Source organism: Massilia sp. TWP1-3-3, from assembly GCF_049897805.1.
GTDB lineage: Bacteria > Pseudomonadota > Gammaproteobacteria > Burkholderiales > Burkholderiaceae_D > Telluria_A.
On record NZ_JAFCWX010000038.1, the window covers coordinates 1 to 42,801 of the forward strand.

Below are 42,801 nucleotides of genomic sequence, written 5' to 3' on the forward strand. Positions count from 1 at the left end.
AGCGTTCAATCTGAGCCAGGATCAAACTCTTCAGTTCAATCTCTGTTTAATGTCCTTGCGGACAGATCGCTCACTCAAAATACTGACAGGCCACTTCTTGCGAAGCGCCTATATTTCTTTTTTGTGAACATTTGATAATTTAAGTATTCAACTCAGCTTGCGCTTCGTTGGCACCTTCATCAAACGCCCACACTTATCGACTGTTAATTTTTAAAGAACTTATTCGGTACTTCTTACTGCGCGGTACGAAGCGTTGTGTTCGTTGCAGCAGAGAGGCAAGATTATGAAGCACTTCGCTTCACTCGTCAACCTCTTTTTGTTACCGCGCTTCTTGAAAAGTTCTTTCGGAGCGCGCCCTGACTACCTGATAACTACTTGATTTCGTTAACCTTTTCATCGGGGAGGCGAACTATAGCAAACGCCTCCATGGCTTGGCAAGGCCTATTTAACGGCGCCCGACAGTTTCACGTAAGCGATTGGCACCAAACTTGCTGGTAGTTCCACTGCACTGCCTATAGAACGGCGCCACCCGGCGACATGGACACAATTTTTGTTCATATCCGGGACAAGTGCTACATTCTGGAACACGACAGTTCCATTAAGAGAGCCGCAGGCAAGGGCCCACCAGGAGACAAGCGACAATGAACCACCACTCTGTTCCACTTGCGAACAGCGGCAGCATGCGCGCCGCAGCCACCCGTTGGGATGACGATATTCCCGCCATAATCAACTCGTCCCATAAACGTTCGCTTGCCTTTGGCCTTACGCCATCCACGATGCCGGACTTCAGTCCACTGCAGCGCGGCGACCTGACCGATCTTATCGATAAGAACTGCATGCTGCACGCGCACGCGGTGCCGGCCATGGAAACGTTGTATCAGCAAATCATCAATACGCATAACATGGTGATTCTTACCGACGCCAACGGCACCATCGTGCATTCGCTGGGCGACGACGACTTCCTTGAAAAGGCCGACCGCGTTGCTCTCCAGCCTGGCGTGGCATGGTCAGAACAGTGCAGAGGCACCAACGCAATTGGCACCGCTATCGCCGAACGCACCGCCACCCTGGTCCACGCAGACCAGCACTACCTGGCGGCGAACCACTTTCTGACCTGCTCGGCGGCGCCGATCACCGATTACCAGGGCAAGGTCGTCGGCGTGCTCGACGTCTCCGGCGACCAGCGCAGCTTTCACAAGCACACCATGGCGCTGGTGCGCATGTCGGCGCTGATGATCGAGAACCAATTGTTTTCGGCCACATTCGAAGACGCGATCACCCTGCACTTCCATGCCCGGCCCGAATTCATCGGCACCCTGATGGAAGGCATCGCCTCTTTCACGCCGGGCGGACGCTTCCTGTCGGCCAACCGCAACGGCTTGTTCCAGCTCGGCCTGTCCTTCTCCGCATTGCAGTCGCACACCTTCAGCTCGCTGTTTGGTTTGCCGGTATCGGCGCTGTTCGACCATTACCGCACCGCCGCGCCGGGGTTGCTGAACCTGTGCATGCACAGCGGCGTGCGCGTCTACGGTTGCGCCCAGCTGCGCCTGGCCAACGGCGCCCATGCGCTGACCGACAACCAGGAAATCATCAGTGCTCCTTCCCACGCGCCCGCCCGGCCCGCCGCACGCCTGTCCGGCCTGCGCTACCTGAATACGGGCGACCCGGAGCTTGAGCAGGTGATTGACAAGGTCAACAAGGTGCTGGGGCGCGACATTCCCATCCTGGTCATGGGCGAAACAGGTACCGGCAAGGAATTGCTGGCCCAGGCCATCCACAACGATTCGCCCCGCGCGATGAGTCCGTTCGTGGCCGTCAACTGTGCATCGATCCCTGAAACGCTGATCGAATCGGAACTCTTTGGCTACGAAGACGGCGCCTTCACTGGCGCGCGCAAGAAAGGGGCAATCGGCAAGATCCTGCAAGCCAATGGCGGTACCTTGTTCCTTGATGAAATCGGCGATATGCCATTCAGCCTGCAAGCGCGCTTGCTGCGGGTGCTGCAGGAGCGCATGGTCACGCCGCTCGGCAGCAGCAAATCGATTCCCGTCAACGTTGAACTGATCTGCGCCACCAATCACAATTTGCGCGAGCGCATGGCCAAAGGGCTGTTCCGCGAAGACCTGTACTACCGGCTCAATGGCCTGGTCGTCAAGCTGCCGCCGCTGCGCGAGCGCACCGATCTCGACATCGTCGTGAAAAAAATCCTGGCCACCGAGTCCAATGGCGGCAAGTACACGGTCTCGGCCGAAGTGCTCGACCTGTTTCACAAGCACAAGTGGCCCGGCAACTTCCGCCAACTGACCAATTTGCTGCGCACCGCGATCATCATGGCGTCCGACGAACACGAGATCGGCATGCGCCACATGCCGGACGACTTCTTTGACGATATCGATACCAACGCCACGCGCATCATGGCGACCGGCGCCAACCTGGACGAGATGGAGCATTCCGCCATTCTCAGGTCGCTCGAGGCGCACGGGGGCAACGTCTCGGCCACGGCGCGCGCGCTCGGCGTGTCGCGCAATACCATCTACCGCAAGATGCCGCACCTGAAGTAGCTCATGCCGCCGGAAAGGAGGGCGACTTCCAGACGATGCCGCGCTTGTTGATGGTCAGCAGATCGACGCCCGGCAGCGTCGCGGCCAGCGCGTGCGCCTTGCGCGAACCCATCACCATGAACGCTGTCGAGAGGCCGTCCGCCAGCATGGCCGTGGGCGCCACCACCGTCACGCTGGAGAGCTCCTGGGGCGACTCGCCCGTGGCCGGATCGAAAATGTGGTGGTGCACAAAGTCCGGCGTGAACCACGACGCATAGTCGCCCGACGTGGCCACGCACCGGCCATCGGTGCGCAGCCTGGCCGCCAGCGCTGCCGGTTCACGCGGGTCCGCCACGCCCAGCGTCCATGGCTGGCGATCCTGCCGCGCGCCCAGCGACGCGAACTCGCCCATGTCCACCAGCGCATGTTTGACACCGCGCGCACGCAGCGCTGCGAGCGCCAGGTCGGCCGCGTAGCCTTGCGCCAGTCCGTTGAGCGTCACCTGCATGCCCGGCTTGTCTAGTTTTACCCGCACGTCGTCCACGCGCACGCGCTGCCAGTTGACCAGGGCTCCCGCCTTCAGGCGGTCGGCAGCAGCCGGGCGGTGGCTGGGCGAGGACGCCTCACTATACGCGCGCCACAGGGGCTGAACCGTGATGTCGAAGGCGCCGCGGGTGAGGACCGACAGCGCCTGCGCCTGCGCCTGCGCCAGCACCGCCAGCAGATGCGGATCCGGATCCGGATAGGCCAGCACACCATGGCGATTGAGCGCATACACCTGGCTGCCGGCGTCATGAATGCTCATCAAGCGCTCGACCATGCGCGCCTGGGCAAGAGCCTCGTCCATTGCAAGAGCGGCGAGCGCCGCATCGGCGTGGAGCACAGTGATGGTGACAGTGGTGCCAAAGGCCAGCGCCGCGGCCGAATGGGTAGCGCAGCGCGGCTCTCCCGGCAGTCGCGCGCAGCCTGCCACCGCACCAAGCGATGCTGCTATAAAGGTTCGGCGTTGCATGACGGCCTCCATGTTATCGGTTTGGCGCGACCACGATGGGAATCGTGCGCGCGCGTTTGAGTTCGAGCATCAAGGGCGCGCATTGTGCGTCGCTCTCGTAAATGACGACGCATTCCATGCACTGGAAGCACTCGTCGTAGCTGATGGCGCCATCGGACTTGATCGCCTTGTATTTACAGTGGCGGCGGCAGCTCTGGCACGGCGTGCCGCACTGCTTGCGCCGCACTATCCAATCGAAGATGCGCACGTAGCCAAACAGCGCCAGCGCCGCGCCGAAAGGACACAGGTAACGGCAAAAGAATTTATACGAAACCATCGACAGTGCGAGCAAGCCGACTGCGTACGCCACGAAAGGCCAGGCGTGTATAAAATTTAGCGTGACTGCGGTCTTGAACGGTTCGAGCTCCACCAGCTTGTCGGTCAGCGCGGGCGCGAACACGGCACTGGCGCCGATCGCCGCCAGCAGGCCGTACTTGACAAGCTTGAGACGCCCATCGGCGCGCGTGTGTATTTTCAGCTGGGGCAGACGCAGCGCCTGGCCCAGTTTTCCGGTCAATTCCTGCAGCGCGCCAAATGGACACAGCCAGCCGCAGAAGGTTCCCCTTCCCCATACAAGCAGCGATACGGCCACAAACCCCCACAGCACAACGGTCATCGGGTCGTACATGAAAAACTCCAGCGAGCGGCCGGCCAGCAGCGACTGGATCACGCCGGTAACGTTGACGATCGATAGCTGGCCCTGCGCGTAATAGCCGACAAAGGCGACCGTGAACAACAGGTAGGCACGACGAAACCAGGCAAAGCGCGCGCCGTCGGCCGTCAGGCGCTTTTGCCCCGTCAGCGCTGCGGCCAACAGCGCCAGCCCCGCCGCGAGGATCCCAAGCTCGCCAACACGCGCACGCCAGATCCCGACCCACGATTTTTCGCTTGCCGTTGGTGCGTCTATATATTTGAGCGGCAGCGCGTACTGGAAGTCGACGGCGCGCACGATCCGTTCCGGATAGACGATGCCCTTCTTGCGCGTGATCGGCAGCGAAAAATCGATTGAACTTGCCGGGTCCAGGCCCGCCTGCGCGATCACCCGAAACACGGCGATGTTCGACACCGGCAGCGCCGCCGGATCGGCCAGTTTGATGTCCAGGTCCAGGTCGCGCATGTCGATGGGCAGCTTGTCCTGCCGCATGCCGATGCGCTCCGTGATGCCGCCGCGGACAAAGTCATCGGCCAGCACACTGTAGCGGCCACCGGACATGACCAGCAGCGCCTGGTCGCCCGGATCGAGCCGGCCCTTCAGCTTGGCCCAGCTCGCAGGCGACAGCAGGTTGCGCCCCACCGACGGCACCGACACTTGCGCCAGGTACAGGTCAATGAACAGTTCATCGGGTTCGTTCAGCGCCTGCGGCTCCAGGCCTGCACCCGCGCTGCCAGCAAACAAACGCTCGACATCGCGGTTAAGCAAGCGCACCCGCTTGATCAGGCCAGCAGCGAGCATGTCGCTGGTAGTGAGCTTGTCGAAGTAGTCCATGTTGATGCGCGCGATCTGGTCGGGGTCGCGGCCGGCCGCGAACCCCAGCTTCTTGCGCGCGACCTTCAGCGCCGCCGACAGCACGCTCTGATTCAGAATGCGTACCGACGCCGTCGCCTTCGATACGCCGTCCAGGTAGGCGTTGGCGGCATCGGGCGCGCGTTCGCGCTTGGTCTTGCTGTCGATATGCAGATTCTGCTTGAGGGACAGTCCCTTGTACTGGCTTGCAAACTGAAACAGGGGCGCCTCTCCCAAGCCGTCCAGGAACACCGGCTCGTGGTGCGACAGCACCACGACGTCGAGGAAGGTCCCTGCCGGATCAATCGTCACCAGCGCGTTCATCGGCACCCCGGCAAAACCGGGAATCGGCGCCAGGTCGATCGACTCGAAGGCATAACCCACCAGGTCGGTCGACGTCCCGTTCTGCTTGAAGATAGGCCAGGCCGCAATGTCGGCCGCCTTCTGGCCGACCTGCAAAGGCGCGGGAAAGCGCCTGGCCAGGTCAGCCTGCGACAGCGTGCCGGCCGCCGCGCTCGCTGTGCACAGCACCGCGGCCCACAGCAACAGGTAACGAATCAATCGCACGCGCGCCACTATCAGAAGAAGATGATGCCGCCAAGCGCCGCGCCGTTCATGCGCGCGCTGCTGCCGTCAAAGCCGCGCGAGCGCGTGCGGCCAACTTCAGCAACCAGCGTGACGGCGCTATTGAGCGAGTAGTAAGCGCCCAGCGTCAGGTTGGCATTCGACTTCAGGCCGCCCGTGCCGGCGGTATTTTCATCGTTCTCGCTCATGCCGTAGCCAAGACCCAGCTTGAGCTTCGGGCTGGTCTTGTACGTGGCCTGCGCCAGGTAGTTGACGGACTTGACGTCGCCCTGATCGGCGTCCGACAGGATGCCCAGCCCCTTCCCGCTTTGCACATTGCCCAGCAGGCCGAAGGCGCCGGATGTATAGGACGCGCCGATCTCGACGCCGCGCATGGTCAGGTCGTCCACGCCGGGCGTGACCGATTCAAATTTCTGCGACTTGGCGCCGAGCCACGCCTTGAAGCCGGATGTCGTGTACGTCACCTGCGCCTGCAGCTGCGGGCTCGAGCCGGCGCTGAAGGCGGGGCTGGCCACGACCGGGGTGTCGTCCACTGGACTCATCAAGCCCACGTCGAAGCCGATGCCGGAGGCTGACTTGGGCGTGCTGTACGCCATCTGTCCGTAGTTGCCAAGGTAGGTGTAACCGGCGCCGATGTGGCCGAGCGCGACGCGGCCGCGCTGGGTCGCCTGCACCGGCGCGCCGGCGCCGAGCAGCGTCATGTCGGAGAGAATGGCATTGGCGCCGAAGATGCCGTAGTCGCGGCCAAGCTTGATGGTGCCGATCTCGGCGTTACCGAATGTGAAGTACGCCTGGCGCACATCGACCACGCTGTTTTGGCCGATGGCGCTGTCGGTGGCGGTTGAATTGTAGATGCCGATCAGCGCCTTGACGTCATAGCCGCCCTGGGTGGACGCGGCCGATGCGACCAGGCCGTTGGGCAGCAGGCCGTTGCCGATGGTGGTGCGATCGTCCCGGCCACCACAGCCCAGGCCTTGCGAGCCCAGTGCCAGGCCGCCGACTGCGTCGCCCTTGCAGGAGACGACCGTGTAATAGGCGTTGACGATGCCGCCCACGCCGACCGTCCAGTCGCCGGCCTTGATGTCGACAGCCTGTGCTTGCTGCATGCTCGCTGCGGCGATAACGGTCAACGCAAAAATCTTCTTCATGGGATCCCTCTTTATGTTTTATATGCTGTGTACATCACGCGATGTACTAAAGGAGATGGCAATAAGCGTGCCTGAAGCGATGAAGGCTGGATGGCGCAGGTATGGGCGCGCTTGTGTGCAGAATCGGACCAGATGTGATGCAGCGGTGTTCTGTTTTTGATCGCTGCGCCACATCGTCCTCGCGCAGGCAGGCCAAGGTTACGACAGCGCTGCCATTGGCGCGAATGTGTTGCAATGATGAGCGTAGGTCGGATAAGCGCCAGCGCAATCCGACATGCGTCAACGCGACGCTTGTCGGATTGCGCTAGCGCTTATCCGACCTACGACTGCTGCAACCTTCCCTTTTTGCGACCGCCGCCTGCACGATTTCCATAAAAAAAGACGGCCGAAGCCGTCTTTAAAACTACCCTGTCCGCACCCTCACCCTTTGGGCAGCTTGAACACCCACACCGATCCACCCTGCTCCAAAAAGTTGACCTTCTTGGCCACTTCACCGCCCCACAGGGGCACTGCGCCGCCCCAGCCCGACACCACGGCAATATACTGCTCCCCGCCGTCCTGCCACGTGACCGGCGGCGCGACCACGCCGGAGCCGGTCTGGAACTTCCACAGCTCCTTGCCCGACCTGGCGTCGACCGCCTTCAGAAACCCTTCCGGCGTGCCGTAAAAAACCAGCCCACCGGCGGTGCTCATCACCCCGCCCCACAACGGCGCGGTATTCTTGATCTCCCAGACGATCTTGCCGCTCTTCGGGTCGACCGCGCGCAGCGCGCCGATATAGTCGTCGAAAATCGGCCGGATGGTAAAGCCCGCGCCCAGGAATGCCCCACCCTTCTTGTAGCTGATCGGCTCATTCCAGATATCCATGCCCCACTCGTTGGCCGGCACGTAAAACAGCTTGGTCTGCGGGTTGTACGCCATCGGCATCTGGTTTTTCGCGCCCAGAAACGCCGGTGCCGAGAACACCGTCGAACCCTTCTTGCCGTCAGCGCCCTTGGTCGGGTCGCTCGGACGATTGGCGGCGATGAAATTGGGCCGGCCCGTCTTGAGGTCAATGCTGCTGGCCCAGGTGATTTTTTTTACGAACGGAAAGGCGTTCTGCAGCTTGCCGTTCTTGGCGTCCACCACGTAGAAAAAGCCGTTGCGGTCCGCCTTGCCGCCGTAGCGCTTGCCATCCATGTCGAAGGTGACAAATTCATTGGAACCGTCAAAGTCCCACGAATCGTTCGGCGTGCCCTGGTACGCCCACTTGATCTTGCCGTCGGCCGGATCAATGGCCACCGTGGACGAGGAAAACAGGTTGTCGCCCGGGCGCAGATGACTGTTCCACGGCGCCGGGTTGCCCGTGCCGAAATACGCCAGGCCGGTGCTCTCGTCATAGGTGCCGCCCATCCAGGTCGAGGCGCCGCCGGTCTTCCACAAGTCGCCCGGCCAGGTTTTGTTGACCGTGCCCGAGACGCCGTTGTCGCTCGCCTTGCCGTCCTTGTCGTACTTGTGGCCCATGTGGCCTTCGACCGTCGGACGCGACCAGACCAGCTGGCCCGTCATCGGGTCGCGCGCTTCGACCCGGCCCACGATGCCGAACTCGCCGCCCGAGACACCCGTCAGCAGCAAGCCCTTGGCGATCAGCGGCGCGGCCGTCATCGAATAGCCGGCCGCGTAGTCGTCGACCTTTTCCTTCCACACCACCGCGCCCGTGGTCTGGTCGAGCGCGACGAGCTGGGCGTCGAGCGTGCCGAAAATGACCAGGTTGCCGTACAGCGCAGCACCCCGGTTGACCACGTCGCAGCATGGCATGATGCCGTCCGGCAGCCGGTGCTCGTACTTCCACAGCTTGGTGCCGGTTTTCAGATCCACGGCAAAGATGCGCGAATACGATGCGGTCACGAACATTTTTCCGTCATGGATCAAGGGCTGCGATTCCTGCCCGCGCTGCTTTTCGCCGCCGAACGACATCGACCAGGCCGGCACCAGCTTGCTCACGTTTTTGGTATTGACGATGGTCAGCGGCGAAAAGCGCTGGCCTTCGGTCCCCATGCCGGACGAGAGCACGCTTTTCGGGTCCTTGGCCGTGTTGACCAGCATGGCGCTGGTGACATTGGTGGCTTGCACCAGCGATGCGGCGGCCATGCCGATCACGACACCCAGTAGTTTTTTCTGCACAATTCTCTCCTCTTGTATGAATCGGTTTTTATAGTTGGCGCTTGGCCGGCGAATCGGCGCTGAGGATGCGCAATTGCTCATCGGTGAACAGGCGCGAGCGCGTCAGGAAGCGTCGCCCTGTTCCGTTATCAAGTGAAAACATGCCGCCGTTGCCGTCGACCACGTCGATAATCAACTGGGTATGCTCCCAGTATGCAAATTGCTCAAGCCCCATATAGAACGGCGCCCCGTCCAGGTTGCCCAGGTACACATCGGTGTCGCTGATGTTGAATTCGCCTGCCGGGTAACACATGGGCGCGCTGCCGTCGCAGCACCCGCCCGACTGGAAAAACATGAGCGGACCATGCCGCTTGCGCAGCTCGCCGATCATGGCCAGGGCCTGTTCTGTTGCAATCACGCGTGCGAGTGGATGGTCCATGGGGCTCACCTGTCAGAAAAAGCCGAGTGCGTTCGGGCTGTAGCTGACCAGCAGGTTCTTGGTCTGCTGGTAATGGTCGAGCATCATCTTGTGATTCTCGCGCCCGATGCCCGACTGCTTGTAGCCGCCGAAAGCGGCATGCGCCGGATACAGGTGGTAGCAATTGGTCCACACGCGCCCGGCCTGGATGGCGCGGCCCACGCGGAAGGCGCGCGAACCGTCGCGCGTCCACAGCCCGGCGCCGAGACCATACAAGGTATCGTTGGCAATGCGCAGCGCATCGGCTTCATCCTTGAAGGTCGTGACCGACACCACTGGCCCGAAAATTTCTTCCTGGAAGATGCGCATGCTGTTGTCGCCCTTGAACACGGTAGGCTGCACGTAATAGCCGCCTTCCAGGTCGCCCGCCTGCATGTTGCGTTCGCCGCCGGCCAGCAGTTCGGCCCCTTCCTGCTTGCCGATATCCATGTACGACAGGATTTTTTCCAGCTGCTCGTGCGAAGCCTGGGCGCCGATCATGGTCGATGCATCGAGCGGATTGCCCTGCTTGATGGCGGCCACGCGGGCCAGGGCGCGCTCCATGAAGGCTTCATAGATCGATTCTTCAATCAGCACGCGCGACGGGCAGGTGCACACTTCGCCCTGGTTCAGCGCGAACATGGCGAAGCCTTCCAGGCACTTGTCGAAGAATGCGTCGTCGGCGTCCATTACGTCGGCAAAGAAAATGTTCGGCGACTTGCCGCCCAGTTCCAGCGTGACGGGAATCAAGTTTTGCGCCGCGTATTGCATGATCAAGCGGCCGGTGCCGGTTTCGCCGGTAAACGCGATCTTGGCGATGCGCTTGTTGGAAGCGAGCGGTTTACCCGCTTCCAGGCCAAAGCCGTTGACAATGTTGAGCACGCCTGGCGGCAGCAGGTCGCCGATCAGCTCGATCAAGACCAGGATCGACGCCGGGGTCTGCTCGGCCGGTTTCAGCACGACGCAGTTGCCGGCGGCCAGCGCCGGGGCCAGCTTCCACACCGCCATCAAGATCGGAAAGTTCCATGGAATGATCTGCCCGACCACGCCCAGCGGCTCGTGGAAGTGGTAAGCGTAGGTTTCATGGTCGATCTGCGCGACCGAGCCTTCCTGGGCCCGGATGCAGCCGGCAAAGTAACGGAAATGGTCGATGGCCAGCGGAATGTCGGCGGCCATGGTTTCGCGGATCGGCTTGCCGTTGTCGATGGTTTCGGCGGTGGCGATCAAGGTCAGGTTCGCCTCCATGCGGTCGGCGATCTTGTTGAGGATGTTGGCGCGCTCGGTTTGCGACGTCTTGCCCCAGGCATCCTTGGCGGCGTGGGCGGCGTCCAGCGCCAGCTCGATATCTTCGGCGCTCGAACGGGCGATTTCGCAAAAAACCTGCCCGGTGATCGGCGTGATGTTGCCGAAATACTCGCCCTTGACCGGCGCCACGAACTTGCCGCCGATGTAATTGTCATAGCGTTGCTTGAATGGATTGGCGACGCCCAGTTTGCTGATGTCCGCGAGATTCATGTCGTCCTCTTTCTGAAGTAGTTGGATTACCGTTGCAGGCAACGGAGTGTGTTGATCACCTGTTCCCTAGCGCAAGCGCCGTGCCAGCGAACGGGACAAAGGGACATTCCAGAGTAGAAGCAGGTCAAAAGGTCCTATTGATCAATCGCAAGGAAGCTGGCGAACTGTTTGTTTTCTGAACACTGCGGCGTGCCACCGGGTGTTGCAATCTGGAGCAGTCAGCGGATCAGTACACCCCAAGGCAATTCGCCAACCGGGATATCCTTCAGCTTGCTGCCACTTGCCGTATCGATCACGCTGACGCTGGCGGAGCGGCCGTTCGCGACGTACAACTTGGCCCCGTCGGGCGTGAGCGCCATGTTCCACGGACGCTTTCCCACCGCAATCGTGGCGCTGACGCGATTGGTCGCCGTGTCGATCCGCATCACGGTGCCGTCCGCCCCGTTCGAGACATACACATGCTTGCCATTCGGATGCACGGCAATGCCGTTCGCATTTTTGCCGGCAGGTATGGCCGCGACCGCCGTCCTGGTCGCCATGTCGATCACGTACACGGTGCTGACCATTTCCGCGGCCACATATGCGCGCTGCGAGTCGGCCGAAAAACCGATCCCGCGCGGGCGCAGGCCGACGGCGATCTTGCCCACCTGGCGCCGCAGCGCCACGTCGATGACGTCGACCTGCTCCGCTTCCTCGGCGCTGACCAGCAGCCAGCGACCGTCCGGACTGAACACGGCGTGCTCGGGATTCTTGCCCTCGACCTTGATGTCGGCCAGCTGGCGCCGGCTTGGCGCATCGATCAGCGTCACGCTGTTGCTTTCTTCCACCGCCACGGCCACGTAACGGCCGTCGGCCGACGCGTGCACCCCTTACGGCGACTTGCCAAGGGGAATTGACGGCTCCGCCGCCCCGCCTGCCGCGTCCAGCACCAGCAGCGCATTGCTGCCCGCATCGGTTACGAACAAGGTCTTGCCGGCCGGGTCGGCGGCGATACCGCGCGGGCGCTTGCCGGCCGCCAGTTCGCGCACCACGGCATCGGTTGCGGTGTCGATCACGCTGACGGTACCGGATTTTTCATTGGGCACATAGGCCAGGGGGCCGGCGGCGGCACTGGCCACAACGATAGTTGCGAGAGAGAACAAAGCGAAGTTTTTCATGGAATCCCTTTCATAAATGAAGGCGCAAGCCGCGCGCGCATGCGGGATTTCATGCAAGCACTGTGCCACTGCAAAATTTTGTGCTGGCAGGTATATTGCTTACGCTGTTGGCACAGACCCGCCGAATGACCGCAAGCGGGCGTACCTCATTATTGGAGACTGCATGAACCACCCATTTCGCCTCAACGCCATCGCCAGCCTGGTGGCTGCCGCGCTCTCGCCGCTGGCCGCTGCCCAGTCGGGCGCCGCCGCGCCGGTCGCCGTCGCCGTCGCTGTTGCCGGCGCGCCGGTCGACGTCGTCGTCGTCAGCGGCAGCCGCATGGAACACGCCAGCTTCGACCTGCCGGCGGCCATCGACGTCATCGACGCGGCCCGCATCGGCGCCGCCCAGATGCGCGTCAACGCCTCGGAAGCCCTGGCCGCCGTGCCCGGACTGGTCGTGCAAAACCGCCAGAACTATGCGCAAGACCTGCAGATTTCCTCGCGCGGCTTTGGCGCCCGCTCCGCCTTTGGCGTGCGCGGCGTGCGCCTGATTGCCGACGGCATCCCGGCCACCATGCCCGACGGCCAGGGCCAGGCGGCCACCTTCAACCTCGACCTGGCCGACCGCATCGAAGTGCTGCGCGGGCCGTTTTCGGCCATTTACGGCAACCACTCGGGCGGCACCATCGCCCTCTTTACGCGCGACGGCAAAGGCCGCCCCAGCGTCGAATCGACCCTGACGGCGGGCAGCTACGGCAGCCGCAAGCTTGACGTCAACGCCCAGGGCGAGAGCGGCGGCATCGGCTACGTGATTGACACCTCGCGCTTTGATACCGACGGCTACCGCAGCCACAGCGCAGCCACGCGCGACCAGGCCTACGCCAAGATGACGCTCGCACCCACGGACGCGAGCCGCCTGGCCGTCACCGCCAGCGCGCTGCGCCAGGACGACACGCAAGACCCGCTCGGCGTCACCTGGGCCACTTTGCAGCGCGACCGGCGCGCCGGCGAAACCGACGCCACCGATACCGCCACGCCCAAGCGCACGCTGGCCGAGCGCTACAACACGCGCAAGAGCATCGACCATCAACAGGCTGGCATCTCGTTCGAGCAGCGCCTGGGCGAGGACCGCGTGCGCCTGATGGCCTACGCCGGCAACCGGCAAGTGATCCAGTACCAGGCGTTTTCGCGCTTTGTCCAGACGCCGGCCACCCAGTCCGGCGGCGTGGTCGATTTCGCGCGCGACTTTCACGGTGCCGACATCAACTGGCTGCACGTGCTGCCGCTGGCGGGCGGCAAGCTCAGTACCACCGTCGGTCTGGACTACGGACGATCGCGCGACCAGCGCCAGGGTTTCGAAAACTTCGTCGGCGCGCAGTTTGGCCTGCAAGGCAAACTGCGTCGCGACGAGAGCGATACCGTCTCGAGCATTGACCCGTACGCGCAGGCCGAATGGCAGGGCGGCCCCTGGGTGCTGACGGGAGGACTGCGCCACAGCCGCCTGAAGGTGGCCGTCACCGACCGCTACGCCAGCAATGGCATTGACAGCGGCAGCGTCAACTATCGCCACACTACGCCGGTACTTGGCGCTCTGTACAAGGTCTCGCCGGTCCTGAACGTGTATGCCAGCGCCGCGCGCGGCTTTGAAGCGCCCACGCTCAATGAATTGTTTTACTCGGGCGCCGGGGCGGGTTTCAATTTTGGCCTTCGCCCTGCCACCAGCGTGCATGTGGAAGCCGGCGTCAAAACCTACATCGGCAGCAATACGCGCGTGAACGCGGCCTTGTTCCAGGCCAGAACCGACGACGAACTGGTGGTCGATGTGGCCACTGGCGGGCGCACCAGCTACCGCAACGCCAGCGCCACGCTGCGCCAGGGCGCCGAACTGTCGGTCGACAGCAAGCTGGACGCGGGTTTCAGCAGCCGGGCCGCCATCACGCTGCTGCGCGCCATTTACGCGCAAGGCTTTGGCGCCGTGGCGCAAGGCAGCCGCCTGCCCGGCGTGCCGCGGGCGAACCTGTTCGCAGAACTGGCCTGGAACAGCAGCGGCGGCAATCTTGGGGCAGCCATCGAAACGACTGCCAGCAGCAAGGTGTATGCGGATGACGCCAATCTCGACATCCCGGCGCCGGGCTACGCGGTGCTCAATGCGCGCGTCCAGGCGCAGCAGACGCTGGACGGCTGGCGCCTGAAACAATTCGTGCGCGTGAATAACCTGGCCGGCAAAGCCTACGTCGGCTCGGTCATCGTGGGCGACGCCAACAAGCGCTTCTACGAGGCGGCGCCGGGCCGCAACTGGATGCTCGGTTTCAGCGCCCAATACAGCTGGCGCTGATTTTTCAAGCGGCTCAATAGTGGTAGCGCGCCCCGAAACGCAGCATGCGGGGCGTGCCCGGTGCGATGAAGCGCGTGTTGGCGTCCGGCGCCGCGCCAAACAGGTTGCGGCCCACGACGCCAAAACTGGCAAAGCGCCGGTTCAGCAGATTGTCGACGCGCGCGTACAGCTCCCAGTGCTTGGCGCTTTCCCAGCTGGCGCGCACGCTCAACAGGCGGTAGCCGGCCACCCCAAGGCCGGGCAGCAGACCGTCTTCATTTCCCTGTACTCCCATGCGCGAAAAAACTTGCGCGTCGGCGCCCACCGTGAACGACTCGCCCAGCATCCATTGCGCGCCCAGCTTGACGCTATGGCGCGGCAAACCGGCCAGCGGCGTGCCCTGCTCCACCGGCACTGCGCGCACACCGGTAAACAGCGTGCCCTTGGCGTCATACGCGGCGTCGAGGTAGTTGTAACTGGCATTGAGCTGTACCTGGCCCACGTTCGCGCGCCACGAAAAATCGAGTCCCTGGTGGCGCGTGCGTTCAAAATTGGCAAAGTAACCCTGGCGCGACAGGCCGGAGCTGATGAAAAGGATGTCGTCCCGGTTGATGGTGCGGTACAGCGACAGCGAAGCGCTGGTTCCCCCATGCTGGTAGCGGGCGCCGGCTTCGAGCGTGCGCGCGACGACCTGTTTCAGGTAGGGATCGGACTGCAGGCCTACCGGCAGCTGACAGGGCTGCGTGGGATCGGCGCAGCCTAGTTCGATCACGGTCGGCACCCGGTTGCCCTGCGCGGCGTTGGCCACCAGCATCCAGCCGGCGCCGGCCTCGAAGGCTGCGCCGAGCGATGGATTCATGCTGCTGTAGGTGAAGCGTTCGCGCGGCTGCAAGCCCCTGGCGCTGGTCAGCGTATTACTCACTGCGGCGTGGTTGACGCGCGCGGCCGCCGTCACGTGCAGCCCGGGCGCGGCGCTCCAGGTGTCGCTGGCAAACACGCCGAGCGCGCTGGCACGGCCCGTCACCGACGATGCAGGAACGCGCTCCTGCGCCGGGTCGGCAACGATGCCGCGTTCGTCCGTCAGCACGCCATCTTGCTCGAACTGGGCAAAGGCGACGGCGCTGGCGTCAACCGTGGCGCCGATGTCGATACGGTGCCGCTTGCCGCGCACGCCCAGCAGCACGCTGGCGCCCTGGCCCCGCTGGCGCGTGCTGGTGGTATTGAACACGCCTGCGGGCCCTTCCTCCACGTCGCCGTTGACGGTGTCGCTGCGGCTGCGGCGTGCATAGGCCAGCGCCGAGAGCACGGCGCCGCCGTTAAAACGCCGGCTCGCATTGAGAGCCAGTTGCCAGAGCGCGTTGCGCGTCTCGTCAGGGAACGTGTACACGGCGCGCCAGTCCCGCTGCGCCAGTTCGTCGGGCAGCAAGCCGTTTCCGCGCAGTTGGCTGCGCCCGCCCAGCAGCGACACGCTGGCCGCCGACACGCCGTCGTCGCGTCCGACCTTGGCAAACACATTGCCAAGCCGGCCCTGCGAATGGTCGCGCCAGCCATCGTCGTCAAACAGGGTCGAACCAACAAAGCTGTGCCAGTTGCCATGCACCGCGCCCAGCGCCAGGTCGAGCCGCCGCCGGCCCCCACTTGTGACTGACAGATCGACTTCACCTCCCGGGTGCGTGGCGCCGCTTTTGGTGGTCAGCACCAGCGCCCCGCCCAGGGTATTGAGTCCGTACACGGGATTTGAACCGGGCACCAGCAGCACGCTGGCCAGCGCGGATTCGGGCAGCATGTCCCAGTTCACCACGTCGCCGAACGGCTCGTTGACCCGCACGCCGTCCAGGTAGACCGAGAAGCCCTGCGCAGTGCCGAGTACCGGCGAGGCCCGAAAGCCGCGGTAGGCCACGTCGTTCTGAAACGGGCTGCCCGAAATGTCGTTGACGTTCACGCCATTCAGGTTGCAGTTCAGGTAGTCCGCCAGGTTGCCCGCATGCGCGTCGCCGATCTGGTCGCTGCCCGCCAGTTGCACCGAGTACGGCAGCAGCTTGCGTTCAATCCCCAGTCCAGCAAGGGGCGCAGTGCCGACGATTTCAACGGTGTCGGCAAGCGCCGGCTGGCACGCCAGCGCCAGGCCCAGCGCCCCGCACCAGCGCTTCATGGCGTGACGACCTGCACCCCATGCCACGCGAAAATCGCCTTGAGCTCACCGCTGGCCGCCATCTCGTTCATGGCTTGCTGCAGCAGCTTGGCCATCTCGGTGTCGTCCTTGCGCACCGCCATGCCGACCGCCCATCCCGAGCGCGGCAGGCGCTGAAATGCAATGTCGTGCACTGGAAAAGCCCGGTCGCCGCGCAGCACGGAGTCGATTTCCGAGCGGGTGGCAAGCACCGCGTCCAGTTCGCCAGCCTTGAGTTTTTCAAGCGCCTCGATCGCGCTCGGATAAATCTTCACGCCAGGGGTAAATTTTCCATTGCCCTCCCCCAGCATCACCATCGCGGCAATCGAAACTTTCTCCACGCCGATGCGTTTGCCGGCCAGCGAATCGACGCCGTCAAAGCTTGGCACCGTGCGTGCGCTGCGCACCAGGCGCACGCCCTCGACATGGTAGGGCGCAAAAATGACGACTTGCGGATTGGCCGCCATCAGCCGGTTATCGACCGGCACATGCAGCATCACGTCGGCCGGGCCGTACCCCAGGTAGTGGCCTTTCCAGACCATGTTGCGCAGGTCGTCGCCCAGCTCTTCACCGGCCGGAAACGGCAGCAGGTTCAGGCGCAGGCCCAGCTTTTTGGCGAGCGCCTGCGCCAGGTCGACGTCGATGCCCTGGCCTTCGTCCGAGAACGGCGCAAACTCATTGTAGACCGCCACCTTGAGGCCGCCCGACTGTTGAATTTTCTGCCAGTCGGCGTGGGCGGGGCCTGCCATCGCCAGCGCGGCGCAGGCGCCGGCGCCGGCGATCAGTGCACGGATCGTAGTCATGTGCCCTCCCTATTTGGTTTCGCGGCGCGATTCGAGATAGGTCTTGATCGACCACATGGCTTCCTGGTTGAAGACGCCTTCAAAGGAGGGCATGTACACCGCCCCATTGCGCACTTTGCCGCCGCGGATGGAGGTCAGGAAGTAGGCGTCCATCTCCTTGGAGCAGGCCAGCTTCTTGGCTTCGACCTTCAAGCCCACGCAGTCGCGGTCAAGCAAGCGCAGGTCGGGCGCGATCCCGCCCGAAATGGCGTCGATGCCGTGGCAGCGCGCGCAGTTCTGACCAAACGCCGAGGCGCCGATCTTGAGCGCGAGCTTGTTGGTCTTGAAGGGATTTTCGTCGCGCCATTTGTCGCCCAGCGGCGGCAGGCCGGCGGTGTCGACCGCCTGCGGCGTGACGTTGCCGTGCGCAATGGCGAACATGGAGGTGGTGACTGCGCTGGCCAGGCCTGCCCAAAGTACCAGACTGCGAAGGGATTTTTTCATGGTGTCTCCTGCTGTTTTGATGGATGAATACATCAACAGGAGCAATTGCCATGCCATGGCTGCCACGCCGCAGCGCCTGCGCCACCTGTCCCGAAATGGAACAGGTATCCCAGCGTTGTCACACCGTTACCGACCGTGCAGTTCCGGATCGACCTTCGTTGGGTAAAGACGCGACAGCGCGTGGGTTGCAACGGCAGTCAGCAGTTGGCGCAGGCGCTCGCCTGCTTTGCCGCTGTCGTCTTCCTGGCGCAGTGCGCTCCACAGGCCGGCCAGTTCGTTCGCGTGCGGCGCGGCCGCCGCTTCCACCTCGGTCTGCCAGAACGCGGGCGCCTCGCCCTCGACGAAATTGCCGCGTCCGCGCCCGAAGTGGGCCACGGCCAGGTAACGCAGCACGCTGCCAAGGAGCAGCGTGTGCAAGAATTCGTCGGCAAATTCCACGGTGGTCTTGTTGCGCTCGGTGCTGGTGTTAAAGCCCCATGCGGCGCCGGCCGCCGTCAAGGCCCCCACCACGCCGCCCAGCAGCGCCCCGGCGCCGAAGGTCAGCCCCCCTGTCATCAGGTCGGCCGACAAGCCCGTCGCCGCGCCCGAGACGACCGCGCCCAGCAAGCCGGCCTGCGCCTTGTCGACCGGCGCGCGCACCTTGAAGTTTTCACGCACGCGCGCATTGATCCTGGCAGCCTCGCCAGGGTCGAGCCGGTGCAGCTTGAGCAGCACGCGCGTGGTTTCGCCAATGCCGGCATTGAGCCGCTCGACCAGCACCGCCATGGCCTTTTCCTGGCGCTGCTGGTCGGCCGACTTGGCCAGGCCGACCGCCTTCATGGCGCTTTGCAGAAAGCCGGTGTCGGCCAGCGCGATCGGTTCACTGTCGCGCGCCGCTGCGGCTAGCTGGACGGCGGCAACGCGCATCGCTTCATGGAAGCGGTCCTGGTTGTTGGCCTGCCACAGGGCCAGCAGGCGCGCGTATCCTGCTTGTTTGGACTCGTCCAGCAGCTTGCCGACCGCCTCGTAAAACACGCGCTCATGCACCCAGCAGCGGGCAAAGGCGTCCAGCGCCAGCACGTCGCGCACGATCGGATATTGATCCAGGTGCGCTTTCCAGCGCGCCTGCTCCGCCGCTTCCTCATTGGCGGGCCGGGGCGGGCCCATCTGGTTGAGCAAGACCACTACCGGTTTGCCCAGCCACTCAAGAATTTTCATTTCGGCCGGCAGGTAGCCTGCATCCCGGGGCAGTTCGGACGAATTGACCAGGTACAGCACCACGTCGGCAGAATCGCGGGCGGTGCGCAATGCTTGCTGGCTGAGCCAGAACGGCTTGTCGCGGTAGCGGTCGAACACTTCGCGCAGGAACCAGCCGATCGGGTTGCCCGCCATTGCCAGGCGGCGCAGCAGGCGCACCGAGTCGCCAAAGCCGGGCGTGTCCCATAGCTGCAAGGCGTCGCCCTCGGCGGTCTTGAGCAAGGTGTGCTCTTCGGCCAGCACGGTGACGTGGGCGGCGTCGCGCACCTCGCCCACGTCGACCCCGACCAGCGTGCGCGCCAGCGTGGTCTTGCCGTTGTTGGTATGCGAGATCAGCGCAAACTGGATGGTGGCGGCTGTGTCGTTCATGAAGGTTTCGATACCCGTAGTCCGGCGTCCTGGTCGAGCGGGCGCTGGGGTGGATTGCGAAGGTTAATGATGGTGGCCGGTGCGCGATGGAAGCTGCAAAATTCCTGCCATAGTGCGACGCGCTGCGCCATACGCGTTTCGTCGCTGCGTTCGGCCAGCGATGATTCGTCGATCAGCACGGCCACGCCGCGTTTCGAGGTGCGCACCAGATAATCGAGGAAAACGCCGTGATTTTCCTTTTCCGGCGTCGCCGCGAGGTTGAACAGCACGGCGGTGTAGGTCACGGCCGGATCGTCCAGGTTCACTTCGCGCAGCACTTCCTGGGGCTCTTCGCCATACGCGCTCGGCGGGCGCAACATCACGCGCGCCTGCTCGCCCAGCAGCATGGTCGCCACCTGCGTCAAGCCGCGGTCGCGCGCTTCATCGACGGTGAAGCTGTAGGGGAGCACCCGCAACACAGCGGGGCCACTGGCGCCAATCTGGTCGCCCAGCTTGCGGAAATACGGCTGCTCCAGGTCGAGCGGGAATGCGCGCACGAGCCGGCGCGCCTTCCAGTGCGCGAAGCCGGCCAGCGCCAAGCGCGGCAGCACCACCAGCAGGAGCATGGTGGCGCCGTACAAGTGCACCCAGCGCGCGCCGCCGGCCGCCGACGGCACCTGCGAGAAGCGCAGCGCTTCAATCTCGGCGATCGAAAAACCCTGCAGCGGGAACAGCGCCAGCACCGGTGCAAACAGTGCCGACAAAATGGCGTGCACCTGGCCGGCCGACAGGAATGTGCTCTCCCATCCGGCCCGGTATTCGGACAGAAAACCGCGCGCATACAGCGAGAGCAGCGCGCCAAGCGCAAACATGGCCGCCGACAGATGCACGGTGCGCGACAGGCGCGCGTGATTGAGCCTGGCACTGAGCTCTGTCCATTGGCGCATGAAGTCGGTGAGCGCGCTCGATAGCACATGCGGCAGCTTGCGCGGCAGCGCCACCTTGGCGCCGGACAGGCTGCGCATCATGCCTTCGCTGACCCAGCTGCTGGCGGGCGAGGGAATGACCATCCAGACCAGCAGCATCAGGTACACCAGCAGGTTCCAGCCAATGATGCCGAGCAGCGGCGCGGAGAGCAAATCGACGCGGTGCGGGTCGCTGATGCGGTCCAGCCCCGCTCCCAGCAGCAAGGCCACCAGCGGCAACGCGACGGCCAGCCTTGTCAAGCCCGTGCGCAGGCTAAAAAACCCTTTCAGCGACGGCGTGCGTTCGGCCAGGCGCTTGAGGATTTGTTCGGAGCGCTGCTGCAAAAAATGCTCGGTCGTGACGTCGGACTTGCTGTCCGACGCCTGCCACTGGGCCAGTTCGCGCGCGCTGCGGGTGGCGTACATGCGGTCGTCTTCGCTGAGGATGTCGTGCCCGGTGTCGGCCAGTTCGATCGCGCGCACCAGGACTACATCCCGTGCAATCTGTTCGTTCATGCTTTTCCTTGTTGAAAGCCGCTCTTTTCGAATGTGCTATCTTAGCGCGGAAAAATGTTGCCACCTTTTCATTACCCTACATTCATGCAAAATTCAACGATCCACCCTACCTACAACCCTGAACTTGCTGCGCAATTGCAGCAAGCAATTGACAACAAAACAAAGCCACCGGGCAGCCTTGGGGCGCTGGAAACACTGGCGCGGCAACTCGGGCTGATCCAGCAAACCGTGAACGTCGCGCTGCGCGAGCCGACAATTGTCGTGTTCGCGGCCGATCATGGCGTAGTGGCCGAGGGCGTCTCCGCTTACCCCCAGAGCGTGACGTGGCAAATGGTGGAAAACTTCCTGCATGGCGGGGCGGCCATCAACGTGTTTGCCCGGCAAAGCCACTGCGCGCTGCAGATCGTCGATGCCGGCGTCAACCACGATTTTGGCGCGCGCTCAGCCCTGCTCGACCGTAAAGTGGGACGCGGCACCGCCAATTTTGCGCAGCAGGCGGCCATGAGCGCGACCGACTGCCAGCTCGCCATGGCGCACGGCGCGCAGATCGCCGCAGCCTTAACCGGCAATGTCATTGGTTTTGGCGAGATGGGAATTGGCAACACCACCGCGGCGGCGGCATTGATGCACAAGCTGACCGGCATTCCCGTGGCCGACTGCGTCGGCGCCGGCACCGGCCTGGCCCTCGACGGCATCCGTCACAAACAGCGCGTGATCGAGGCGGCCGTGGCCCTGCACGCCGGCGTGGACGAGCCGCTCGCGATCCTGGCCACGTTTGGGGGCTTTGAAATCGCGATGATGGTCGGCGCCATGCTGGGCGCCGCCGAACGGCGCAGCGTCTTGCTGATCGATGGCTTCATCGTCACCAGCGCCTTGCTGGTCGCGGCAAAAATCGCCCCCGCCATCCTGGACTACTGCGTCTTTGCGCACTGCTCCGACGAACAGGGCCACCGCCGCATGCTGGCCCAGCTCGACGCCAAAGCGCTGCTCAATCTTGGCCTGCGCCTTGGCGAAGGCACCGGCTGCGCGCTGGCCCTGCCGCTGCTGCACGCCGCGTGCGCCTTTCTGGGCGAGATGGCGACGTTCGAATCGGCCCAGGTCAGCGACAAGCAATGATGGCCGTCGTCGTCCACCAGCTGCGCCTGTTTTTCATCGCGCTGCAGTTTTTCACGCGCTTGCCGATACCGCGCTGGGTAGGCTTCCAGGCCGCGTGGCTGCATCACGCCGCGCGCTATTTTCCGCTGGTCGGCAGCGTGGTGGCCGCAGCCACCGCACTGGTGTACCTGGCCGCCGCGCGCCTGTGGCCCGCGCCAGTGGCGGTGCTGCTCTCCACCGCTGCCGGCATCTACCTGACCGGTGCCTTCCACGAAGACGGCTTCGCCGACATGTGCGACGGCTTTGGCGGGGGCCTGACGCGCGACCGGGTGATGGAGATCATGAAGGATTCGCGCATCGGCACTTACGGCGCGGTGGGCGCGCTCCTGCTGCTCGCGCTCAAATGCACGCTGCTGTCGATGATGGAGCCAGCGGCGGCAATTGCCGCCCTGCTGCTCGCCCATCCGCTTTCGCGCCTGGCGGCGGCCAGCCTGATCTGGAAGCTGGACTACGCGCGCGATGAAGGCAAGGCCAAGCCGCTGGCGCAGGAAATGACGGGCGCCGAATTTTCCATCGGCGCCACCTGCGCAGCCATTCCCGCACTCTATCTGGGCGCGCTCGGCTACCTGTCGTGGACCACGATCGCCGTTTGCGTACTGGGCGCCGCGGCGGCCGCAATCTGGCTGGGCGCCAAATGCGTGCGCCGCATCGGCGGCTACACGGGCGACTGCCTGGGCGCCGTCCAGCAGGTCAGCGAAGTAACCATTTACCTGTGCCTGCTGGCCAGCATCGGCCAGGGCGGCTGGTACTGAGCATGCGCCTGATCTTGGTGCGCCATTTGCAGCCCATGGTGGCGCCCGGCGTTTGCTACGGGCGCAGCGACCTGGCGGTGGACCCGCAACTGCTCGGCGCGTCCTTGCCGGCACTGCGCGGCCAGCTTCCCGCCGGCGTGCCGCTGTATTCCAGTGCGCTGTTGCGCTGCGCGTCGCTGGCGCGCGCCTTGTCAAGCGCGGTGCGCTTCGATGCGCGCCTGGCCGAACTCGATTTCGGTGCGTGGGAAATGCGCCCCTGGGACCAGATCGCGCGCGCCGAGATCGACGCCTGGGCCGCCGACGTGGCCACCTATCGGCCGGGCGGGGGCGAAAGTGTGCTGGACATGGCAAAGCGCATCAGTGACTTTTACGATGAGCTGATGGGCGCGCAACTTCCCGCGGCCGTCCTGGTCTGCCATGCCGGCGCGATCCGCCTGCTGGCCGCCCGCGCGCGCGGCCTGGCCCCGCTTGCGATGGCCCACGAAGCGGCCGAGCGCCCTCACGCCATCGCTTACGGCGCAGTCATCACCGTCGAAAGTGTATAATCGCCACGTTTTGGTGCTCGCGCGCATGTTCAATGCGTGCAGTTAAACGGGAAACACAAAGCCTCACAGGCTAAGGTGTGCTGCCCCCGCAACGGTAAGCAAGTGTCGTCCAGCGGACGACGGGCCGTCTCGAAAAACCACTGTGCGTTGCATGGGAAGGTGAGACGGTTGCACTTGCCAGCCCGGATACCGGCCAGGACAGGTGGAAGTGTGCGAGCGGGGTGTTCGCGACGCGGCCGGGTCGCTGTAGCGCATCCCTGTCAGTCGCAATCTATTCTTCGGCAAGCGCATTTCTGTTCAATCCGGCCAACGGGGAACTCGGCCGGTTGCTTAACTTATTGAAGAACCGTCATGACCTTTCCTGTATCACGCCGCGCGGCCATCTCGTCGCTTGCGCTAGCCATTACCTCCGCTTTTGCCCAGGCCAGCGAGACCAGCAATCCTGCCGTCGCTTCCGTCGTCGTCACCGCATCGCGCACGCCGCAAGCCGCGGCCGATGTCCTGTCCGATAACATCACCCTGTCGTCCCAAGACATCCTGCGCTCAGGCGCGGGCAACATCGTCGACCTGCTGCAAAAGCAGCGCGGCATTGAAGTGGCGCGCAACGGCGGCCCGGGCACCAGCGCCTCGGTCTTCATCCGCGGCGGCGACTCCAGGCAGACCGTAGTGTTGGTTGACGGCGTGCGCATCGGCTCGTCCACGTCCGGCATCGCCAACTGGAGCGCCCTGCCGCTGGCGAACATCGAGCGTATCGAGATTGTGTACGGACCGCTGGCCACCATGTATGGCGCCGACGCCATCGGCGGCGTGGTCCAGGTATTTACCAAGCGCGGCACCGGTGCACCGGCCATCAACGCTTCAGTTGGTGCAGGTTCCGACAAGACCCGCAGCGCGGACGCGTCGGTCTCAGGCGGCGCCGGGCGCTTCAACTATGCGTTGACGCTCACGCGCGACCAGGACCAAGGCTTCTCGGCCACCAAGCCGGGCAATTACTCGTACAACGGCGACAACGACGGCTACACCAAGGACAGCGCCAGCGGCCAGTTCGGCGTGGCGCTGGCCCAAGGCCACGAAGCCGGCCTGCTGTTCATGCACAGCAGCCTCGATGCGCAGTACGACAACGGCGCATCAAACTTCGACGCGCGTGGCGAACAGGTGTTGAACAATGTGGCGCTGTATTCAAAGCACCAGTTCTCGCCGGCCTGGCAGGTCAGGTTCCAGGCCTCGCGCGCGGACGACAAGTCGTCCAACTTCAGCAACGCCACCGCCACCGGCTACAGCCGCCTTGACACGCGCCAGAACACTTACAGCGCCCAAAGCGACCTGGCGCTCGGCGCCGACCTGCTGCAAGTGCTGCTCGAGCGGCGCGAAGAAGACGTGTTGTCGAGTTCCGCTGCTGCCCTGTCGCGTGATCGCAGCACCAATTCGGCCGCAGCGTCGTATTCGATCAAGCGGGGCGCCCACCTGGGTACAGTCAGCGCGCGCCATGACAACAGTTCGCAATACGGCTCCGTGAACACCGGCGGCATCGGCTACGGCTACCGCATCAGCAGCACGCTGCGGGCCAACGCCAGCTTCGGCACCAGCTTTCGCGCACCTACCTTCAATGAACTCTACTACCCGAGTTATGGCGTGGAGAGCAACCGGCCGGAACACGGCAGGAACGCAGAAGCGGGCCTGGTCTACAACACTGGCGCGAGCCAGGTCACTGCCGTCTACTACCGCAACCGCCTGAAGGACCTGCTGGTGAGCACCTCGGTGTGCCCGGTCGAAGCGGCAAGCCACCCTTATGGCTGCGCCTACAACGTCAACCGTGCCACGCTCTCGGGCCTGTCGGTCGGCGCGCGCACTACGGTTGGCCCGCTTGAGTTGAGCGGCGCGTTCGACCTGCAAGATCCGCAGGACGACACCACCGGCAAGCAGCTGGTGCGGCGCGCCAAACGCCATGCCAGCCTGGCGGCCGAATACAGCAGCGGCGCACTGGTGCTGGGCGCAGGTGTGCAGATGTCGGGCAAGCGCTTTGACAATACGTCCAACACTGCAACGCTAAGCGGTTATGGCTTGCTCAACCTGTTTGCCTCGTATCGCTTTGCTCCCGACTGGACTGCCATCGTCCGCTGGAACAACGCGACCGACAAGCAGTATGAGCTGGCAGGCACCTACGCGACCGCCGGTTCGCAGGCATTCATCGGCCTGCGCTACGGCGTGAAGTAAGGAGCAGGCCCGTGCATCCGTTCTTCCGCAATATGCGCCACCGGGCCACGGTCGTCATCGGTTCGCTGGCGATCCTGGCCCTTGCCAGCCTGGTTTTCTCTGGCATGATCGGTTCCGTCTCGATTCCGCTGGCGGACATGCCGGGCGCGCTGGCCGAACTGGCCCACGGAAGCAACGGCTCGCTGGCCGCCACCTTGCTCGAACTGCGCATCTCGCGCGCGCTGGTCGCTTTCGTCACCGGCTCGGCGCTGGCCCTGGCCGGCGTGATGATGCAAGCCTTGCTGCGCAATCCCCTGGCCGATCCCTATGTGCTGGGCATTTCAGCCGGCGCTTCGGTCGGCGCCCTGGCTGCGTTGCTGGTCATGGGCGCCTTGTGGGTCATCGACGCGGCCGCCTTTGCCGGCGCGGTGGCGGTGTCGATGATGCTGTACCTGTTCGCCCGGCGCGACCTGCGCGGCGGCGCCGAAGGCGGCACGTCGCAGCTGTTGCTGACCGGTGTGATCCTGTCGTCGCTGTGCATGGCGATGGTCACGCTGATGCTGTCGATCGCGCCTGAAAGCCGCTTGCGCAGCATGATTTTCTGGATGATCGGCGACCTGGCGGGCGCTCCGCTGCGCGCCGTGCCGTGGGTCGTGCTTGCCGCCGGCTTGCTGTTTGCCCTGCGCAGCGCGCGCGCGCTCAATGTTTTATCGCTCCATGCGGAAGCTGCCGCCACGCTGGGTATTCGCGTCGGCGCACTGCGCAAGGGCCTGTTTTTTTGTTCCGCCCTGCTTACCGCCAGCGCTGTCACCAGCGCCGGGAGCATCGGCTTTGTCGGCCTGATCGTGCCGCACGCCTGCCGCTTTGCCTGCGGCCCCGATCATCGCCTGCTGATTCCCGCCGCCGCACTGGCCGGCGGCACCTTTCTGGTATTGGCCGACACACTGGCGCGCACCGTGCTCGCACCGCAGCAGCTGCCCGTTGGCGTAGTTACGGCGCTGATCGGCGCGCCCGTGTTCCTGTACCAGCTTCACCGGCTGCGCCGGGCATGATCGAACCCGCATGATCGAGACCCGCATGATCGAAACCCATTCACTCAGGCTGACCGTGGGCGCGCGCACCCTGGTCGACAAGCTTGACTGGCGCGTCGCCCCCGGCGAATGCTGGTGCATCATCGGGCGCAACGGCGCCGGCAAAAGTACGCTGATGCGCACCCTGGCCGGCCTGCGTGCGCCCGACGGCGGCACAATCTCCATCCTTGGCCGAGCGCTGGCCGACTGGCCGCTCGACGAACTGGCCGCCAAGCGCGCCTTCCTGCCGCAGTCGCGCAGCGACGCCTTCGCCTACAGCGCCATCGAAACCGTGCTGGCCGCGCGCCACCCGTACCACGCCAACCGCTACTGGGAAGGCAGTGACGATTACCTCGTCGCGCGTGACGCCCTGGCATCGATGGAGGTGCTGGACCTGGCCGAGCGCGACGTGCGCACTTTGTCGGGCGGCGAGCGCCAACGCGTGGCAATCGCCGCCATGCTGGCGCAAGATACGCCGCTGCTGCTGCTCGACGAGCCGGCCAACGCGCTCGACCTGGCGCACCAGTCGAGCGTGATGCGGCTCTTGAACCGGCTGTGCCGCGAACAGGGCAAGACCGCCATCATGATCGGGCATGACCTGGGCCACGCGCACCAGGCTTCGTCGCACGCGCTGCTGCTGATGGGCGACGGCGAGTGGCAGGCCGGCCGCGTCGACGACGTCATGCGCGCGCCAACCCTGAGCCGCTACCTGGGCCATCCGATCGAAGTCCTTGAGCACGGCGCGCGCCGGCTCTTTATCCCCGTCGAGGAAACAGAATGACCGATATCAACGAGCGTCACCGGCTGCGCATGGAACGTAAAAAAGCCATCATCGACGAAAAGATCGCCGCCGCCAGCAAGGACATCGGCATCATCATCGTCAATACCGGCAACGGCAAGGGCAAAAGCTCGAGCGGCTTCGGGATGGTGGTGCGCGCAATGGGACACGGCATGAAGGTTGCCGTGGTCCAGTTCATCAAGGGCGCAATGTCGACCGGCGAAGAAAAATTCCTGCGCCGCTTTCCCGATGAAGTGAGCTTTCATGCCATGGGCGAAGGCTACACCTGGGAGACCCAGGACCGCGAGCGCGACATCGCCAAGGCGCAGCAGGCGTGGGAAATGGCGCGCGGCTTCCTGTCCGATCCGGCCATTGGCCTGGTCCTGTTCGACGAACTCAATATCGCGCTCAAATACAAATACCTCGATGTCGAGACCGTCATCGAAGACTTGCTCAAGCGGCCTGACATGCAGCACGTGGTCATCACCGGCCGCGGCGCACCCGAGGAACTGATCGCCATTGCCGATACCGTCACCGAAATGAACGTCGTCAAGCACGCTTTCAAGGCCGGTATCGCCGCGCAGGCGGGCACCGAGTGGTAGGCCACGTCGATGTGCGCGTGCTGCTGGTGTCGGCCGTCGCTTCCGGACAAGGCAAGACCACCGTCACGGCGGCCCTGGCGCGCGCGCTGGTCAAACGCGGCAAGCGGGTGCGGGTGTTCAAGTGCGGCGCCGACTTTATCGACCCGATGCTGCTGGAACGCGCCAGCGGCGCGCCGGTCGGCTCGCTCGACCTGTGGATGGTGGGCCTTGAACAGTGCCAAAGCCAGCTTGCGCAGGCGGCAACCGAGGCCGACGTCATCCTGATCGAAGGCGTCATGGGCCTGTACGACGGTGCGCCGTCGTCGGCCGACCTGGCCAACGCGTTTGGCGTGCCGGTGATGGCAGTGATCGATGCGTCGGCTATGGCGCAAACGGCTGGCGCGCTGGTACAGGGCCTGCGCGATTACGGCCCGGTGGAGATGGCCGGCGTGATCGCCAACCGCGTCGCCGGCCCGGGCCACGCGGCGATGGTGGCGGCATCGCTGCGCGGCATCGCTTTGTTTGCCACGCTGCCGCGCCAGCCGCATGCGCTGCCCGAACGCCATCTCGGCCTGGTGCTGCCGGCCGAAATGGACGACGTCGAGGCACTGCTTGAGCGCCTGGCGCAAGAACTGGTTTTCGACGACGCCGCCTGGGAGTCGCTGCGCACCACCCGCTTTGATCTGCTGCCTGCGCAGCCATTGGCGCCATTGCTGGCGGGCGCAACCATCGCTGTGGCACGCGACGCCGCCTTTGCTTTCCTCTATCCCGCCAACCTGGAAACGCTCACCGGCATGGGTGCGCAGCTGCGCTATTTTTCGCCCTTGGCCGACGAGCCGGTTCCGGCGGGCTCGCACGCCGTGTACCTGCCGGGCGGCTATCCCGAGCTGCATGCTGCAACGCTGTCGAGAGGGCAGCGCTGGATCGCGTCCATCAGGGCCGCTCACGCGAACGGCACGCCCATCGTGGCCGAATGCGGCGGCATGATGGCGCTGGCAGGCACGCTGTCGGCGTGGCCGATGGCGGGTCTGGTACCGGGCGCCGTGGTGATGCAGGAACGGCTGGCCGGCATCGGGCCGCAAGGGCTGGACACGTCGCACGGCGTGCTGCGCGGGCACACCTTTCACTATTCGACACTGACGACCGATCTCATACCCGCAGAGCGCACCATCAAGCATCCGGATGGTGCGGACGGCGAAGCGGTGTACCGTGTCGGCTCGCTGACGGCGTCCTACTTTCACGCCTACTTTCCATCCTGCCCGGCTGCTGTAGCGGCCATGTTTACGAGATGACCACGACACTGGTGCTGGGTGGCGCCCGCTCGGGAAAGAGCGCGTACGCCGAAAAGCTGGCCGTGCAGTCCAGGCGCGAGGTTCTCTACCTGGCGACCGCAAGCGCGGGCGACGCCGAGATGGGGGCGCGCATTGCGCAGCACCGCAGCGAGCGTCCGCAGCACTGGTCAACCGTCGAAGAGCCGCTGCACCTGGCTAGCGCGTTGCAGCGCCATGGCACCGAAGACAATCTGATCCTGGTCGACTGCCTGACACTGTGGCTGTCCAATCTGCTGTTTTACGGTGGCGCGGGCCCGGACGTTGGCGTGATTACCCTGCCCCCACTTTTCATCGAACAGCGCGCGGCATTGCTCGACGCGCTGCACAAGGCGCCGGGTGACGTGGTGCTGGTGTCGAACGAGGTTGGCATGGGCATTGTGCCGATGGGCGCGATGACGCGCTGCTTTGCCGATGAAGCCGGCCGGCTCAATCAAGCCGTCGCGGCAGTATGCGAGCGCGTGGTGTTTGTCGCAGCGGGTTTGCCGCTGACGCTGAAGGCTTAATCATGCTGGCCGACCTGACAATGCTCCAGGTCGCGCTGCTGCTCGTCGGCGGCGTGGCGCTCGACTGCGCGCTCGGTGAAGCGCGGCGCTGGCACCCGCTGGTCGGCTTTGGCCACCTGGCCATGGCGCTCGAACGCCGGCTCAACATACGTGGCCAGCGTTTCTGGCGCGGCATCGCCGCATGGATGCTGGCGGTGCTACCGCTGTCGGCAAGCGCCTTTTTCGCGTGCGGCTTTGGCGGCCTGGCAGTCCACGCGCTGCTGCTGTATTTCAGCCTTGGCTTGCGAAGCCTGCGCGAGCACAACTTGCCGATCGCCCAGGCGCTGTCGCGTGGCGATCTGGGCCAGGCTCGCCTGCTAACTGCGCGCATCGTCAGCCGCGAAACCGCGCATGCCAGCGAAGCGGACCTGGCCAAGGCAAGCACGGAGTCGCTGCTTGAAAACGGCAACGACGCCGTGTTCGGCACGCTGTTCTGGTTCATGGTGGCCGGTGGCGCGGGCGCGCTGCTGTTCAGGCTTGCCAACACGCTGGACGCAATGTGGGGCTATCGCAGCAGCCGCTACGTACAATTTGGCTGCTGCGCCGCGCGCATCGACGATGCACTCAATTTCATCCCGGCCCGCCTCACCGCATTGTCTTATGTGCTGCTGGGCCCTGACCGGAAAGGCGCATGGCGCTGCTGGCGCGAGCAGGCGCCGGCCTGGTCCAGCCCCAATGCAGGCCCGGTCATGGCCAGCGGCGCCGGTGCGCTCGGGGTGTCGCTGGGCGGCGCGGCGACCTATGACGGGGTGCTCGAACAGCGTGCGCCACTCGGGCGGGGACCAGGTGCGCGCGGTCCGGACATTGTCCGCGCCTGGAAACTGGTTCGGGCGACCACTGTCCTGTGGCTGGCATGCGCGTGCCTGGCGGCGGGAGCGCTGCATGCTTGAACACGGCGGCAATCTGCGCGAGGCGGCCAGGCGCTTTGGCCGCGACCTGAGCAGCTGGGTCGACCTGTCGGCCGGGCTCAATCCCCATGGTTACGCGCCGCCGGCGATGGCGCCGTCGACCTGGCATCGCCTGCCCGAGACCGACCCGCAACTGCTGCAGCTGGCATCGCGCTACTACGGGGCGCCATCGCTGATCGCCGTGGCGGGCACGCAGGCGGCGATCCAGGCCTTGCCCCAACTGCGCCCGCCGTCCCGGGTGGTGGTGGCGGCGCCATCGTACGCGGAGCATGCGCACCACTGGGGCCTGCATGGCCACGCGACGCGTGAAGTTCCGTATGACGGCCTGCAAGCTGCGTTGCCGAGGTGCGATGTCATGGTGCTGTGCAATCCGAACAATCCGACCGGCGCGACGGTGCCGTCCGAGCGTCTTTTGATGTGGGCCGAGCACCTGGCAACGCGCGCGGGCTGGCTGGTGGTGGACGAAGCGTTCGCGGACACCGATCCCGCGCTCAGCGTTGCCGCGCGCAGCGGCCAGCCCGGGTTGATCGTGCTGCGGTCGATCGGAAAATTTTTCGGCCTGGCCGGCGCGCGCGTGGGCTTCGTCGCGGCGCAACCGGCGCTGCTGGACAAGCTGGCCGACATGCTCGGACCGTGGACCATTTCCGGCCCTGCGCAGCAGGTCGCCATGGCTGCGCTGGCAGACACCGCGTGGCAGGGGCACACATTACAACAACTCACCGCCGCCGGCCTGCGCCTGCGCCTGCTGCTCGCGCAGCACGGCATTGCTTCGCAAGGGACGGCCCTGTTCCAGTGGTGGCCCGAGCCGCAGGCGCAAGCATTCTGGCGCCATATGGCCGAACGCGGCATCTGGGTGCGCCTGTTTGAGCAAGGGGCGCGCGGCATCCGCCTTGGCCTGCCTCCCGATGAATCAGCATGGCGCCTGCTCGACGCGGCGCTCAACGAATGGAAGCGATGAAAAAACTGAATTTGATTATGGCTGGCGTGGTTGGCGTTGTTGCACTGAACGCGAACGCCGCCATCACCGTCGTCGATGACGACGGCAAGCAAGTCACGCTGCAAAAACCGGCGCTGCGCGTCATCGCCCTGGCGCCGCACGCAACAGAGCTGGTGTACGCTGCCGGCGGCGCCGAGCGCATTGTCGCGGCGGTCGACTATAGCGATTATCCGGAGGCGGCCAAAAAGCTGCCGCGCGTGGGCAACAACCGCCAGGCCGACATGGAACGCATCGCGGCGCTCAAGCCAGACCTGATCGTGGTCTGGATGCACGGCAGTTCGGAGCGCCAGATCGAGCAGATCCGCGCGCTCGGCATTCCGATGTTCCACAGCGAGCCGAAAAAACTGGCGGAGATCCCCGACAGCATCAACCGCATCGGTAAACTAATGGGAACCGAAACCGTGGCCGATGCAGCGGCCGCGGACCTGCGCAGGCAGCTCGCCGCCCTCGCTGCGCGCTATGCAGGCCGTCCGCCCGTGCGCCTGTTTTATCAGGTGTGGGACAAGCCGCTGTACACGCTCAATGGCGGCCATATCGTCAGCGATGCGGTACGCCTGTGCGGCGGTGAAAATATCTACGCGGGCATGACGGTCACCGCGCCCGTGGTAAGTGTTGAATCGGTGCTGGGCGAAGATCCGGAAGCGATCATCAGCACCGGTGAGCGCAGCAAGGAAGATGGCGGCGTCGCGCTCTGGAAGCCCTATACCAGCATGACTGCGGTACGCCGCGACAACCTGTTCCGGGTCGACGGCAACCTGCTCAATCGCGCCGGTCCGCGCATGATCGCCGGCGCCGCCGCCTTGTGCGAGAAACTAGAGCTGGCGCGCCAGCACAGAAAGCAGCCATGACCTTTCCTTTCCATACACTGATGGTCCAGGGGACCACGTCGGACGCGGGCAAAAGCACCGTTGTGGCGGCGCTGTGCCGCCTGCTCAAACAGCGTGGCGTCAAGGTGGTGCCGTTCAAGCCGCAAAACATGGCGCTCAACAGCGCGGTGACGGCGGACGGCGGCGAGATCGGCCGCGCCCAGGCATTGCAGGCGATCGCCGCCGGCCTGGCGCCGCACACGGACATGAATCCGGTGCTGCTGAAACCATCGAGCGACACCGGCGCCCAGGTCGTCATCCACGGCAAGGTGCGCGCCGAAATGAATGCACGCGACTACCACCAGTACAAGACCGTTGCGATGGGCGCGGTGCTGGAATCGTACGCTCGCCTGCGCGCGCAATATGAGGCGGTGATCGTGGAAGGCGCCGGCAGTCCGGCCGAAATCAACCTGCGCGAGCGCGACATCGCTAACATGGGCTTTGCCGAGGCGGTCGACTGCCCTGTGATTCTGGTGGCCGACATTGATCGCGGCGGCGTGTTTGCGCATATCGTCGGCACCTTGTCGTGCCTGTCGCAGAGCGAACGCGACCGCATCGTCGGCTTCGTGATCAATCGCTTCCGCGGCGACATCACCTTGCTTGAGCCGGGCAACCTGTGGCTGGAGCAGCAGACCGGCAAGCCCGTGCTGGCCGTACTGCCATATCTGCAAGGCCTGTTTCTCGATGCCGAGGACGCGGTGCAGCCAGTGCAGGCGTCGCAAGGCGCCTTCAAGATCGTGGTGCCGTCGGTGCCACGTATGAGCAACCATACTGATTTCGACGCGCTGCGCGTGCACCCGGACGTGGACCTGCAGTTCGTGCGCCAGGACCAGGCCAAGGTGCCGTGCGACCTGTTGATCATCCCGGGCAGCAAAAACACGCGCGGCGACCTGGCCTGGCTGCTCGAAGAAGGATGGGGCGACTACATCGCGCGCCACCTGCGCTACGGCGGCAAGGTGATCGGCATTTGCGGCGGCTTTCAGATGCTGGGGCACAGCGTGGACGACCCGCATGGCGTCGAAGGCGCCGCCGGCCAATCGAAGGGCCTGGGCCTGCTCGACATGCACACCATACTCACGCGTGAAAAACACCTGGCGCAGGTAGCGGGCACCTGCGCCTTTGCCGACGGCGCTGCCGTAGCCGGCTACGAGATTCACATGGGCGTCTCGACCGGTGCGGCGCTCGATCTTCCTGCATTCACGATCGACGGCCGTGCCGAGGGCGCGCGCTCGGTCGACGGCCAGGTGCTGGGCAGCTACCTGCACGGCATGTTCGATACGCCCGAGGCCTGCGCCGCACTGCTGCGCTGGGCGGGCCTTGACAGCGAAGCGACGGTCGACACGGCGCAACTGCGCGAAGCGAGCCTGGATCGCATCGCCGAGGCAGCCGTGCCCTTGTACGAGGCACTGTACGCATCCACGCATTCCTTAGTTCAAAAACAACATCCGTAGTAAAACTACCTAAACGATTTGACATTAAAATTGGTCAAGAGTAGATTTCTCTTTGTCTGCTAAAGTAATTTGGTAGTCAAAATACAAAACCGATGACCCCGCAAAGGGGCAACCGCAAACAAGGAGACACGCTTGGAACGCCGCACACGGGCAAGGATGGCTCACGCCCCTGCCCTGGCGAGCCGCGCGTGCGAAGAGGAGACAACCATGTACTTTCGCCGCACCCTCACGTCGGCCGTATTCGGCTGCGCGCTGCTCGCCAGCCCTGCCCACGCCGCCGTCAACCCCGGCAAGCTTGGCGCCAGCTACGACGCCACCCGGGCCAATGTCGCCTTCAAGGTGTATTCAAGCCGCGCCACCCGGATCGAGCTTTTCCTCTACAGCAGCGCCACCGGCTCCGAAGAAAAGGCGCGCTACGTATTGAGCCCTGGCGCGGGCGGCGTGTGGAGCACCAGCCTTGCTGTCGCCACCTTGAACAGCCGCGGCCTGACCGGCACGCTGTACTACGGCTACCGCGCCTGGGGGCCGAACTGGCCGTACAGCGCAAGCTGGGTCAAAGGCTCGGCCACTGGTTTTGCCAGCGACGTTGACGCCAGCGGCAACCGCTTCAACCCCAACAAGCTGCTCACCGATCCTTACGCGCTCGAGATGAGCCACGACCCGGTCACGGCCACGATGAGCAACGGCACCGTGTACGCCAGCGGCGCCTTGTACCGCACCATCGACACTGGCGCGATTGCGCCGAAGGGCATTGTGCTGGCGGGCGACACGCAGTCGACCGGCGCCAAACCCACGCGCGCGCTGAAGGACGATATCGTCTACGAAGTGCAGGTTCGCGGCCTGACCAAAAACGACACGGCGCTCACCAGCGCCTACCGCGGCACCTATAAGGGCGCCGGCCTGAAAGCGCCCTACCTGGCCAGCCTGGGCGTGACCGCCGTCGAATTCTTGCCGGTGCAGGAAACCCAGAACGACACCAACGACAACGATCCCAACACGAACGCGGGCGACAATTATTGGGGCTACATGACGCTCAATTATTTTGCGCCCGACCGCCGCTATGCCTACGACAAAACGCCGGGCGGCCCGACGCGCGAATTCAAGGAAATGGTCAAGGCCTTCCACGACCAGGGCATCAAGGTGCTGATCGACGTGGTCTACAACCACACCGGCGAAGGCGGCGCCTGGAACCCTGCCGACAAGACCACCTACAACATCTACGGCATGCGCGGGCTGGACAATCCGACCTACTACAGCTTGACCGCCGACCAGCAGGCATCGTGGGACAACACCGGCGTGGGCGGCAACTACAACACGCGCAACCTGGTGGCGCAGAACCTGATCGTCGATTCGCTCGCCTACTGGCGCGACAAGCTGGGCGTGGACGGTTATCGCTTCGATCTCGCCTCGGTGCTGGGCAACACGTGCCAGCATGGCTGCTACAACTTCGACAAGATGGACGCGGGCAATGCGCTCAACCGCATCGTGTCCGAACTGCCGCCCCGGCCGGCGGGCGGCGGCAGCGGGGTCGACCTGATTGCCGAACCCTGGGCAATAGGGGGCAACAGCTACCAGGTGGGCGGTTTTCCGACCGGCTGGGCTGAATGGAACGGCGCCTACCGCGACACGCTGCGCCAGATGCAAAACAAGCTCGGTTCGGCGCCTGTCACGCCGGGCCAGTTGGCGGCGCGCCTTGCCGGTTCAAGCGACCTGTTTGGGGACGATGGCCGCAAAAGCTGGCACTCGGTGAACTTCATCACTGCGCATGACGGTTTTACGCTCAAGGACCTGTATGGCTGCAACGGCAAGAACAACAGCCAGGCCTGGCCGCTTGGCCCGAGCGATGGCGGCGAGGACAATAACAACAGTTGGGACCAGGGCGGCATTGCAGCGGACCAGCGCAAGGCGGCGCGCAACGGCATGGCGTTGATGATGTTGTCGGCCGGCGTGCCGATGATCGTCGGCGGCGACGAAGCGCTGCGCAGCATCAACTGCAATAACAACCCTTACAACCTCGATTCCAGCGCCAACTGGCTAAGCTGGACCTTGAGCGCGGACCAGGCCAATTTCAAGGCCTTCAGCGCGGCCATGATGGCGTTTCGCAAGGCGCATCCGGCGCTGCGGCCGGCAAATTTCTATTCAAGCGCCGACAACAATGGCAACGCCATGGAGCAGCTGCGCTGGTTCAAGCCGGACGGCGCGGTGGCCGACGCGACCTATTTCAACGACGCCAGCAACCACGCGCTGGCATGGCGCCTCGACGGCACCGAATTGGGCGACACGGCTGCGGCCATCTACGCCGCCCACAACGCATGGAACGCGCAGGTCAACTTCGCACTGCCATGGCCGGGCGCGGGCAAAAGCTGGTACCGGGTGACCGATACCTGCAACTGGGCTGAAGGCGCATCACAAGTGCGCGCGCCAGGCTTTGAAGACGCCGTCGGCGGCGAAAACGCCAGCTACGGCTTGTGCGCACGCGGCACTGTGCTGTTGATCGCCAGGTAGACCATCCGGCGCAGCGCTGCTGAGCCTCACCACTGAACATTTTCCCGGCGCCGCCGGGAGGATACCGCACATCCATTTTTAGGAGCAAGTTCATGCATCTTCGTAAAAAACCGCTGGCGCTGTGCCTGGCCGCCGCCTTTGCCGTCGCCCTGCCCGCCGCTGCCGGTACCATTCCGGCAGCGCACGTGTATCACAACCACATGCCGAACTTCTGGCCGTTTTACGCCGTTGACGTCGTGGCCAAGTACAACGCCACCGCGCTCGGGGCCCCGGTGCGCTACCTGTACGACGGTGAAGTCATCAACATGAAAGTCAATCCGCCGCCGGGGTACAGCTACTTTTTGCCGGCGGCGCAAGGGGGCAGCATCATGCCGCACGACGACCTGGTGACCTACTATTCGCCGGACGCCAAGACCGGCGCCTACCAGTACTGGCCGATGCAGGTCGCCAATGAGATGCAGTCCTTCTCGGGCGCCAAGGGCCAGGTGCACGTAACGATGTCGGGCGCGGTAATCAACAACGTGCAAAGCATGTCGACACTTGGCAATGTGGCGGGTTACTCGAATCCGAACTGGGGGCAGAGCTGGGCAAACACCTTCAGCACGCTCAAGACCACCAACAACTTCCGCACGCTCGACACCATCCACTTCACGGGCCACCATTCGATGGGACCTCTGGTCGGGCCGGAGTACTTCCTCAAGGAGCTAATTTACCAGAACGCGACGCTGGCGCAGCCCTACTTTTTGGGCGGGAACTTCGTCTCGTCGAAAGGCTATTTTCCGACCGAGCTTGGGTTTTCGGACCGCCTGATTCCCACGCTGGCCAAGCTGGGCGTGCAGTGGTCGGTCCTGGGGAACAACCACCTCTCGCGCACGCTCAAGGATTATCCGTACGCGACCTACGACGCGACCGGCGACACCCTGACGTCGCCGCCCAACCGCGCCGATCTGCGCAACACGTCCACCGTGGGTAGCTGGGTCGCGGCAGGCATGGCGCATGAACAGCAAAACATCGTCAACAAATTCCCCTTCGCGTCCACCCCGCACTGGGTGCGCCACGTGGATGCGGCCACCGGGGCGGTGACCAAGATCGCCGGTGTGCCGGTGAGCCAGAACGGTTCCTGGCTCGAAGGCTGGGAAGGCTCGACAACGGTCGATGAAATCGCACCGTACGCGGCGATCGAACCGCGCCAGTTTTTTGTCGTCGCGCACGACGGCGACAATGCGGGCGGGCGCGCCGGCGCGCTGAGCACCTGGCAGGCAGGCCACGGCACCACCTGCACCGGCACCGGCTACTGCCTGGGCATCGACGAATACCTGCGCGCCAAGCCGATTCCCGCCACCGACATCGTGCACGTGCAGGACGGTTCCTGGGTCGACACGCGCGACTCGTCGTCCGACCCCACCTGGTATCACTGGCACCTGCCTTTCCTGATCTGGAAAGGCCAGTTCCCGGAATTTAATCGCGTGAACGGCTTGAACCTCACGCCCAAGACCAATCTGAAAGGCTTGCAGGAAGGCGCCACGGTCTCGTTTGAATATGGCTGGCACTACCTGGAGCGCAATTTCGCGCTGCTGCAAGCCTCGCTCAACTACGCCAAGACGGCCGAGCAGGTATGGCTCGACGCCCACCCGACGCACTGGAAGCCGACTACGGCACTTGACAGCCAGGTCACCCACGCGGGCAACCAGCTCAATCCATGGATGATGTCGTATCCGGTCAAGGGCAACCCTGCAGCGGACTACGCGGGCGGCGCCAACCCGGCCGAACTGGCCTGGTACTTCATGCTGCCGGCGATGGATTCGGGCTTTGGCTACTATGATGAAAACAAGGACGACAGCGTCAAGCCTACGCTGGCGTTCAACAATTCGCTGGCGTTTTCCAAGCCTTACGTGCAGGCCAACCTGGCCAATGACCGCACCGGCCCGTCGGCCTGGTGGCCGCAGCGCTATCCGTACAATCCGGGATCGGTGAACGGCTCCAAGGCCGAGGGATGGACCGTCCAGCACTACAGCAACGACTTTGGCATCTATACCTACGCGTATGACGTCTCGGGCATTGCGAGCGCGCGCGTGATGGTGCGGGTGCACGCCACCAACACCATCGACGCGACCGACGACGCCTACAAAGTCTACGATCCGGCGGCGCTGGCGGGCACGCCCGGGCTGTCGATCAACACTGCCAGTGTCGGCGCCTGGCGCCCGTACACAATGCAGGTGCGCGACCTGCAGGCCGACATGAATGGCGTTGCATGGAATGCAGCCACGCGCGACACGCTGGCCGTACTGCCGGCGCAGGAGAGCGGCGACCTGTATTACGCGTATCTGTCGGACTTTCGCAACCAGCTGCTCGACTACTACATCGAGCTGACCGACGCCAAGGGCAATGTCACCAAAACCGAGATCCAGCAAGTGTTTGTCGGCGCCGGAAAATACCGCGCCACGACTACGGGCTCAGGGTTTGTCGAGGATATCAACGGCACGGTGCCGGGCGTGTATCCCTTCCTCGTGATTGACAGCTCGCCGCCAGGCATGCCGGGCGCACCGGCCAGCACGCGCGTCACCGACCGCTCGGTCACGCTGACATGGCCGGCCGCAACGGACAACGTCGCCGTCACCGGCTATCGCGTCTACCGCAACGGCGCCCTGGTGGGAACCACCGCCGGCGTGGGCTTTACCGACAGCGGCTTGACCGCGTCGACCGCCTACAGTTACGCCGTGCTGGCGTTTGACGCGGCGGGCAACCAGTCGGCCAAGGGACCCGCACTTGCCGTCACCACGCTTGCACCGGACACGGTGGCGCCGACCACGCCGGGGCAGCCGGCGGGATCGGCCATCACGTCCAGCACACTGACGCTGAGCTGGAGCGCGGCCACCGACAACTACGGCGTCAGCCAGTATCTGGTCAAGCGCGACGGCACGCAGGTGGCCACAAGCACCGGCACCACCTTCAATGACAGCGGTTTGAATCCATCCACCGCCTACAGCTACGCCATCGTGGCGCAAGACAGCGCGGGCAACATGTCGCCGGCATCGGTGGCGCGCGTGGTCACGACCGCTGCGGGCAATGTGGCGCGCATCTACTACAAGCTGGGCGCCGGCTGGAGCACGGCTAATATGCATTACGCACCGAACGGCGGCACCTGGACGGCCGTTCCCGGCTTGCCAATGCCGTCCGCCTGCGCGGGCTGGAGCGTCTTGACGGTTAACCTCGGCAGCGCGACCGGTTTGCTGGCGGCCTTTAACAATGGCGCAGGCAGCTGGGACAGCAACGGCGGCAAGAACTACCCGCTTGGCACCGGCATTTCAGATGTTGAAAACGGCGGCGTATCGGTGGGTGTGAATCCATGTAACGTCGATACGACCGCGCCTTCAACTCCGGCCGGCGTGGCAGGCAGCCCGGTCGACGCCAATACCGTCAGCCTGGCGTGGAATGCGTCGACCGACAATGTGGGCGTAAGCGGCTACTACGTCTACCGCAACGGCGCGCTGATCGCCACCGTGGCCAATGGCACCGGCTACGTCGACAATACGGTGGCGCCATCGACCACCTACAGCTACACGGTCAAGGCGTTCGATGCCGCGGTCAATGTGTCGGGCTTGAGCGCTGCGGCCAGCGTGACCACGCCGGCCAAGGTGGACACGCAGGCGCCAACGGTGCCGGCGGGCCTGGTCAAGTCGGGCACCACCGACAGCGCAACGACCATCAGCTGGAATGCGTCGACCGACAACGTCGGCGTCAACGCCTACCTGGTGCTGCGCAACGGCGTGCAGATTGGCAGCACTGCCGCCACCAGCTTTAATGACACGGGTCTGGCTCCATCGACGCTATACACCTATAGCGTCAAGGCGCGCGATGCAAGCGGCAATACCTCCGCGGCCAGCGCGGGATTAAGCGTGACCACGACTGCGGCGGGCGGCAACACGGCAACGGTGTATTACAAGAACACCGCCAACTGGAGCACCGTCGATATGCACTTTGCCCCAACCGGCGGCAACTGGACGGCAGTGCCCGGCGTGCCGATGACGACCGCCTGCACCGGGTGGAAGTCGAAGACCCTGTCGCTCGGTGCGGCGTCGGGACTGCAGGCAGCGTTTAACAATGGCGCGGGAACCTGGGATAGCCGGGGCGGCGCGAACTATACGCTGGGCACGGGACTGTCGGCGGTCAGCTCGGGTGTCGTTACCCTCGCAGATCCGTGCACGGGTGACGATGCAACGGCGCCATCGACGCCGACGGCGCTTGCAAGCAGCAATCTAGGCGCCAGTTCGGTGGGCCTCGCATGGACGCCGTCCACCGACAACGTGGGCGTCACGGGTTATCGGGTGTTGCGCAACAACGTGCTTGTTGGAACCACGGCGGCGGCTAGTTATACCGACAGTGGCTTGACGGCGGCCACCGCGTACAGCTATGCGGTACAGGCATACGACGCCATGGGCAATTTGTCGGCGGCCAGCGCTGCGCTCGCAGTGACAACAACCGGCTCCGGTTGCCAGGTGCGCTTTACCACGGCCAATGCCAACACGGTTGCGGGCCAGACGCTGCGGGTCGTGGGCAATCAGTCGGCCATCGGCAACTGGGCACCAGCGAGCAGCTTTGGGCTGGCGATTCAGGGCAGTGGCGCGAACGTGCCTTGGAGCGGCACTGTGACACTGCCGCCAAGTACTGTGGTTCAATACAAATATGTGAAATGGAACGGCGCGACCGCGACCTGGGAAAGTAATCAGACAACGGTCTCGGGCAATAGGGAAATGACGACGCCTGCGTCGTGCAGCACAGTGATTGATCGCAACGACGGCAGTTTCAAGCCGTAGGTATTATGCGACAGGCGTGCCGGTTAACGCCTTCGCAAGCGAGTCACGCGGTCTAGCAGGCAGTTGGAAGCTGCTAGACCAATCCAGAGCGGCGAGCGTCGAGTACACTCGACAGAACGCGCATGAGGTGACTTAGCCAGTGCCCAATCAATCGAGCGTATAAAAATTTTCTTATCGGGAAATATATGGCGAACGTTATTGAAGAATATGCCAAATTGGTCGCACGCTACTGTGTGAAGGAAGGTAGTGAATCAGGGCAGATGTTCGGGAAAGCCTGCATCAAGGTCAATGGCAAGGCATTTGTGGCACAGCACAAAGATTGGGTAGTATTTAAACTGTCGGGCGAGCATCATCGCAACGCCCTGGGGCTCGAAGGAGCTGTACTCTGGGACCCGTCCGGTAAAGGTCGTCCGATGAAAGAATGGGTAGCAGTGCCGGCAATGTCTCGCCAGCACTTTCCAAACCTTGCCTTGGCCGCGTACGATTACGTCGCTGCCGGTGCCTAGAAGCCGAATGCCACGCCAACACCGAAGTTAGTCAAGTCGCTGCTTGGGCGTTGGATTTCAGCACGGGCCGAGATACTTGGAGTAAACGCGTAGGTAGCGCCGACGCCAACCAAGACACCGTTGCTTGGCGAAAAGTTTTCACATAAAAGAAACTTGCCAGCGCCACAGCTGTGTCGTACCTTCACGTCGTTGTAACCAAGACGAGCAAACACGCGGAAGCCATTGCTCAGCGGCTGCGAACCGACGACCGAGATAGCGCTCTGGTCGATATCCGGCGTTGAAGGAACGAAAGCATTTAAAGACCGGTAACTGCCTTCTACTGCGAAGTTGGTATGGAACTGATAGCCAACGAATACGCCAACACTCAAACCGTTTTCCAGGCCTTCGATTCTGGTCCTGCCACTGTCACGCCCGCATAAAATTTAGGTGCATCTGCTGCGAACGACGACGAAGCGATAACGGCCAGGGCAGCTGCAATGACTTTCTTCAACATGGCATTTCCTTTGAGAGTAATTTATAGGGACGAGGAGATTTTCTTCGTCGCAAGCGAATATTTTACTCTATATTAACAAATAGTTAATAGGTACCTATAGCTCTATGTGAATTTTTGAAAAACCCGACATTTCTGCGGCTTTTCTCTTTTGGGGCCTGCAGCGACGGTAACGGGACGCAAGCATGGCGGATTTCATCCGCCCTAAGGGTACGCGCTGACGTTTTGACTGGGTGGATTTGCGGACGAAAAAAAACCCCACATTTCTGCGGGGTTTTTTAATATAACTAGCCTGACGATAACCTACTTTCACACTGGTTGCAGCACTATCATCGGCGTAATATCGTTTCACGGTCCTGTTCGGGATGGGAAGGGGTGGTACCGATTTACTATGGTCATCA

33 protein-coding genes, 1 rRNA gene and 1 riboswitch are annotated in these 42,801 nt (G+C 63.9%); of the genes, 18 read left to right on the top strand and 16 right to left on the bottom strand.

Features of this window, described 5'->3' with window-relative positions; translation table 11 throughout:
* The first annotated feature begins 680 nt into the window (after positions 1-680).
* Entirely contained in the window at positions 681-2,561 is a 1,881-nt protein-coding gene (locus ACP7D4_RS24845; protein WP_426211948.1) for a sigma-54-dependent Fis family transcriptional regulator, read from the top strand.
* Between the two features lies 1 nt (position 2,562).
* On the opposite strand, the gene ACP7D4_RS24850 is transcribed toward ACP7D4_RS24845, so the two are convergent.
* The 8 genes from ACP7D4_RS24850 to ACP7D4_RS24885 all read right to left on the bottom strand — a co-directional run bounded on the left by ACP7D4_RS24850 (position 2,563) and on the right by ACP7D4_RS24885 (position 12,099).
* Positions 2,563-3,552, bottom strand: coding sequence for an FAD:protein FMN transferase (locus tag ACP7D4_RS24850; RefSeq protein WP_426211918.1), 990 nt, complete (start codon positions 3,550-3,552; stop codon positions 2,563-2,565).
* Positions 3,553-3,565: 13 nt separating this feature from the next.
* On the bottom strand, positions 3,566-5,662 hold the full coding sequence (locus ACP7D4_RS24855; protein ID WP_426211920.1) for a 4Fe-4S binding protein: 2,097 nt from the start codon (positions 5,660-5,662) through the stop codon (positions 3,566-3,568).
* Positions 5,663-5,673: 11 nt separating this feature from the next.
* Positions 5,674-6,828: a porin gene (locus ACP7D4_RS24860; protein ID WP_426211921.1), complete on the bottom strand. Its 1,155-nt coding sequence runs from the start codon at positions 6,826-6,828 to the stop codon at positions 5,674-5,676.
* A 420-nt stretch (positions 6,829-7,248) separates the two neighbouring features.
* Positions 7,249-8,958, bottom strand: a complete 1,710-nt coding sequence (locus tag ACP7D4_RS24865) for a PQQ-dependent methanol/ethanol family dehydrogenase (RefSeq protein WP_426211949.1) — start codon at positions 8,956-8,958, stop codon at positions 7,249-7,251.
* A gap of 61 nt (positions 8,959-9,019) precedes the next feature.
* Complete coding sequence (locus tag ACP7D4_RS24870) at positions 9,020-9,409, bottom strand: DUF779 domain-containing protein (RefSeq protein ID WP_426103901.1); 390 nt, start codon at positions 9,407-9,409, stop codon at positions 9,020-9,022.
* Between the two features lie 12 nt (positions 9,410-9,421).
* A complete protein-coding gene (gene adh, locus ACP7D4_RS24875; RefSeq protein ID WP_426103902.1) occupies positions 9,422-10,942 on the bottom strand; it encodes an aldehyde dehydrogenase in 1,521 nt (506 codons plus the stop codon).
* A gap of 218 nt (positions 10,943-11,160) precedes the next feature.
* Positions 11,161-11,808 carry a beta-propeller fold lactonase family protein gene (locus tag ACP7D4_RS24880; RefSeq protein ID WP_426211923.1) on the bottom strand — a complete coding sequence of 216 codons (648 nt, stop codon included), beginning with the start codon at positions 11,806-11,808 and terminating at the stop codon, positions 11,161-11,163.
* 3 nt (positions 11,809-11,811) lie between these two features.
* A complete protein-coding gene (locus tag ACP7D4_RS24885; protein WP_426211925.1) occupies positions 11,812-12,099 on the bottom strand; it encodes a hypothetical protein in 288 nt (95 codons plus the stop codon).
* Positions 12,100-12,262: 163 nt separating this feature from the next.
* Here ACP7D4_RS24885 and ACP7D4_RS24890 point away from each other — a divergent pair, with 163 nt between their 5' ends.
* Complete coding sequence (locus ACP7D4_RS24890; RefSeq protein ID WP_426211927.1) at positions 12,263-14,416, top strand: TonB-dependent receptor family protein; 2,154 nt, start codon at positions 12,263-12,265, stop codon at positions 14,414-14,416.
* Between the two features lie 13 nt (positions 14,417-14,429).
* On the opposite strand, the gene ACP7D4_RS24895 is transcribed toward ACP7D4_RS24890, so the two are convergent.
* From ACP7D4_RS24895 to ACP7D4_RS24915, 5 genes are all read right to left on the bottom strand, one after another.
* Positions 14,430-16,547 (bottom strand): TonB-dependent receptor, encoded by a 2,118-nt coding sequence (locus tag ACP7D4_RS24895; RefSeq protein WP_426211929.1) that lies wholly within the window; start codon positions 16,545-16,547, stop codon positions 14,430-14,432.
* Entirely contained in the window at positions 16,544-17,368 is an 825-nt protein-coding gene (locus tag ACP7D4_RS24900; protein ID WP_426211931.1) for a substrate-binding periplasmic protein, read from the bottom strand. Before ACP7D4_RS24900 ends, ACP7D4_RS24895 begins: the two co-directional genes overlap by 4 nt.
* Before the next feature lie 9 nt (positions 17,369-17,377).
* Positions 17,378-17,851, bottom strand: a complete 474-nt coding sequence (gene pedF / locus ACP7D4_RS24905) for a cytochrome c-550 PedF (RefSeq protein ID WP_426211933.1) — start codon at positions 17,849-17,851, stop codon at positions 17,378-17,380.
* 126 nt (positions 17,852-17,977) lie between these two features.
* Positions 17,978-19,456 carry a DUF3482 domain-containing protein gene (locus tag ACP7D4_RS24910; protein ID WP_426211935.1) on the bottom strand — a complete coding sequence of 493 codons (1,479 nt, stop codon included), beginning with the start codon at positions 19,454-19,456 and terminating at the stop codon, positions 17,978-17,980.
* A complete protein-coding gene (locus tag ACP7D4_RS24915) occupies positions 19,453-20,916 on the bottom strand; it encodes a DUF2868 domain-containing protein (protein WP_426103909.1) in 1,464 nt (487 codons plus the stop codon). Before ACP7D4_RS24915 ends, ACP7D4_RS24910 begins: the two co-directional genes overlap by 4 nt.
* A gap of 84 nt (positions 20,917-21,000) precedes the next feature.
* On the opposite strand from ACP7D4_RS24915, the gene cobT reads away from it, so the two are divergent.
* The 16 genes from cobT (at position 21,001) to ACP7D4_RS24995 (ending at position 41,910) form a co-directional block, all read left to right on the top strand.
* A complete protein-coding gene (gene cobT, locus ACP7D4_RS24920; RefSeq protein WP_426103910.1) occupies positions 21,001-22,032 on the top strand; it encodes a nicotinate-nucleotide--dimethylbenzimidazole phosphoribosyltransferase in 1,032 nt (343 codons plus the stop codon).
* Positions 22,032-22,823 carry an adenosylcobinamide-GDP ribazoletransferase gene (locus ACP7D4_RS24925; protein WP_426211951.1) on the top strand — a complete coding sequence of 264 codons (792 nt, stop codon included), beginning with the start codon at positions 22,032-22,034 and terminating at the stop codon, positions 22,821-22,823. The genes cobT and ACP7D4_RS24925 overlap by 1 nt, the downstream gene beginning before the upstream one ends.
* A gap of 2 nt (positions 22,824-22,825) precedes the next feature.
* The gene (locus ACP7D4_RS24930) at positions 22,826-23,368 is read left to right on the top strand and encodes a histidine phosphatase family protein (protein ID WP_426103911.1); all 543 of its coding nucleotides are present in this window, start codon (positions 22,826-22,828) and stop codon (positions 23,366-23,368) included.
* A riboswitch (cobalamin riboswitch) is annotated at positions 23,363-23,580 on the top strand. (Overlaps the previous gene by 6 nt.)
* A gap of 139 nt (positions 23,581-23,719) precedes the next feature.
* The gene (locus ACP7D4_RS24935) at positions 23,720-25,582 is read left to right on the top strand and encodes a TonB-dependent receptor plug domain-containing protein (RefSeq protein ID WP_426211936.1); all 1,863 of its coding nucleotides are present in this window, start codon (positions 23,720-23,722) and stop codon (positions 25,580-25,582) included.
* 11 nt (positions 25,583-25,593) lie between these two features.
* The gene (locus tag ACP7D4_RS24940; RefSeq protein ID WP_426103913.1) at positions 25,594-26,613 is read left to right on the top strand and encodes a FecCD family ABC transporter permease; all 1,020 of its coding nucleotides are present in this window, start codon (positions 25,594-25,596) and stop codon (positions 26,611-26,613) included.
* A 25-nt stretch (positions 26,614-26,638) separates the two neighbouring features.
* Positions 26,639-27,412, top strand: coding sequence for an ABC transporter ATP-binding protein (locus tag ACP7D4_RS24945; RefSeq protein ID WP_426211953.1), 774 nt, complete (start codon positions 26,639-26,641; stop codon positions 27,410-27,412).
* Positions 27,409-28,011: a cob(I)yrinic acid a,c-diamide adenosyltransferase gene (gene cobO, locus ACP7D4_RS24950; RefSeq protein ID WP_426103914.1), complete on the top strand. Its 603-nt coding sequence runs from the start codon at positions 27,409-27,411 to the stop codon at positions 28,009-28,011. The genes ACP7D4_RS24945 and cobO overlap by 4 nt, the downstream gene beginning before the upstream one ends.
* Positions 28,005-29,282, top strand: coding sequence for a cobyrinate a,c-diamide synthase (locus tag ACP7D4_RS24955; protein ID WP_426211938.1), 1,278 nt, complete (start codon positions 28,005-28,007; stop codon positions 29,280-29,282). The genes cobO and ACP7D4_RS24955 overlap by 7 nt, the downstream gene beginning before the upstream one ends.
* Positions 29,279-29,824, top strand: coding sequence for a bifunctional adenosylcobinamide kinase/adenosylcobinamide-phosphate guanylyltransferase (cobU, locus tag ACP7D4_RS24960; RefSeq protein WP_426211940.1), 546 nt, complete (start codon positions 29,279-29,281; stop codon positions 29,822-29,824). The genes ACP7D4_RS24955 and cobU overlap by 4 nt, the downstream gene beginning before the upstream one ends.
* A gap of 2 nt (positions 29,825-29,826) precedes the next feature.
* Complete coding sequence (gene cbiB / locus ACP7D4_RS24965) at positions 29,827-30,753, top strand: adenosylcobinamide-phosphate synthase CbiB (protein ID WP_426103917.1); 927 nt, start codon at positions 29,827-29,829, stop codon at positions 30,751-30,753.
* Complete coding sequence (cobD, locus tag ACP7D4_RS24970) at positions 30,746-31,729, top strand: threonine-phosphate decarboxylase CobD (protein ID WP_426211941.1); 984 nt, start codon at positions 30,746-30,748, stop codon at positions 31,727-31,729. The genes cbiB and cobD overlap by 8 nt, the downstream gene beginning before the upstream one ends.
* On the top strand, positions 31,726-32,616 hold the full coding sequence (locus ACP7D4_RS24975; RefSeq protein WP_426103919.1) for a cobalamin-binding protein: 891 nt from the start codon (positions 31,726-31,728) through the stop codon (positions 32,614-32,616). Before cobD ends, ACP7D4_RS24975 begins: the two co-directional genes overlap by 4 nt.
* Positions 32,613-34,085: a cobyric acid synthase gene (locus ACP7D4_RS24980; RefSeq protein WP_426103920.1), complete on the top strand. Its 1,473-nt coding sequence runs from the start codon at positions 32,613-32,615 to the stop codon at positions 34,083-34,085. Before ACP7D4_RS24975 ends, ACP7D4_RS24980 begins: the two co-directional genes overlap by 4 nt.
* A gap of 207 nt (positions 34,086-34,292) precedes the next feature.
* The gene (locus ACP7D4_RS24985; RefSeq protein WP_426211943.1) at positions 34,293-36,590 is read left to right on the top strand and encodes an alpha-amylase family glycosyl hydrolase; all 2,298 of its coding nucleotides are present in this window, start codon (positions 34,293-34,295) and stop codon (positions 36,588-36,590) included.
* A 92-nt stretch (positions 36,591-36,682) separates the two neighbouring features.
* Positions 36,683-41,404, top strand: a complete 4,722-nt coding sequence (locus ACP7D4_RS24990; RefSeq protein ID WP_426211945.1) for a carbohydrate binding domain-containing protein — start codon at positions 36,683-36,685, stop codon at positions 41,402-41,404.
* Positions 41,405-41,589: 185 nt separating this feature from the next.
* On the top strand, positions 41,590-41,910 hold the full coding sequence (locus tag ACP7D4_RS24995; protein WP_426103923.1) for a hypothetical protein: 321 nt from the start codon (positions 41,590-41,592) through the stop codon (positions 41,908-41,910).
* On the opposite strand, the gene ACP7D4_RS25000 is transcribed toward ACP7D4_RS24995, so the two are convergent.
* The 3 genes from ACP7D4_RS25000 to rrf all read right to left on the bottom strand — a co-directional run.
* A complete protein-coding gene (locus ACP7D4_RS25000; protein ID WP_426211946.1) occupies positions 41,907-42,278 on the bottom strand; it encodes an outer membrane beta-barrel protein in 372 nt (123 codons plus the stop codon). The two genes, ACP7D4_RS24995 and ACP7D4_RS25000, sit on opposite strands and share 4 nt — an antisense overlap.
* Positions 42,275-42,403, bottom strand: coding sequence for a hypothetical protein (locus ACP7D4_RS25005; protein WP_426103925.1), 129 nt, complete (start codon positions 42,401-42,403; stop codon positions 42,275-42,277). The genes ACP7D4_RS25000 and ACP7D4_RS25005 overlap by 4 nt, the downstream gene beginning before the upstream one ends.
* Before the next feature lie 287 nt (positions 42,404-42,690).
* Positions 42,691-42,801 (bottom strand): 5S ribosomal RNA (gene rrf / locus ACP7D4_RS25010); the annotation flags it as partial.

Coding starts and splice junctions, on each gene's coding strand:
- ACP7D4_RS24845 (WP_426211948.1), top strand. CDS start 681: ATGCGCGCCGCAGCCACCCGTTGGGATGACGATATTCCCGCCATAATC.
- ACP7D4_RS24850 (WP_426211918.1), bottom strand. CDS start 3,552: ATGCAACGCCGAACCTTTATAGCAGCATCGCTTGGTGCGGTGGCAGGC.
- ACP7D4_RS24860 (WP_426211921.1), bottom strand. CDS start 6,828: ATGAAGAAGATTTTTGCGTTGACCGTTATCGCCGCAGCGAGCATGCAG.
- ACP7D4_RS24865 (WP_426211949.1), bottom strand. CDS start 8,958: ATGGCCGCCGCATCGCTGGTGCAAGCCACCAATGTCACCAGCGCCATG.
- ACP7D4_RS24870 (WP_426103901.1), bottom strand. CDS start 9,409: ATGGACCATCCACTCGCACGCGTGATTGCAACAGAACAGGCCCTGGCC.
- adh (WP_426103902.1), bottom strand. CDS start 10,942: ATGAATCTCGCGGACATCAGCAAACTGGGCGTCGCCAATCCATTCAAG.
- ACP7D4_RS24885 (WP_426211925.1), bottom strand. CDS start 12,099: ATGAAAAACTTCGCTTTGTTCTCTCTCGCAACTATCGTTGTGGCCAGT.
- ACP7D4_RS24890 (WP_426211927.1), top strand. CDS start 12,263: ATGAACCACCCATTTCGCCTCAACGCCATCGCCAGCCTGGTGGCTGCC.
- ACP7D4_RS24895 (WP_426211929.1), bottom strand. CDS start 16,547: ATGAAGCGCTGGTGCGGGGCGCTGGGCCTGGCGCTGGCGTGCCAGCCG.
- ACP7D4_RS24900 (WP_426211931.1), bottom strand. CDS start 17,368: ATGACTACGATCCGTGCACTGATCGCCGGCGCCGGCGCCTGCGCCGCG.
- pedF (WP_426211933.1), bottom strand. CDS start 17,851: ATGAAAAAATCCCTTCGCAGTCTGGTACTTTGGGCAGGCCTGGCCAGC.
- ACP7D4_RS24910 (WP_426211935.1), bottom strand. CDS start 19,456: ATGAACGACACAGCCGCCACCATCCAGTTTGCGCTGATCTCGCATACC.
- ACP7D4_RS24915 (WP_426103909.1), bottom strand. CDS start 20,916: ATGAACGAACAGATTGCACGGGATGTAGTCCTGGTGCGCGCGATCGAA.
- cobT (WP_426103910.1), top strand. CDS start 21,001: ATGCAAAATTCAACGATCCACCCTACCTACAACCCTGAACTTGCTGCG.
- ACP7D4_RS24925 (WP_426211951.1), top strand. CDS start 22,032: ATGGCCGTCGTCGTCCACCAGCTGCGCCTGTTTTTCATCGCGCTGCAG.
- ACP7D4_RS24930 (WP_426103911.1), top strand. CDS start 22,826: ATGCGCCTGATCTTGGTGCGCCATTTGCAGCCCATGGTGGCGCCCGGC.
- ACP7D4_RS24935 (WP_426211936.1), top strand. CDS start 23,720: ATGACCTTTCCTGTATCACGCCGCGCGGCCATCTCGTCGCTTGCGCTA.
- ACP7D4_RS24945 (WP_426211953.1), top strand. CDS start 26,639: ATGATCGAAACCCATTCACTCAGGCTGACCGTGGGCGCGCGCACCCTG.
- cobO (WP_426103914.1), top strand. CDS start 27,409: ATGACCGATATCAACGAGCGTCACCGGCTGCGCATGGAACGTAAAAAA.
- cobU (WP_426211940.1), top strand. CDS start 29,279: ATGACCACGACACTGGTGCTGGGTGGCGCCCGCTCGGGAAAGAGCGCG.
- cbiB (WP_426103917.1), top strand. CDS start 29,827: ATGCTGGCCGACCTGACAATGCTCCAGGTCGCGCTGCTGCTCGTCGGC.
- cobD (WP_426211941.1), top strand. CDS start 30,746: ATGCTTGAACACGGCGGCAATCTGCGCGAGGCGGCCAGGCGCTTTGGC.
- ACP7D4_RS24975 (WP_426103919.1), top strand. CDS start 31,726: ATGAAAAAACTGAATTTGATTATGGCTGGCGTGGTTGGCGTTGTTGCA.
- ACP7D4_RS24980 (WP_426103920.1), top strand. CDS start 32,613: ATGACCTTTCCTTTCCATACACTGATGGTCCAGGGGACCACGTCGGAC.
- ACP7D4_RS24985 (WP_426211943.1), top strand. CDS start 34,293: ATGTACTTTCGCCGCACCCTCACGTCGGCCGTATTCGGCTGCGCGCTG.
- ACP7D4_RS24990 (WP_426211945.1), top strand. CDS start 36,683: ATGCATCTTCGTAAAAAACCGCTGGCGCTGTGCCTGGCCGCCGCCTTT.
- ACP7D4_RS24995 (WP_426103923.1), top strand. CDS start 41,590: ATGGCGAACGTTATTGAAGAATATGCCAAATTGGTCGCACGCTACTGT.
- ACP7D4_RS25005 (WP_426103925.1), bottom strand. CDS start 42,403: ATGTTGAAGAAAGTCATTGCAGCTGCCCTGGCCGTTATCGCTTCGTCG.